Raw genomic sequence first — 57,549 nt, 5'->3', positions numbered from 1 at the left:
GTTGTGTATGTCTTTATTAAATGAAACTGCACCCGAGGTAGATAATGTAGGAACACAAATAAATGAAGATATAAAAAACATTTATGAAAGTCCAAATGAATAACAAAAAAACAAAAAATAAAAGTGAGGTTTTTTAAATGGGTAAATTTTTCATGGGGTTATTCTTCGCTATCGTATGTATAGCACTAGCATTTATTTTATGGAACGGTACAGTTGCACAGGAAAAGGATTTTGAGGGCAAAGTTAAACAGGACATTAGCGAAATTTACAAAGATCCAAATTCTAACTCAATTCCAGCAGTTACAGGTGGAAACTCTTAATTAGTAATTAATGCATAAAAGCGAATGCTTTGTGTTGATAGCCGTTAGGTTGTGTATGTCTTTATTAAATGAAACTGCACCCGAGGTAGATAATGTAGGAACACAAATAAATGAAGATATAAAAAACATTTATGAAAGTCCAAATGAATAACAAAAAAACAAAAAATAAAAGTGAGGTTTTTTAAATGGGTAAATTTTTCATGGGGTTATTCTTCGCTATCGTATGTATAGCACTAGCATTTATTTTATGGAACGGTACAGTTGCACAGGAACAGGATTTTGAGGGCAAAGTTAAACAGGACATTAGCGAAATTTACAAAGATCCAAATTCTAACTCAATTCCAGCAGTTACAGGTGGAAACTCTTAATTAGTAATTAATGCATAAAAGCGAAAATGGAAGGGACTTCGCAAAATGCAAAGTCCCCTTTTTATTTTCCTTTTCGTCTAGCGAACTTTATCATTTGTACGCCTTTGGGTTTATAACTCCTTTTTAAGAAGTTATCTTCCTCAAAGTCGGAGTTTTTTATCAAAAGCAAATAAATTTTTTTACGTTGGATCATTATAAAAAATTTTATTCGTGCTACGCATGAGCAAGCTCACTTTTGACAAAAAAGCTCTACTACATGATAGGCGTTGCTTACCGAAAGGAAAAAATTCAGCCTTTCGACTTGCAATTGCTCGCTATACGAAAAGGGATATAAAAGGAGGTAAAAATTCGTGGGAAAATACTTAGTAGGTATGGTCTTACTGCTCTTTCAAACCTTAATTTTTTATCAAGGGTATTTGCAAATGAGTACGAACTATACAAAACAATCCATTAATACCATTGTGGAATCACATGCTCAAATAGCAAGATTTAAAGGGCAATTCACACCGGAAATCAAACAATCCTTAGAAGATAATTTAAAAAAACTAAAGAAAGTGGATATTGATAATGTTGAGTATAAACTTACTGAAACATTAGTATGTACACGAAATCAATTTACACCCGAGCAAGAGATAACTTATGAAATCATTATTCCCATTAAGAATGTAAACAGCAAACTATTTAATGGGGCAGATAAAGATTTACTGTACCCTCAAAGAGGTAGTGTCACATCGGAAATGAAATGCGGTGAGATTTAAATGGGGCAATATTTATATGGGGTAGCATTAATTTTCTTCTTACTAGTTTGCTACGTTGTATTTCACGAAACACAGCTCTATCAAGAACATTATTTAAAGGCGAAATATGTTGTAGAAGAAGTTGCTACAGCCGGAGCACAGTATAACTATTTATCTGATTATGCAGACGGGTACTACAATTTCTATCAAGATGAAGGAGAAAAAGCGATTCATCATTTTATACGTTCAAACTTCAATTTAGATAACGATTTAATGCCGTTGGAAGCTGGAAAAGGTTATTGGCATGAACAGATGAAGTATGAAGCTACTTTTATTGATTATCAGTCACCACAATACACAGCATTTCCCGGAACGTATTCTTACACTCATTTTGGAAAATTACATGAGATAACGTTAAATGGGCCAAGCGTAATAGTCACACTAGATGTTGGCAGAGCACCATTAAGAATTAGTAGGTTATTCAAAGATGATTCAACAAACTATGTAACAGCTATACACACATTCGAAGATTAAAACATTAGGAGGAATTTATATGAAAAACAAATTATTTATCGCTGCATTAGCTGCAAGTATCACAGTACCGGTTATGGTTGCCCCAGTAGACACGTTAGCATCGGGAAAAACATTTTCAGACGTATCACCAAAAAATCCTTACTACAACATTATCAACACAATGGCAGACAAAGGCATCATTAGTGGTTATGAAAACGGTATGTTTAAACCAAACGAAACATTAAGCCGTAAACATGCAGCAGCACTTATTAACCGAGCAGTAGCCATTAAACCAATTCGTAATGTTGCCGTACCAAAAGACTTAACGAAAGCTAACCCTTATTACAATGATATTATGGCTCTTTTAAACGCTGGTTTAATTCAAGTAGATGGGAAAGGGAATGTGAACCCGAATAAAGCGCTTAATCGTGGGGAAATGGCAAAAATCTTAACTGTAGCATATGGCTTAAAAGGCTCAAAACACCCTTTAAAGGACGTTTCAAAGGCAAACGAACCTTATGTAGCAGCACTCTATGAAAATAACGTTACAACAGGTTTTGAAGATGGTACGTTCAAAGAGCAGCAGTCATTAACAAGATCACATTATGCCGTATTCATGTATCGTGCTATGGAAGTAAAAAACGGTGGAAATACAAATGTGCCAAATCCAGCACCGACACCGACACCACCAAAAACTATCACAATGAATAGTACGGATAAAGAAATTCATGATTATATCAAATCAAGCAACTTATTTGAAAAAGGAATTGAAATGCCAAACCCTATTGCATTAAAAGAATTTGAAAGTTTTAAGAAGGTTCTTGTAAATACAGAAAATATTTTAGAAGGAACAAATTTAAAAGTAACTTATTTATCGGGAAGTACAATTTATCTAAGACAGGATAATTGGAAATTTGTTGACCGATTATTAACGTCACAAGTTGGTTTTGAAACTGACCGAGCAAAAGGATTTCAAAAAATTTCTTTTGATTATACGTTACCTCACTCACAAGAAGTTGCGAAACGTATTTTAAACATAGTATATGGTTCTGATTTTGATACAAAAGAAATTGGGGCGATGATTGATAAGAAAATTGAAGAAGGTTTAAAAGATACAAACAAAGTATTCCGAAATATAGAAATTTTAGAAATGAACGGATTTAAAATTCGTTTAGGTGTAGATAAAGACGGAGAAGCAAATCATTTTTGGATAGATATTAGAAAACAATAGTACAAATCCATTTAAAGAAAGGTGAAAAAAATGAAAAGAATATTTTCGTTTCTCCTAATCTTTGTACTTGTATTCAGTAGTTTTCCATCTCAATTATTTGGAGGAATTTTTTCTAGCCAAAATGCAAAAGCAAACAGTGAAGTTCCCTTTTTTGATGGGGTTAATTATTTAGAAATCCCACAATTGATACCAGGAGAAGGCAATGAATACGTCCGAGTAGATAAAAAAGGTTTATCGGGTGTGCAATATTTAGGAGATTTCCGTTATGCCACAATATATGAAGGTAAATTATCTGGAAGTCCGTCCTCTGATAATACGGTATTTAATGCAAATGGAAAATCAACAAGGGCATATGCTGGAGATAAATGGTATCATGTTGTCCCTAAAGGGGGAGGAACAGCCCGAAATATAATTCGTATAGAGGATTTGACAAGTACAGAGTTTGTTCAACGTTATGGGGGAAGTCTTGAAAATTATGAACAACTACGTACTTATAGTGTTAGGGACGCAAAGTTAAATCGTTATGGGGATTTTTACTATATAGGTAATGTGGTGAAAATGGCCGGAGGTTATGCAGAAAATACAGGCCCTAGTTTTGATAGTACCAACCCAACACGCTTACGTATTTTAAAAACAGTCTACCCTCAAATTACAAGTTTCATTTCAAGTGCCAATTTTATAGACGTTGGAAAAGCTGTTACGTTCGATTTAACGGCCTATGAGTATAATTATAACGGAAGTAAACTTGATTACAATATCACAGTTACAGATGAAACTGGAAAAAAAGTTGGAGGTATTAATAAATCCGTCAATTCAACTAAAAATGCAACAGGTGGACTTGCAACACAAGATCGTGGACACACAGGAAAATTTGATGGAAAAAATGTTTTCTCTTATACGCCTGTTCAACCCGGGACATATACAGCAAAAGTCCAAGTAACTGATGAAGTATTACGTACTTCCAATACGATTACAAAAACATTTATTGCAAGACAAACAGGAGAACCATTTTTAGAAGTTACACCCGATACAAGATCAATTAAAGTAGGGGATAAAACAACCTACCAAGCTTTTTATACAGATAAAACAGGTAAACAAACAGAAGTAACAAATTTAGCCTCATGGAAAGCTGTTAAAACGAATATTGCAGCAGTAGGGGCAAAAGGTGAGTTCACAGGTCTAGCCGAGGGTACAACAGAAGTTGAGGCAGTTTATGAAGGGTTAAAAGGGAAAGCAAATTTAATTGTTGGTACAACGACACCCCCACCACCCCCACCACCGGAAAATCCAAATGAACCACCTACGGTAGAACTAATCGTACCGGAAGAAGTTAGTGTCGGAGAAAATTTTTGTGCCGTTGCTAATGCATTTGATATAGACGGAACGATTGAAGATTACGCATGGGGCTATGGAGGTGTTGGATTCCCTACAGGCAAACGTCCATGTGATTTATATTATGAAGAAGAAGGGGAAGAAACGATTTTAGTAACTGTTACTGATGATGATGGAGAAACAGCAACAGACGAAAAAATAATTAGGGTTGTAAAGCCGAAACCAACAGCTTACTTTAAGGCCGAAGGTACTTTTAAAGAAAATCGTAAAATGAGTTTAAAAGCAGCTCACCCATATAACAATAATGAACGAGCAATGCAGATGTACCCAATTACGAAACAAACATGGAAAATAGAAACGGTAGACCCTTCAAAACAAAACTTATTGAAAATTGTACAAAATATTTCCGGTAACGTACCTCATACCCAAGTAATTGATATGCTGCTTAAAACAGTAGGCGAAATTAAAGTGACACGCTACATAGAAAATAGCATAGGGGATAGTGCAACATATACAACCACTATAAATGTTATTGAGGATAAAAAGCCGGTTGCAGATTTTGAAACAGCACAAACGATCTACAGGGAAATGGAAAACAATGTTGCTACAGCAACAATTGAAATGAAAGACAATTCCTACTCATTAGATGATGAAATTCAAAAGCGAGTTTGGCGTATTGCTTATGATTCTAATAATGATGGAAAATTTGATGATGAACAATTTACTGTTATAAATGATGGTAATTTAGAGACAACTAAATATGTCACTAATAAAGTAGGTAAATATTTAATTGAATTAGAAGTCTTTGAAAAATACATCCATGAAACAATTCCTCAATTCGTAGACCTTACATTCAATAAAGCAACAACCGATCTAAGGTTTGCTAATACGGATTCAAAAACAGTAAGTACAAAAATTGTTGAAGTAGATAACCTAGAACCAGTAGTTACTATAGGAGCAAAAGAACCTATAAAAAACGTATCAGTCCAATATGATTTAGTTAATTCACCATACAGTGAAGCTCAATTAAAAGCATTGACACCATTTTTAAACAATTTATTAAAAGGCCATAACCTTGAAGCGGATATTAGCTTTTCGGATTCATTTATCAGCCATAAAGTAATGAGTACATCTGGACGTGAATATGGAACTCCTGTTGAGAATAGGGCGTTTGTTATTGATATTTATGGGGATGTATATACTATGAAGTCAAATTCCCCCATTAATGTAACGTCTCAAGATATGATTGCTACTAAATTAAATTTACCAGCAAAAGCAAAAGAGGTACTTACTTTTAAAAGTGACATATCAAATGGTGGGATATTCAATTACATTCTATTAGAAAATGGAGAAGTTTATGGTTTAGGGAAAACGCAGCTAGGTCAATTAGGATTCACGTATGTTGATGGCTATTCCACAAGTCCTTATATTCAAAACCCTGTAAAAATCAATCTTCCTAAAAAAGTAAAAGAAATGGCGGTAGCTGGAGATAATGGTATTTTCCTATTAGAAGATAATACAGTCTATGTAACGGGGAAAACATTCGGTGAAAGCAGCACTGCTATTAGGAGAGTTACAAATGTTCCAACAGGAATGATACAAAAAATATACAAACATAGAGCATATAACAATGATACAACAATTTACCTAATGGAAGATGGTACAGTATACGAAACTGATATGTACGCTGGAAGTACACCAAACAAATTAAATATACCTGAAAAAATAAAAGATGTTTCATTAGGGAATCGTGTAACACATTTTATTTCTGAAAGTGGTTCGCTATATGCGAAAGGGAATAACGAATTTTTCCAATTAGGTCAAGATTTTGGTACAACAAATGATAAAAATGGTTACGTCATTCCATACTCACCAACAGGTATTGTCAAAATTAATACACCAAAAAATGTGAAAGAAGTTGCTGCTGCTGAAAACTGGACACATTTTTTAATGGAAGATGGAACTGTATATGTATCGGGAGGGTATTATCGTTCCTCTGATACGCAAGGAGGGGGAATTGGTAGAACACAAGTTAAAGATATGGCACTCTTAGCATTACCTTCAAAAGCCGTACAAATAGTAAGTGTTAATTCCAGTTCACATTACCATACATCAATTGCTCAAACGGATATAGGAAATCTCATTTTACTAGCCAATGGAGAATTATATAATACAGGTGGTCCGAACAATGGTTTAAAAAAATATAATTTGCCACCAACTCTTACAATCCAACAGCCAAAAGCTAATACACAATTTTCACAACAAGTTGGCTCAATGTATATGGCCACTTTTACGAGGGATCAAATGAATGCAGATACCATTCGTAATAAAATGAAAAAAGCCAATGGCTATTATATCGGGATTGCCCCGGAAGGAAGCCGAGCAGCAGTTCAAACAGTAATTAGTGAAAACAAGAACAAAGGCACGTTTATTAATATAGGTACAACACATAATGACACAGCTTTAAGAACTGCTTTAACAAGTCTTGCTAATCATATTATTGAGACACAAAGCAGTAATACAATTGAAATTGAATTTTTATTAGACACAGCAACAGGCGTTAATAAAGCTACTTTAGAAAGTAAAATTAATTCGATTTTAAAAACTTATATCACTGGAAATTCATCTTATTCAGTCGTTACAAAAGTAAGAGAAATTACAAACGATTATCAATTTAGCAATACAAAATTAGATGAAAAACATAAGTATGTAGTAGCTGTTAAAAATTCGGCCTATTCAGCAGATTTAGAGAAACATATTACAGCAACAAACCTTGTAAATAACGCTTATTTCTTCGGTGTAGGGTCAAGTACCAATAAGGCCATAATAGACCGTATCGTGTCGAAATCAATGAAAAAAGGTGCTTATATCAACAATACAGGCATTGATGCAGCATTAAATACAGTTTCACAACAAATTTTAAATCATTTAGACCAAAATAGAGGGATCACGGAGCTGTTCATTACAACAGATGAAGAAATCGGGTATCTCTCACAGTATTCAGACTATGAAAAAGATAAACAGTTTGATAGTTATTGGAAATATCAACATGAATTAAATTTCTTTGAAAGTGAAACAGGCTTGATGCCAAACCGAAATATCAAATTAAAAAGTCCTTATCGAAATCTTGATTACACAGGACGTTACCAAGTAGCCCATGCAGCACAAGATGATCCGTTGACGAATGTTATGTCACAGGATTTAATTAGTCGCTTTACGGACTACCGTAAATGGTCAAGTGAGGCCAATAACCTACGTGTGTATGTGCATAAAATGCCATCGGCAGACTTCTCATTTAACCTTAATACAAATGGTAATTTAACTGTTACTTCTTTAGGTAAAGATACAGACAAAGCGAGTATAAATGTAGGGTTCGGCCCGGGTTTACAAGCTCAATCCTTCAGTTACCGTACAGGTACAGGAGATTGGATTGATGGTACACCACCTAGCCCGATTAATTTATCATTAACATATGAGGTTCGTAATACCGTAACCGATTTACAAGGTAAAACGGCCAGCATGATTAAGAAAATTTCAAGAAACAATTTACCACCGGTTGCACAATTCATAACAGATAAAAATATTTATGAAGATGGAAATACGGTTGTCATTACAAACCAATCTTATGATTCAAATAATGATAACTTAAATGCCGTTTGGTACATGAAGAAGAAAGATGCCAGCGATTCTACTTACAAACAATTTGCTACAGGAGCACTTACTAATGGGGTAGGCAATACTGGATGGCATCCGAAAATAAATAATATTTCGTGTGAACAATATACAGGTGCTTTTTCATGTTTCTACACCATTAAATTAGTTGTTACAGACCCACATGGAGCAAAAAGCGAAACTACTCGAAATATTGAAGTTGTTATGATGAATTTAGAACCTATTTCATGTATGAAAATACCAACACCTAATTACATCGGAGATACTATTACGATTAAAAATTGTGCGAGTGATCCAGAAGGGCAGCCATTAGGAATTAGTTATTTAGTCGAAAAACCAAATGGAGCACTACTTGTATATGCTCAAGGTGATTCTAACGTATTGAATAACGGTGACTTAACTTTAACTTTCAATTCTCACCCAGAAGATTTAGGGAAATGGATAATCACTCAATTTGTTACAGACGGTTTTAACGATGCTAGTTCAACAGGAAACCTTGACGTATTAAATCAGACTGTAAAAGGTAAAGTTCTTCATACAGAACAGTGGTTAAAAAACATTCAAAAATATAATCTTCAATATCCTTCTAAAGCATTTAATTTAGACCCTTCAAATGGGTTGGTGGAATTTTTCAAAGGTGAGCGCTTCTTATTAGAAACTGAACCGACAAGACGAGCAGCTAATATTAAGGTGACAATTGTTGAATATCCAACTTATAATACGAACCTTACGTTAAATCATGGTGACATATGGAACGGTAATTTATGGGCCGAAGAAATGTACTTCAAATTCAAAGACAAAGAAGAATTGTCATTCTTATTTGAGGCCACATTCGAAAACGGATGGAAAGCTACCGACACAGTAAAAATTAAGATCCGTGATGAAAATTATTGGACACAACATACAGCCTATTAAAAGAAAACTATCCGGCTCAAAAGCTGGATAGTTTCTTTTATGAGTTTATTTGAAATAAAGTCGTACCGTTTGTAAAAAAGATTGATTAAAATGAATATCGATTTATTAAAACCTAGATATAACAAGGATTTTAAATGATTTTTAATCAATCTTTATTTTAAATTAGCCAGTTTTGCTCAAACTTTTTTATAAAAAGATTTTTTTGTGGCATTGATATAACAAGGTTTGTAGCTTATAAATTATCAAACTTTTTTATAAACACATAGCATGTTTTTTAGCAGCCATGTTTGTATTTAGATGGAATAATACGGACTTTCTAACTCAAATTTTTCATTGTAATTTATTTTTTCCATTAAATCATGCCACGTTAAATATATAGTGCTTTCAATATCATCTTCCACTATAGCCCAATCAGAGTTATTGTTTTGGAACCATTGTTCTAATTCATCTAATGATGAACAATCAAAAGGGAATTGTGAAAAGTAATATGGCTTATAGTTTTCTTCAAGTATGCAAAATGTTTCAACGGAATAATTTAAAAGAGCAAAATTCCTTAATTCTTCTGCATAAAATTTATGGTCATATTTTTCGTTTACCCCTATTTCATCTAATTTTTCAATCATAGAATCAATGACTGAATTTATCTGTTTATTCTTTTCATTAAAATAATCATGTTCTTTGGTATGAACAAAGTAATAACATGTACCGTATTTCAATCTGATAACCCTCTTTCAATTATTTGATGCATTGGAATTATAGCATCGGGTATTGAAACCCACTACAAAAACAGGTTTAAATCCTTTGTCATTTAATAAAATATTTTATCCATAATATGAGCTTAAAACCATTTATTGTCCTTATTTTGTAGACTAATGACAATTTTCATGGTATAATGTATTCAAGAATACTTTTAAAAAGTGTTCTTCTCAAAACCCCTTGTGTATAGTGCGGAGATAAAATCCGCACACTTTTTTTTTCCGAATTAAGATACTTGAAAGTTTTTTATATAAGATGGAAACACTTTGTTCATCCGTAATGGAAGCTGCAAGGTGTGTTTTAGTAAAAACAATTTGATATAAAGAGGTGGATTTTATTATGACAATCATATTACCAATCGTCACTCTATTTATCGCTATTGTACTTATTCGAAAATTAATACGGTTTGCGTTGAAAGCGGTTGTTTATATCGTTCTTTTTATGTTGATAAAAGATGCACTATTTATCGGACTGAATTATTTGCCGTTCTTTAATTAGTAGAAAAGGAGATTATTATGAGTGAAGTTAATACAAGGGATCATTGCTTAAACTTTGAAATTAACTTGATCCATACAATCGTAGGTGTACCGTATCAAAATGAAGATAATACTTTAGAAAAAGAAAAGTTTGTAAAGAAATATCAAAAAGAGCTAGACGAAAAAACCTCAATTCTATTTAATGCTATGCATGATGTAATAGTAGGGGATGTAAAGGTATTTCGAATAAATAAAAGGGACTTAATCGCAGCAAAAAGCTTAGAGGATGCTGTTCATTGGTACAAAGAAAATTTTGCTAGTAATGAAACTAATACAATAGAGAGTATTTCAGAAATAGCTGATTTAAAAAGCTATAAAGTTACTTTAAAATGTATTTCCCCGAAGTATCTAAAATATAGCCGATACGAAGTATTACAAAATAAGTATGCAGCTAATGAACAATCAACAACCTTTACTGTTCCGGGTGACGAGCTGCTATTAGCTGAATGGAATGGTGTTCCGTACTTATTTGATTACCAAAAATAAGATGTAAGTTTTGGATAGGAGGATTTTTTTTGAGTAAGAAATTCAAGATGTTTTCGTTCCCGATAGCTGTAATTTTGCTCATTGTGGGAGCTTTGATTTACCATTTTAATGATTCTGCATTTCCAATAGAATTAATTATGTGTTCATTTTTATTAATAGGTGGTTTAATTTTATTCGGAATTTTACTTGATAAGGCAGAGCATAGTTATACGGATGAACGAAGTCGTAGAAGTCGATATTATTAAATAATAAGAATGAAGGAGTTCAAAACATGAATAAATGGAACAATTATGAAACGTTAGAACATTTTAAAGGCAAAGTATGGGTTAGTAAATCGCTTGCAACAGAAAAGAAAGGCAACGTTTGTGTATTTTTTAAAGATGATTTTCACGTCCTAGCCTATATTTCCCCGAATCAGTTAGAAAAGAATGATTTATCTACAGTAGTAAAAGCAATAGTTGAAGCAACAGGGACTAGCTTGATGCTGGAAGATAAATTGAGTAGTTAAAATCAATGCTATTAGGGATTGCCTAAAGGTCTGCTAATAACGCCAGCCATGCTAAAGCAAGGGGCTTTTATTGCATCTCGCTTCCCTCTAAAAAGCCCGATAACAATAAGCTGTAGAGCATGGCAGCAAGCAGCCAAACTCAACAGCTTATAAGTTCCTGTTCTTTTTTTACGAGTGAACGACAATGGAAGATCAAAACCAAAATACAAAAGAATTGAAAAGAATAGAAAAGATTAAAAGAGGAAAGGACGTGAACAAGTTTCACGTCCTTTTTTATGTTCGGATTTTCCTTTTCGTCTAGCGAACTTTATCACTCTTACGCCTTTGGGTATCTAACTCCTTTTCAAGAAGTTATCTCCCTCAAAGTCGGAGTTTTTTATCAAAAGCAAATAAATTTTTTTACGGTGGAACGTTGTAAAAAATTTTATTCGTGCTACGCATGAGCAAGCTCACTTTTGACAAAAAAGCTCTAAGTTCGTGATAGGCGTTGCTTACCGAAAGGAAAAAATTCAGCCTTTCGACTTGCAATTGCTCGCTATCCAAAAAGGCGAACAAAAAAATCTTAAAACACAAGGGAGTTTTAAAACATGAACACATTACAAACAGCAAACCAAACAGAGACAGAAACAATTTTAGAAGTAGTTTCACTACATCAAAAGGTGAAAAAGTTACCTAAAAAGCTACAAGCTTTTCAAACAACTATTAAAAGTCCAGATGATGTTGCAGCAGTCGGGAAATTGGCTATTGAACTAATTGGAGATTATGACCGAGAAGTATTTTTAGTAATCGGTGTTTCGACTAAAAATCAAATTTCCGTCATTAATAAATGCCATGTTGGTACGGTTAATGCCTCACTGGTTAGCCCCCGTGAAATAATGAAACCTTTAATAATGCACAATTGTACATCTTACTTTATTTTCCATAATCATCCTAGTTTTGTACTAGTTCCGTCACCCGAAGATTTAGCTATTACAGAAAGAATGGCTAAAGTTGGAGAGATAATGGCGATTGAATTAATCGACAGTTTAATCGTTTCTGATAGCAAATATATTTCATTAAAAGAAAAAGGCTATCTATAATATAAAAAATAAAATCCGTTGATAAAGTCTACAAAATGTAGACTTTATCAACTATAAATTATATACTTAAATGGAGAGTGAAAAGTATGACAGATAACTATTTATATGATGTTACGCACTTAAATAAAAAGACCGAAAAAGAGCTAGACCAAATGCTTTTAGAGCATGGTTACGATTTAAACGATTTTGTAGATATGGCTTTCCGTGTTGAAGTTTTATCGCATTTAATTGAAACCTAAAAGGGGTTGGAAAAATGACATTCGAAAAAATGTTAGAGGAATTAGAGGGAAATGGTTTTAAAATTATTCGAAAAGAAAATAAAGCTCGTATTATAAAAAATAATAAAGCAATGACTTATAGTGCTGCTGAATGGGACAGGTTAAACACGCAAGAAAAAATTATGGAATTAAATGCACTTCACAAGGCCTTTTAATATAAGGGGGTAATGCCCCCTTATATTATTTTAACGGCTAACACATATTCAAATGCTTATTACAGGGAGGATATTATAGCTATGTTTAACTTATCATTTTTAAGTAATTTAAATAAAGGCGATAAAGTTTTTGTCGATACGAATACGGGTGTGAGTTATAGCAATGTATTTTTTGAAAGTCAAAATGAAATTCATATTATTATTCACGATTATTTGCACGACAAATTTATTGAAATTGAAAAGAGTTCCATTGTCGAAATTTTTAATGAAACAAAAAATGCAGCTATACCTTTAATAAAGCTGCAAAGGAATGTACCCAGAGAAAAACAACGATTATTTACTTTCTTAGATAGTGAACATGAAGAAAATTATGACTTACTTTTAGAAAAGTGGCCATTAGCTAAAAATGATAAAGAATATGCATCGGCACTTTATATATTGGCAATCCCTATGATTTTTAAAAAGATTCAAAATCGCTATCACGCTTTTGAAACACCTATAGATTGGATTTTTGATTATGAATGTAAGTTTTCAGAAGATGCTTATACCCTTTTTGGCGTAACAGAAGAAGAACAAGAACGTTATGTTATTGATTATGATTTAACGGATTCTATGAAGCATTTAGGGCGATTGGCAATGCATTTATGGAATGGCTACAAAGGATTTCACTTGCTGCAATGTATCAATACATTAGAGCCGAAATATATAGTTGCCATGAATCAAGCTATTATTATTAGATTTGAAAATTGATTTAATGTCCTTATTGGAGTGATTTTTATAAAACGCTATGTATTAAAAGTAAATGATTCTAATTATGTGACTTCAATAAATTGGATCATCGTAATAATTCCAGTTATAGCAACAGGCCCATTTGAAGATGCTCTCATTCTTGAAGAAAATTATCTAAATGAACCCATTGGACATAATGGCTATGACAAGTCCACTACTCGTAAAGACTTAATTATCATGCATTATCCGGCAATTGATTTTATAAAAGTAAAGATTGTTTTTGATGAAGAATTAGAAGCGCCTTGAAATGAGAAGATTGTTAAGTAGGCTATATATAGCCTACTCAATCTATCATACCGTGTAAAAAGCAGTATAAACAAAGTTCAGTTTATTAATACAAACAATTGAAAAAGGAGGTTTTCTAATGTACAGAGAACTATTAGAAAAAATGGTGACAGAGCAAAATATCGAAGATTTAAAAATCCTTAATGAAATTTTGGAACAGTTTAAAAAAGGTGATGTGTATGATTTTTCTAAATTAAAATCATTGCAAGAAAAAACAAGAATATTAGTGATTGCAGCATTATCAGAAAAGTATTTAGAGCCTACGACTAATTTTGTTTTCCAACGTGAAAGTGATCCGATTATTAACCAAAAGATTTTTGCAGATATTCTTTCTTCTTATGGCCATAATTTTGATATTAGAAAACTGAATACTTATTATAAGCGAGGGAAAATGCCGGCAGCAGATTTAACGATTAATGGAACGCCTTATTGGTACGAGAGCACAGCAGAAAAGTACGCTTTATCTTTAGAGGATGATAATTTTTATCCTCAGAAATTAAATTTAACTAATATAACTCATATTGATTCCCAAGCCAATTATATAGTTAAAAACGGAACTAATAGGAGCTAATATACTAACTCAATACTTTTTAGTAGTAGAACCCTAATTTCCAATGAAAGGAATGCTAATTATGACGGAAATGGTTTGGTCTAAAGATGGTCAAGGAGAGTTTGATTTTGATTATTTGTTAAATATTACTAATCGACATTTTGTGAACCTTATTGCAAATTCCATAAATGGAGATTATTTTAAATCAATTAAAATTCTTAAGGATAGTTCATCTGTACAGGTAATAATAGCTAATAGATGGGGTGTTAAAATTTATTATTTTGATACTAAAAGTAAAAGTTACCAAGCATCAATAATCGATGCAGACAATTTAGTTTGGGCATTAAAAGTTATACTAACAGAGAGCTAATAAATCAATTAATTAGGGATTGCCTAAAGGTCTGCTAATAACGCCACCATGCTAAAGCAAGGGGCTTTTATTGCATCTCGCTTCCCTCTAAAAAGCCCGATAACAATAAGCTGTAGAGCATGGCAGCAAGCAGCCAAACTCAACAGCTTATAAGTTCCTGTTCTTTTCTTAACGAGTGAACGACAATAGAAGATCAAAACCGAAATACAAAAGAATTGAAAAGAATAGAAAAGATTAAAAGAGGAAAGGACGTGAACAAGTTTCACGTCCTTTTTATGTGCTTATTTTTCCTTTCGTACGCGAACGCTAATATATCAGACAGCTGTAACGTTTCTAACGTGAGGGACAGCTCACGTTATCTCCGAACAGCTGGCACAACCTGTATAGACGGCAATTTTTTTTAAGGGCATCAAACAAGTTTGATTAAAAAAAATGGCGTGGCTTCACTTCGTTACGGTCTATACAGAACGTGCTACTGAATATTGAGCTATGCCTACCGAAAGGGAAAAATTCAGCCTTTCGACTTCTCTTATTCGCTTAACAAAAGGAACGCACAAAATTAAAAAAGACAGGGGCAAAAACAAAATGAATAAAACAACAAATACAGAAAACTTAAAAGATGAACACGTAATTTATAAAATTTATCAGTTCCATGCAATTTTTGATGTAGCCTATAAAAATGAAAAACAAGCACGACAAATTGAAGATGAAAATGGAAGTCATAAAGATAGTGTTCGCCCGGTGTATATTATTTTAAGTGAAAAAGAATATGAGGAAGAAGCCGACTTTTTCCCAATCGAAAACTATCAAGCCTTTTCAAATTATAATTATGAAGTCATTAAAAATCTTTATTTTGAAGATTTTGCCCGAGAGTGCAAAGAGTGTGAGGATTTATTAGATAATGGATTTTTAGTGGATGACACGGATTGGTATTGTTCAAAAGAATGTTTACATAAAAAATTTTCAGAAGTTGAATATCTGGAAATGTACGATAACGAACAAGCTTTCTGGACAGAGCTACTATAAAAAAAGAAACCCGGTTAGAAATACAGGGCCGGGTTCTTTTATTTCTTTAAATGGGGCTACAGCTGCAAATAACCCTATTAATAATTGTAATCGAGAATACATGAGTACGTGAAAATCATTTCTCAAATCGTCTCAAGTCGAAATTACAACGCCTTATTTGAAGAATTTTGCTATTTATACAGTTGCAGCTTCATTTAATTCGTCTCGAATTTTATAAATAATTGGTCTGGAAACATTTGTGTATCTATGAATATCCATTATTGTACTGTTGTTATTGAGCATACGAATAATCGTATCATAAATAACCTTGTCTTGACCCGTTGCGTCTGCTGAATATTTCACGGGACGACCTTTGTATTTTCCTTGTTCCTTTGCAATTTTAATACCTTCGGCTTGAGCCTTTTTAATACGAGTTCGTTCTTCTTCAACCATCCAACTAAGTAAATTTAAAACAATATCACTAACTAGAGTGCCGATCCCTTCCACATTTTTATAATTGGTAGTATTTAAAATCGGCATATCTAAAATGATAATATCTATTTCGTTTTCTTGAAACCATTTCCATTCATTTATGATGTCAACTTTTGTTCGACCAAAACGAGATAAATCTTTAACTACGAATATATCACCAAATCGAAGCTTCTTTTTTAAAGCTTGATAAACGGCACGATTATTAAAATCTTTGCCTGATTCTTTTTCAGTGAAAATTTTTTCGCAGCCATATTGTTCCAGTGCTTCTATCTGACGTTGTAAATTCTGTTCTTTTGAACTAACACGAGCATAACCGATAATCATAAGCTTTCACATCCTTAAATTAACAAATATATTGTGATATTGATAATTAGTTATTATACAGTTTAAATTTTACACTACTCATTAACGAGCGTAAAGGCCTTTAAATGAAAGATAAATAAAGGTGTACTTTTAATTTACACATTGCTAAAAATAATTGTAGTTATTCACTACAAAATACTTGTATATATCACGAAACTGTATTATAATGGTATTAGATACAAATAGTGTATAAATTTTTTTAAGGTGGTAATTGGGTGGAAGGTTTACAGAAAATTTTTGAGAGATTCCCAAATGTGGAGAAGAAAATAAAAAATTTGGAGGAAGTTGTCTTTTCGAATAAAGAGTTTGTTTTTTATCAGTTGGCTTTATTCATTAACGACCCGAAAGAATATCAATTTTCTTTAAATACGCTTTACCAATATTTAACGGATGAAGATTTATTATTCGCCTTGAATATCATTGTTGAATACTTCCAGAAAGAAACTGATTTAATGCGAAGCATTGAAAAAAGTATATACAATGACAATCTTTTGAAAAATGAAACTTTAATAACTCAAACGATGTTTGCAAAAATAATTGAAGAAAAAACTGGAAAGCCCTTTAAACAGGGGAATATCAATGTTTATTTCAAAAGAGGTAAAAAGATTCCCGGGGCCGACTTAATAATAAATAAAACGCCATATTGGAAAGAAAGTACAGTAATGGAGTTTTTAAAAAAATCTAATTTGAAAGAGTGATTATAATGCGTACTTGTAAATATTGCGGGACTGAATTAATTTTTGAGGGCGAATTTAAAGAGGTTAAATATTTCTCATGTACTTTTTGTGAAATGGATTTCACAGAAGAAGAGACAAGCTTTGACCGTAAACGTAAACAATTCGTTCCAGAATACGTTGATCCGTCAGCAGTATTAACAACTAAACAAATGTTGAAAACCGATACAATCACTTTATTTTATTCTTTACGTGAAACGAATAAAATGTGGTTTCATTACAAATCAACATTAGAGCGCTATAACAAAATTGAATTAGATGAAGAAATGAAAAAAATGCTGCACCCAATAAAAGATGAATATTACAAAGTGACGAAACAAAAGTTTGCACTTGAAAATATAATCCTGGAGAGAACGGGATTTCTTCCAAAAAAGATTACAGAAGAATTTTTAAACGGTTTGTGCTCAATGGGGGAAGTTTACAACGATAAGAGAATGTACATTTATATCAAATAAATTAATTGGAGGCGAACGCAATGCAAGCACCACAACAAAACGGATGGAATGTAAGGCAGCTTTTAACGATGGAGAAAAAACGAAATATACTTTTTGATTATCCTATTCAACGCCCAGCCGGGGTATGGAAACCCGAGCAAAAATCTTACTTAATCCATTCATTAGCACAAGGTATACCAGTTCCGGCTATCTTTCATTTAATAGTGAAGATAGATAGAGAAGCCCATACAAAAGACGGTGAAGTTATTATGAAGGAAGGGCATGTTGTAATGGAAAATGCAAAAGTCCGTTATGTACTTGATGGCAAACAACGATTGACTTCAATTTTTTCATATTGTCGTGGCGAATATGCTTTAGATGCCAGTACGCCTACCGTTACATTGCAAGATGAAGAGTTTGAAATGGCAAACAGATATTTTGATGAACTTGATATTGAGGTACAGGATGCTATTTTAGGATGTACAATTTCAAATTATTCATTTGATAGTGAAGAGGTTTCAGATGATGAAGTTGAAGATTTATTTTACCGATTAAATTCTAGTACGCCATTAACGCCACAACAAAAGGCTAAGTCCTTAATGGGGATCGGTTGGAGTGTTCGATTAAATGAAATTGGAGAGCACCCATTAGTTAGAGAATTGGCAGCCTTTTCACCAACACAATTAAAATCGGATGCACATATTACGGCTATCATTCAAACAATTATGATGAAGGAAAATAAGTATCCTTATAAAAATGTTTCTCAAAATGTTGTATCTCAATATTCAATTACGTTCAAAGCAGATACAGAAAATAAATTAGAATACTTTGATAAGGTAAGCCAAGCCTTTGAGTATTTAATTGAAGTATTCCCTAAAAAAGAACGAGTGCTTTTAAAGAAAGTAAATTTCCCTATGACAGTCATAACAGCTATGGAAGCAATCGAGAAGAATATTGAACCGGATGTATTTTATCAGTGGGCCGAATCCTTCAAACTAGCGTTAAAGGCCGAGGAAAGCGTAACTGACATTCCAACTAATTATGCTGAATATGGAGGCAAAGGTACAACGGATCGCCCTAAAGCCGATGGCAGAATGAAAGAAATGTTAAGACACTTCAATGAATATCTGGAAATATACAATCTAATTCCTAACCAATAATATTGAACCGAAATATAAAAGAAAGGAGGTTTTTTTAAAAATGATTTTAATGACTTTTGTTTATGAAAAAGAAAATGAAGTCGAAACTATTACTATAAGCAGTTCAACTATTGAATCTTGTTTTACAGAAGCCGAAATGAAAATTCCTAAAGGCTTTAAAATAGTGAATTGGTATTAATTAAAAATTGGAGGCATTAAAATGAAGCGTACAAACTCATTAATAAAATTTGAAAGTTTAAATAAACCTATTGATATGGTTATTTCCGAAGAATTGAATAGAACAGCAAAGATTAACCACGTATTTTTTATCCAACCAAAAAATATAAAGTTTGATATTTCGAGTTCAATTATTTTAGAAGAAAATAAATTTAATTGTTACTATTTTGTACAGTCGAAGGATGAAACATTTATTGGCCAGTACATAGTTGAGCAAATCCATACAGAAACATTGCTCCCAACTATTATTAATTTTGCTATGTTAGTAACAGAAAAATTAGGCGAAGCAGATTTCACATATGAACTTGCTGTAGAGCTTGCAGCTGCAACAAAGCCAGCAGCAGTTGAATTTGACCATGTAGAAAAAATTGGTGTACGTAAAATTGAGACAGAGAACGGTATCGTTGAAGTGCCTATTACACGAACTAATTTACTTTTTTTAGATCAAGACTTTGTAATTGAAGAAAAAATTTCAGAAATGAAATAAAATTTCATGGAAGAAATTAAAAAAGGGCATTTAACAATACGTGTTCTACATGGCAAAGAAGCAAAACGGTATAGAAAACAAAATAAGTTGAATAAAAGTTCTCATGGATATATTGATATTCAAAGGTATTTTAAGGATTTAGAAGCAACGAAAAATCATATCGTTTATGTACTTATATATAAAGAAGAAAATCCAAAGGGCTATTATTATAATGTCGTTAAAAGGCATGAACTATTTCATGCAGAACAATTAGCTTTAGGGCTAATCAAAGAAAACTCAAAAGAAAATCATTATAAGTTAGAAAAGGATGCCTATATGGACGGATTGGCATATGTAAAAGAAAACTATAATTTCTTTTATCATGTATGGTACAGAGCTAATATGTATATGTCCTTATTTGCAGAAGCTATAGGCAGCATAAAATTTCATAGAAGATGAAGAAAATGAGGGCTATTATATAGTTCTCATTTTTTATTTTTCAAATAAAAAAAGCCTAATACATTTAAATTAGGCAGATAATTTTTTACTTATTTTTTTTTAAGTAATCTTCGAGTAACTTCATTCCTTCATTGCTAATTGTAGTTTCTCCAATTTTAGTTAATTCGTTTTTAGGAAAGACTTTATTTGTAATTGGACAAAACCCTTCTTTTGGCAACTTTCTAATGATAATTTCCGTATCATTATGGCTTACATCGACATAATCATTGTATTTGATACCAAAAGTTTTTAAATAGTCAATTGGAATATTTACTCTTCCTTCTCTCGTTACTCGCCTTTTCACAAGTTTCAGCCAGCCTTTCCCTTTTTATATTCCGGCTTGTTCGGCCATCTTAATTAAGTCTGGATTTTTTGTTTCTTTTGCAAATTCTAAAGCCATTTTATTTTCACCGGCACGAATCAGTGATGTTACAATTTGTGTGTGTCTACGTGGATTTAATTCGATCTGGTCTTTATATAATAATACGTTATCATGGTCATTATTTAAATATGCAATTTCAAAGTTAATATAAGGATTGTCAATTTCTACATCTTCAAATATTGTCCCGATTTGACTAATTAAGTCTCTACTAATTAAATACGTAATGTACTCGTTTGCTATAAATGGATATTTCTTTATTAATTCAACGCTTTTGTCATTTCGATAATATACATCTATTAACATTGAAGTATCATCTTTTGTAATAAGGTCAGCATCGAGATTTTCTAATAACTGATAACTTTCATCTACATCCGATTTATAAACAGCTCTATATGCTTCAATTATTTGATTTTCGGCTTCTGATGGCGTTGCAAAGGCCGTAGCCATATCTGTTTGAGTTTTATTCGGATCGGGTAGGAAAAGCGTTGAAATAAATAACAAACCAATTACCCCAAGCCCGATTAAACTATATTTCAACATTGTATCTGTTTTGCTCACCGGCTTTTTCTTTTGACCATAAGCAACAGGAGCACTTTTTTTAGTGACTTTTTTCTTTTTAACTTTCTTCTTTCCTTTGCCCTTTGTTTGAGCTTCCAGTTCAGCAGCTTCATTTTCAGCAGCAATTGATTCTTCTTCGGTTAATTCTAAAAAGATAGTATCTAAAAAGATTTCTAAATCATCTAATGTTTCGATTTTGAATAAGCGCTCAACGAAATTTATATTGTTGTCGCTTGCATCAATAAATACAGAGCGTTTCGGTAAGGACTTAAATTCATTTTCTGTAGTTAGAGTAGAAGTAATTAAATTACGCACTTCATGTACAATATTATCTACTTGCTCGTAAACTTTAATCTGACTAGTTTCTACGAAAAAGATTTTCACTTTTTCTTCAGCTGCATCAACAACAAAGTTTAAACGGTCAAAGCTAAAATTTAAGCCTTGCTCATATAATTTTGCCAAATAAATTAATGAGTTAAAATAAGTGATATTTGTATATAAATTATTTTCACGTAATTGGTTAATGCTTTGATAATTCTTCATATTGTAATGAACCAATAAAAAGCGATTCTTAAATTCAATGTTGGACGGTGGAATTATCGCATCCGTTTGAGCTTCAATAATTTTTTGTTTATATGACTTTTCGATTTCAGCAATATCATCGTTTACATGTTCAATTTCAATACGATACGTTAATGTATCATTCTTAATTTCAATGTTGCCGAGTTTATTAAAAATTTTATACATACATGAACCCCTTTCTTACTAGCGTTTCATAGCAACAAAACGCATCATTTTAGCTAATGATTTACCTGTACCTGTAGAAGCCCCTAATTGGCCTAAAATCATCGGAATTACTAAAGCGAATATACAAAACGCCCCACATAAAACAATTCCAAATACAATATCTACGCCCCCAGGCAGCCTTTTTAATATCCCGAATTGCAATGTAATAGCCGAGACAGCTAACGATAAGCATAAACATTGTGTAAAGAGCGTTACAACGTTATTGATAATATACTTGAACCAAAGACTGAAATAATTAAATTCCTCATTAGGCATGGTTACAATAGCGATTGGCCCCATAATATAGAAGAAACCAAAAGCGACAAAGCGATAGAGTATCGCTATTATAAACACTAAAAATACAATGCCTAGAATAAGAGAGAAAAGAATAGAATACATATTTTGATATTTCATTACTAAGATAGTAAATTGATCTTCATTGATTCCTAGCTTTAAAACGGCACTTGTAATGTCATATTGTACGGATAAAATTAAACCGAAAATTTCATCGTAGGTTACTAGTAAAAAAACAGCACCGACTATTTGAATGATTTTCTGATTTAAAAATTGGTCCATTTCTTCAATTTGAGTTAAGTTTTTTGCATAGTTCACGGCAATTTGCCAAATAAAGAATAAAGCTAAGAGTGAGTAAGTTAAACTATCAAAATAGCCTTTGTATTTCGTGAAAATAGGCTCGTTTAAAATCCAATTCGGGTCAATAATCATGTACTGGAATAACACCATGATAAAGTTCATTAAACCGATTCCCACACCTAATTGAGCCGATACGCTTAAACAATAAATATCGAATTTCCCACATTCAAATGACTTTGTTTCCGAATCATACTTTTTTAAGACTTCTGTATAATTGGGAGCATGTGAGATAGAATCAATTTCACTTTTATATTTATTATAAAAATCTCCTTCTGCTGCAAACCCTACATCTATATTGCTTGTGAAAGAGAAGAACAAAACAAACAATAATACAGCCATAAATTTTTTCATGTTCATTCTCCGTTCTCAAAGAGTTTTTGATCTAACAACTCTACATTAAATTCATCCACTTTCAGAGTCCCATTTTCTTTTATCCATTTCAAACTTGCTTGTCCTAACGTTTTTCCGACTAAAAAAGTTTGGTTATGAAATGAAGTAAAACTATAAATGCAGCTAGAGGTATATACATCCGATGATTCAGAATTACTTGTACACATATGGAATGTTAATTCACTTGTTAAATCGTCAAATTCCGAATATGTATCATCATATTCAGCCCCAACAGAATGAGCAGCTGCATACGCTTTATCAGTCAATAAATTAAGGTGCTCACCATTATGCATTTTTTCAATAAACTCTTCTGATTGTTCATTTAAAGAAAAAGTCGTTTTATACTCTTTTATTTCTTGATTTAATTCAGAATTTGCTTCTTTTAAAACAGTCGTTTTTCTAACTTCAAAGCTATAAAATACAACTGAAAACATCGTCAATACGACTAAAAACAGCATAATTAAATTTTTCTTCATTTTTTCAACCCCTTTTAAAATGAAAAGTAAGCTCTAGGATCAACAGGGGTATTCCATTGACCATTCACATGAACTTCAAAGTGTAAGTGATCCCCGGTTGAACGTCCCGTAGTACCACAAGCGCCTATCTTTGTTCCAGCTTGCACCGTATCACCAACCCGGGCAAAAATCTTTGATAAGTGGCCGTATACGGTATGAACTTTATTTCCGTGGTCTATCATTACATAGTTTCCTAAAGTCGCATGTTTGACCGTCCTAACTACTTTACCGGGCTTTACACTTAATATTGGGTCTGGATTTCTACATGCAATGTCTACGCCATCATGGTGTGCTAATTTTCCAGTTACCGGATGAACTCGATAACCGAATGGACTTGTAATACGAATAGGTTTAGTAATCGGTGAACTAAATTCTCCACCACTTACATACTCGCCTAAATCTCCACCAGATTCTCCCCCTATGACTTCACCATTTTCACCAAAACAGTACATAGAAGGGCCAAGCTTAACATAAAATTCTTCAAAATCCCGAATATAATCGGGGTCCTCTCCCTTACTAGGATTCCCATTCGAATCAACGCCATAATCTCTTTCTGGAGCAAAATAGGTTGCAATAGAAGTAATGCTTAACATGTTATTCGGATAAATATATGAGTAAACAAAATTTGCTGTAGATTCAAATTGTGAAACGGTTCTAGGCCGTCTCTCCATGTGCAAAATTGTAAGAACAGTAGCAATATCTACTTTTTTATCAACAGCTACTTCAAACATTTTATCTAGTTCCCTTTTGGGAATACCCGTAGCATCCTTAACTTTATTAAAATAATCGTCCTCTACATCATAAATACAATATTCTCCACCTAAAGCAACTAAGTTTTGATCTCCTTTAGTGCTAAATCCGGCACTACCTAACATGCTTGTTGCTAATACCAATACTAGAACGAAGCCAATACCTATAAAGAAAATAGCAGCAATAGCAATTAACAAAGGTGATTTAAAAGCTAAAAGAGCAGCACTACCGAGTAAACCTTTCTTTTCTTCCATACGCTACACCGTTATTTCGCTGTAATGTTTTTTCTCAAACCATAAAGCTTTTTCAACATCATTCAATTGAATATGGCATTGAATTTTTTTAGAACCAACAACAAGGATTCCTTTACCGGCTTGCTTTTCTTTTTCACCTTCCCGAACGGTTAAAATAGCACGTTCTTTTACAGAGAAGTTTTGGCCAAGTTCACGTTCGATAAAGTCGATTTCTGCTTTTTTAATCGGAAGATATAAACACTGAATTGATTGGTTAATTACGGCTTCACCATAATTTCGTTTATCATCTTTTGCCGATAAGAAGTCATTAATAGATTGCGTTGCAATTGATACACCAACATTGAAAGAACGTAAAACTTTCATCATAAAGAATAGCTGCTGCATTGCTACAGGAATTTTTGGATCTGCTATAACGTGCCCTTCATCGAAAAAGAACCTTAACGGCCTACCGTCTCCATTGATTGCTAAGTTTGTTAAATGAGCCATTACATCATAGTAAATAATGCGTTGTACCTCTTCATTTTGCTGGAAAGCTAATGTATCATAGCTTATTAAATCGCTTTCCGTGTCAACATTTGTGTAGCCGTTAAATAATTTACTGTAAATTCCAGTAGTATAAATTTGAATTGCTAGATGAAACTCACGAATATATTCATATGTTTGAATATCTTTCTCTTTTAATTCTTCGATAACTTCATTGAATGTTGTCATAGTAGGATAATCTTCATTTGTTAATTGTGAGAAATCGGTATTCTCATTAATACCTACTTTTGCGTAGGTTTTCTCCAATAAACCCGAGATAATGTTATATTGTGTCATATCCATTTTCGGGAACATTAATTTAAATCGAACTAATAGAATCGGTATCTTATTGAAAATTGGATTTTCCGTTAATTCAATATCATCATCTATCATTGTTTTTTGTTTTGTAGGTAAATCAAAAGCGTTAATTCTGGATGTGCCAGCCATATCAAACTTCACCCATTGACCACCCATATTTTTAAATACGCTTCCAAATTCGCCCTTCGGATCGTTTACATAGATAGAAACACCGGCTTGATAATCTTTTACAAGGTCATTAAATGCAGCTGTACTTTTACCTACACCCGACACGCCTATGTAGAATTTATGCTTATTTAATAATTTGTTGGAATCTACTAAAATGACATTCTTTGTTTTCTCATTAATTCCGATAAAGTCACCGTGTTCGTCAAACATTTCGTTTTCATGGAATGGGAAGAAGAATGAAACAGCTTCACTATTCATTAAACGACTAGATAAATCACTTACACTGTTAGAAGCTAAAGGAAGGAAACTATTGAAAGCATCCATAGCTTTTTTATTCGGGTTATAGGCCGTACCAATTGACCCTACAATTGATTTAACATTTTGAGTTAAACGAGCGAGTTCTTCTTTGTCCCTAGCATTGATATGAATTAATAAATGGCCGTTGTACATTTGTTCGTTACCACTAGCCATTTCTAAAATAACTCTTCTTGCATCATTACTTTGATATTCGGCTTCGACTTTTGTTGCATCATCTAATTGGGAATCTGCTTGTCGAATACGGTTTTGCTTAATGGCCTTTGCCATTTCTTTACGGATAATGCTATTACTCATTTTTGTGAAAAACGTTGTAATAGAAACGTTACTGTTAATTTCAGATAAGTTACGAATGGATTCTCGACTTAAAACCGTTTGAAAGTCCATTACTATTAACGTCCGTGTATAGTTAGAACCAAGTTGCACATAATCTTCGCCCTCTGCTATATAATCGGGAGCAAGAGCCTGTAACAAGTATTGGTCTGCTTCATAAAAGTTTTCTTCAAAAGTTGGCCCTTCATCCACTTCTTTATTGCTGCTAAAAAAACCTAGAAGATTTTTTAACATATACAAGCCCCTTTCTATATAAAAGTTAGTTTACTTTTTCAGTTAAGTTTTTCTGTAATGTTTCGATTAAGTTCTTAGCTGTTACTTCACCGATAGAGAAGTCTGCTTTATCAGATGCCCGTTTAATAATTTCATCCCCAACGGAAACAGCATTATCATAATCAACACATACGAACATGAGCTTAATTAGATCATCATTTTTTAATTCCGTTACTTGCAATGTTGTATAAGCAAAAGTTACATTTTCTAATTTACTTTTTAACATTTGCCCTTTTGTAGAAATTTCATTTAATGATTTTTCTCGATTAGAACCGATTTTTTCACGGAAAATTACATATCGTTTTCGAGTAATTAATTCACGTGATTTTTGGATATTGTCATTTAAAGATTTTACATAGCCTTGATTTAGTAATACTTTCACTGGATTGGACTCTCTTAAATTTCGCTTTTCGATTTTCATAAGGTGCTGTTCTAATGAAATAGGCGATGCAATTTGTTCAAATTGAATCTCATTTATGAAGTTCAAAGTAGTCATGAATCCTTTAAAGGCATTATAAACCTCTCTTTCTTCTTCTAAATCCATCAGTGATGTATTTAGGCTTCCAACCTCATAAACCTTTACAAAGTATTTATCAGTTGTCTCATAACAATTGGCAAATACATTTTTAATTCCAATTTTGGCCCTTGTATCAGTATCGGAAGTCATTTTTAAGGCCCCCTTCTCAATAAAAAATTCTTTATTACGTTTTCTATATTGATAGTTCCAAAGTAGATAATATTTCCAGAATGCCAACTCTCTACGAATTGGATGTTTTGTTGTAATTGCTAAAAACGCCCCAATTACAGGCAAACCCAAGACAATCATTGTATATAAATTCAAAATTCCTAGATTAAAAAAAATAAGCCCAATCAACAAAGAAAGTAAAAAGAACGGAATCATTAGCAAAATATCAATGAACGCTATATTTCCGATTAAATACTTTTTTGAATCAATGGGCACAGGAAGCTGAACTTTCAATTCTTGCCTTAGTCTATCCTTTTGACTAATAGAATCGTTCAATTCAAACACTCCCTATAATTAAGCTAATCCAGATCGTACATATGAAATGATAACTTTCGCTAAAATTGCTACAGCTAAACCGATAACACTAATGATTAAACCTTTTTTAAACTTCTCTGCTGCTTGCTCGTCACCTTTCCACACGACAACAGCACATACAAGAATACCGATTGAGAAAACAGCAATAACAAGGCCTAGCACGTCTGTAAAAATGTTATTTGCGAAAGCTGTTAATTTAGTAAATGGGTTCATAATTTATCTCCTTTCAATGATTCTAGTTTAATTATATCTAAATTGTAGATAAATGACAATTGAATTTTAACAATTTTATTTAAAAATAGAAATATTTATTAAAAATTGTAATTCAGATTGCCTAAAGTAAAATTATAAAATAGTCATACGGAATCCCTATGCTGCTATTAGGGATTGCCTAAAGGTCTGCTAATAACGCCAGCCATGCTAAAGCATGGGGCTTTTATTGCATCTCGCTTCCCTCTAAAAAGCCCGATAACAATAATCTGTAGAGCATGGCAGCAAGCAGCCAAACTCAACAGATTATAAGTTCCTGTTCTTTTCTTAACGAGTGAACGACAATGGAAGATCAAAAACGAAATACAAAAGAATTGAAAAGAATAGAAAAGATTAAAAGAGGTAAGGACGTGAACAAGTTTCACGTCCTTTTTATGTGCTTATTTTTCCTTTCGTACGCGAACGCTAATATATCAGACAGCTGTAACGTTTCTAACGTGAGGGACAGCTCACGTTATCTCCGAACAGCTGGCACAACCTGTATAGACGGCAATTTTTTTAAGGGCATCAAACAAGTTTGATTAAAAAAATGGCGTGGCTTCACTTCGTTTCGGTCTATACAGAACGGTGCTACTGAATATTGAGCGAGGCCTACCGAAAGGGAAAAATTCAGCCTTTCGACTTCTCTTATTCGCTTAACAAAAGGAACGCACAAAATTAAAAGACAGGGGCAAAACAAAATGACAAACCTAAAAACAAAAATCGAAAAAGCAACAGAAGAAAAGCTATACAAACGCTTTGATATTCAAGACACAAACGACTTTTCAATCGAAACACTACAAGATATGCGAGTATGGCTTGCTGATTTTTGGAATGAGAATCCAGATGAAGATATGGACGATAAAGAGCATGAAGAAATGATTGAGGCAATTATGGTAGCAGATGAAAATGAAATTTTTGAAAGACTAGGAGGCGTAGGTTATTCATGGTGTGAAGTTGATACAGACCCATCTAATTTTTAAGGAATTGGAACGACATTGATTAAACCTTTTGAGCGTTTCCGAAAGGAGCGCTCAAAATAAAACTAAAAGGAGCTAATAAAATGAATACACAAAAGAAAAAAATAATTGTAGGCCGTCCTATTAATGGCATTTCGATTAATGGATTGGAATATTTATTAGATGTAGAAAATAATGAAATGAAGTTTAATAGCGTTGAGGATGCTACAGTATTTCTATCGCAGAATGGCATCTATGACACCGAAGGTTTTATATTTGAAGAAATAAACGTGTATAAAATTATTACCGATATAGGCGTTAAATTAGAATTAAGTGAAGGGGAATTAATAGCTGCTACTGAATCCGAATTGCATTTTTTAACGGAAGATAAAGAGTATTCTATAAGTGATATAACGGTGGATCAGTTGTGTGAAGATATTTCTGGACATACAGGAGATTTAAACGAAGAATTATTCCCGTTGGATGCCCGGGACGTTGTAGAAAAAACATTAAATAATTGGAAGTTAGCCATACATTAAAATAAAATTGTTTCCAATTGTTAAAAATGTACCAAAGTTTAACTATTCAGAAAAAATATTGAAAAAACAATTCCCTATCCTTTTTATGGTAGGGAATTGTGTAATATAGCTTATTAGTATTTATATAAGTTAGTAATTTAAACACTGGCACTATAAAAAATAGTCTTATAGAACTATCATAAAATAGTAAAATATAATTGGTAATTTTGGTTACTATTTGCTATAATAATAACTAACTTAACAAGAACGGAAAAAGACAGGCGAAAAGCCATCCTTTGCAGCGAATATTAAAGAGCGGGAACTCTTGAACATTCGTTTTATCGTATCTCAGACATACGATGCAACATGTCGCAAAAAATGGCTTCACCTATGATAGAACCTATAAAGCTATATTATATCTCTTATTATATATCTTTTAAAGGATTTTTCAAGTGTGAAGTTTTAAAAAGTGGTGAAAAAAACACTTTTTTAACATTTAAAAGACGTTTTGTATCGTAATCATTTAGACAGTTACGAGCAAAACGTCTTTTTGCGTTTACCAGGAGGATAAACGTATGTTAGCAGCAGTAAAAACTAACCCAAAAACAGTACAAGTTGGGAATGTAATTTCGATTCAATCAGAGTTCAATCTAAAATTAGAAAAGCCAGCACTATTTAATGACAAGTGTATTAATTTTAGTAAATACAGCAAGTTTAAAAGTGTTCCAGATTTTGATAATCAATGGTCAATGATAATGACCGAGTATAAAAAGTTTTTCACAAAGGAACAATTATTAGTTTTAACCCTAATTCGTCAGTTTTCAGTAATCCACCCGGGTGTATGTTATGCCTCATACAACACATTAAATGAAGAATACCAAAAAATATATGGACATGGTTTTAGTCGTGATTTATGGCGAGCAGCCGTTAACAAAGCAGATTCTTTTGGTCTTTTAAATAAACACGAAGGTAAACGTTTGAAAATGGGCAGAAATTCGAAAACTGCAAACGTTTTAATTTTTAACCGTTATGATGAAGTGAAAGCCTATGCGATTGCAAAAGCAGAAGCCGAAGAAGAAGAAATTGCACGTTTATTAGAAGAAGAATATGCACGTATGACACCTGTTATGAAATTCGGATTTAACGCTCGTCAATGGGCCGAAAATAAAGCCCTTAAAGCAGCACATACCAAAGCTGAAAAAGAGCGCCACGAGCAAGAGCAGAAGGAAATGGAACGTAAAGCGAAGCAAGCTGAAAAACAATCATTATATAAAAAAATGGTAAAGCACATTCAATATAAAAAAATGGAATCTACTATTAATTTGAATGAATTAGTAGCAATTGCGTATGGTTCAGTTAAAAAAATGATGAAGAACGTTAAGGTATCACAGCAGCAAGCCGAAGAAATCGCATTCACGTTATTTGTAAAAGCATTAGCAGCCAAGCCTACGAAGAAACGCCCTAACGTTAATCATACAGCTTTATACAGTTGGTTAATGAAAGACAATCTACAAATGTTAACAGGTGAAAAACGCCAAATGACAAAGCATGAAATCACTAAGAAGCAAGGGAAAAAGGTAGGCGTTATTACAGAAGCACTTATTGAAAACGAAACTGATCCATACAGAAAAGCAGAATTATTAGCAGTATATGAACAACAAGAAAAAGAAAGACAAGCAAGCATTGAAAAGAACCCTACTTTAAAAAGCTCACATGAGCATTGGGACAAGATTCATGCAGAAAACAAACAGATGGAGCTAAATGAAAAGGAACGAGAGGAAAGCAAGAGAAAGCAATTAGGTATGTCAGAAAAAGAATATTTAGAGTACAAGCGTAAAGAACTATTAGCTCAATTAAATGGGTAAATCGGGAGCGTTGAATAGTCGTAATTGTAGTTACAATTGTGACAATTCCAACATGCCCCACCCATTACTTTAATCTATGTTTTTAATCTAATAATCATATTTAAATAATATATACGTATACAAAAACTACGAGAAAGACTTAAAGAATGTAGTAACTCGCTAACGCAAGTTACTAGCGCTACGCTTATTAAATGCAAGCTTTGCAAGCATACGGTCTGGATTGGGATATGCAAGTCTATTTTCTAAATTTTTTTAACTTGTACCCCAGTATTTTAGTATATAAAACATTATGAAGTTGATTAGAGGGCGTAATATATTTTCGGCAGCTGTTATATTCGGGGCGTTTATTTCGTTTTTACATGGGGGCCGGCCCGGGTTATTTCCATATTTTTCCTTTCGGAATTTTACAGTATATTACTATGCCTTTTTATTGTTGCGTATAAGCTTTATTTGTCTGCTTTTTTGAAGTGCCTAAATTTCAAGTGCTGCTGCTATGCTATATGTCTTTGAGTACCCGTTATGATACCCAAAATTAAAATTGAAGGGATTGTTTTCATTGGAAAAAACAGAATTATCAAAAGTTATGAGTATAACGTCAGGTTATGGAATTAAGTTACAAGAGCATGAAAAGGTAAAATTAGAGCAAAAATCCAATGAAAAAGTTAAGTTTTTAACCAATGGCAACGAGATATATTATTTAGGGAAATACATACCAAATATAGCAAATCGGTTAAAATTAGTTACGTATGCCCGGGCTATTATACATATTGGAGCACCTATATTTATAACAGGGAAAAATAAGACCGGAAAAACCACACTTGCAAAAGAAATCGGCTCGTATGGCTTTGATGAAGTTATTTACATCGGAACTCAAAATAAAAAAGAAGTATCTAAAAAATTCCAATATGCATTAGAAGTTTTCGGTAGTTCGGAACATTTACTAATTTTGGACGAAGCTGTTTTTGATGGAGGTTTAATACAGCTGGATGAAAGATTTTACGAAGAGTATAAGGGAGCATTGATTGTTATTACCAAAGATGAAATTGAAAGCCAATTACCCCCTTCTTATACGCATGGCCATAATTATAGTTTTCACTTGAAAAATACCGAAGAGAAAACAGAATATACTATCAAGCAATATATAGCCCCTACCTCTTATGCTTATCATTGGATCACTAACGTTATTCCGATTAATTTAGCTTTAGAAGATGCCATTACAACATTATCCGTTCTGGAACGGATAAAGCCACATATTAAGTCAGCAGATACCTTTAAATACTTTAAGATGCAGCCCGAGGAAGTAATAGAATTTCTTGAAATGAAATATAATAGCCGAGATATTTTCACTGTACAAATGCTTGAAAGAGAAATCGGCCAAATTCTCGACAAAGAGACTTTAAAATACTAATGTTTTAACTAAGCTGCTGGATCGTTCCAGTAGCTTTTTTAAATAAATTTAACCAAGCACACCAAGACCTCACAAAATAATGTTAATGGCCGTGAGAAGCGTTTTAAACCCTCTTTACCAATTAATTATTGCTAATGGCCTTATCCTTAAAAATTAAAAGGTTATTGCCTATCCCCCTATCTACAAATCAAAATGTACAATACTATTAATATAATATTATTTTTATTTAATTTTAAAATTTAAGTTTAATATAGTATGAAAAAGATATTTAAATGATATATAAAAGATAGAAAATTAATTTCATAGATTTTCATATAATATAAAATTAATATAAATAGATTACCAATAATATATAAATTTAATATAAAATTTAATGATAAAAAGTATTAGTAGTTAAATGATATTATTAAGATATTAAAAAGTTATAAAAATAATAGTTTGTAAATATTAATAGTAAAACGAAATTTCTATCATATAAAAATAATATAAAAAAGATATGAAATTAATCATATCTTTTAAAAGGTAAATTATTAAATTAGAACGCATTTAAATCAATATTTTTTCGAGTTGTCGGTTGTGGTTTTGAATCGTTTGACACACTCGTTTGTGGGTTTTCTCCAGAATCCTTATGAGCATCATCATTTGTACTTCCAGCTTCTTCTGAAACTTCTGGAACGCTTTGTGCTGCATCCTCTACAGGTGTGTGTGCATGTGTAGTCGTTTGAGGTTGAGCCGTTGGCGCAATTGGTATTCCTGTTTGCTCATAAGTAATACGTTCTAAATAAAGTTTTTTATTGATTTCGTGACTTGTTACGTCCGTATATCCAAAGCGATCTATCATATGGTCAATCAAATTAAATATTGATTGTGTGTTATTAGATTGAGCGTTTAACCACTCATTTAGTCTTTCTTGACGTTCTAACGGTTGATTATCAATTCTTAAAGAAATACCGTTCTTCGGCTTTTTTGTCATAATGATACACTCCTATTATTGAAAACAAGGACTAACAGCAGGACTGTTAGCCTTTATTTTTATTATTTATTTTCGTAAATATTTTGTGCTAATACTAATAATCCAGTTGAGTTCATTTTAGTTGCATATTTTTCTGGAACCCATAAAACTTTTGCCATTGCTCTATTAGCAAATTCAACATACTTAGAATAAATTTTGTCTTTGAAAACATTTGCACCACCACCATGAACAACTAAAAATTCAGCAGCACTTTTTGTCAATGACATATATTGATTAGTCATTTTCGTGTACATATCAGTTGATGCCTCATTTAGTGACGAATCGAAAACCTCTTTTGCCAACGCTGATTTTGATTTATTGCTACGTAATAATTGCATAAAATATTGACGAGGTACATCTACCACAGAGTTATTTAAACGTGCTTTATACTCTTCAATTGCATTTGCCGTTACATGGCCAACGCCAGCCATTACACCATGAGAATTAACAGGGTTAAATCCATCTATAAAAGTAAACTCCGTACTTCCGTCTCCAATATCAGAGTGAAATGATTCACTTTCTAAAAATTGATCTAATGTGATATTAGAACTTTCATCGTAAAATTCACTATCTTTATTTTCATATGTTTCTTTATAAATATCAAAAATATCATCATTAGCAGCACTGAAAGCCAACATTGCTGTTTTTCCTTCTTCGGTAACACGGCAATTGATAATGTTTACATTCACAGTAATAACTTCACTACCAATATATAGCTTTACTGTATGACTAGCTTTGAAGCGATCCTCTAACATTCTTGCTTTTGCTACCGTATATTCAGATGCCGGTATAGCTGTACACATATTAATTTTAGCTTCCAAATCATTAGGCAATTCATTTGTTTCTGCATAATGCTTCTTTAAAGCAATGGCAGCTAACATGCTAATTGAAGTAATCATTGGAATATCGTTGTTTGCCTTATCTGATAGTGTAATATCCATGTTTCTAATTGATGCATTACTTTTAATTGCTTGTGTTCCAACAGAATAATAACGGTTAAGATTTAACTTTTCACTACCGAAAAATACATCTAAATTATCTAAAAGTTCATCTAAAGATTTTGAAATACTATCAATGATTTCTTCTTCCGGGCGTAATGGTTTTGAATGAATAACACTTGATTGAGTGAAATATTCATACACACCATTTTCATTTTGAATTGCAATTTCCGTTGAGCTATTTCCAATGTCAGCTCCCACAGTTAATTCAATTACCGGAACAATTTTCTCTGTATTTTTTGTCATTTCTCTAAACTCCCCTTTTGGTTAAATTAATATTTTTAAGCTACTTTTATTATATCATTTTAATATCATTAGTCAACGAATAAATTAAAAAAATATAAATAAAATATTTTAATGATACTTTTATTATATCTTATTTATATATTTATAATAGAAGTATAAAAATGATAACAAATTAAAACTATTAATATATTCTATTAATATTAATAGAATATTATTCGTATATATGAGGGAAATTTTTATATTAAATGTACAATATTTCATATTATCCCTGTATTTGCTTCAATTAAATTTATATATTCGTTATAATTAAGATAGGTTTTTTAATAAAAATGGTGAAAAAAGGAGATGATTTTATGCACAGTACCGACACAGGTAAAGAGGATTTATTGGAAGCATTTATGAGTATTTTTATGAAATTTAAAGATAAGTTTCAAGAGCTGCAAGCGAAAGAATCTACAAATGATGCTGAAAAGAAAATTAAAAAAGTACAATCCATTTTAAATAGTATTGATACAAAGGGCTTGAATCCACAGGCAGTAGAAATATTAGATCGAATGAAGGGTGATACAGGAAGCGCTATAAAGATTTTATCGGAAGTTTCAAAGCAAAAATCGGCAGATTTATCAAAAGAATTACAGCAAAAAGTATTAGACTTTAATAAATTCGATTCTAAAAATGAAGCTATTAATAAACTGAAAAACAATGTTGAACTTCCTAAAAATCTGGATAAAGATTTAGAAAACAGCAATGAAAATAAATCATTAGAACAAAATAATGAAAAACCAAAACAAGAAAAAGAATTGAAAAAAGAGCCATCTTTAGAAATGGGCCGATAATATAAAAGCAGCTGTCATAAAGACAACTGCTTTTTATTTTTACTATTAATTTTAAGTGTTTAAATTAGCTAATAATCTTTCTCTTTCTGCTTTAAAATAAGCAATTTCTTCATCGGTTAATTCTTTTTTATTTTCTTTATCATGCTCTCCATTTTTGAACCAATCGGGCACAACTCCGATCTTCTTAGTGCCAAACCTTTTTTTATTTTTATCATCATTAATCAATTCGTTAAAGTCAAATTGACCGTTTGAATTATACCGTTCTACAGCTTTTTCGATTTCTTTTATTACAAAGCCAGCACCTAATTCTGATTTACTTTCAGTAATATATTTACCTAACTTTTGTAGTTGATTAATTACATTCGTTTTAATTAACTCGATATTTTCAATTAGCATTAAACGCTTAGCCATGTTTGAATATGCTTCTTTATTAAAACCTAAATGTACTAAAGATTGTGCAATTTCTTCGTATGTATTTACAGGGGATTTAGGTTTTTCATTCGGTATTTTAACTGATTTTTTTGGCTTATCTTTATTCGTAATTTTAAATTTAATAGAAACAACTTTTCGACCATTAACACTTTCAATCATTTCAATTTTAAAATTAGTATGTTTATTAATTTCTTCGATAGCTGGTGTTAAAGCTCGTTGTTTTAAATGTGTGTAATTAGCTAATTTGTAAACTTTTTTACCTTTAACTTCTTCATAGGCAACGCCTAAAATTCCACGTAATTCATCCGGTGTAAATTCTTTATGAGAAACTTTACCCCATTGCTCCAATAACAAATATAATCGAGAGGTATATTTACACTTAAATTTCATTAAAGTACCAAGATTAACAGATGCAAAATTATCCGTTAAGTTAAGTAAATATGGATAAAGTTTAGGCGATAATTCGATAATTATTTTTCCAGTACCGGCTACATATTTAGAATTAAATAACCATTGTAAATGTTCAAAGCTACCGTCTGGAGAATCTATTTCGATTACTTTACTCATAAATTTACGACTTAAACTTTTTATTACATCGTATTCCATTTCTTTAATACCGATTGCCTTTGCTAAATCTTTCAATGGAACTTCAAAAGGAGGCAATGATTCAATACGATTGGAAATGATTTTTTTTCCGTGTTCATCTAAAACATATTGGCCATTTTCTTTTACAAATTCCGGTGAGGGAATGTTACTGATAACAGCATATAAAATTCGTTGTTCTTGAATTGTTAAAGGATCGCTGAAACTAGCTTCAATTAGTTTTTTATGCATTGTAACTTTGAAATTATCTTTTACTTTTAATAGTTCCATACTAGAACCCCCCAACTATTTTTATTTCTATAATTATAGTTTATTACATAAATTTGGATTTATCAACACACAATAAAAAATATGTGTTTAAATAAATTTTTATGGTTAATAAATGCAAACGTTGGTATTAAAGGGTTTGAGCCAATAAAACGTACTAATTTAATTCCACCGGTTTTTTGTGTGGATGCACCGGTTTTTTGTGTGGATGCACCGGTTTTTTGTGTGGATACCACCGGTTTTTTGTGTGGATAGACCGGTTTTTTGTGTGGATAGACCGGTTTTTTGTGTGGATAGGAGGCCTTGAAGTATTGGTATATCAAGCTTTATAAGCTCTGAAAACAAGTTAAAACAAGTTAAAACAAAATATAAAACAAGACAAAACAGAAATCATTTAAAAAACTGTTTGTTGTTGTATTAATAATCTTCTTAGAATTAATTAAAATTAAACATAACGAATTAAATTAGTAACCGTTTTTTAGTAGATAAAGAGGCATAGGGGAGCTTACAAGCGTTTCAAACATAGTTTTGATATGTAACTAGGGTTAAAGATTAATAGCGCCTTAAAATTGATTGTGAACCGTTTTAAATGCTGCAATTTATTTTTTTGATTTTTAGGTTTTAAGAGAGGCAGCACTATTTAATTTTAAAAATAATAGCCCTCAATATGATTAAAAATTAATCATTTGAAGGCTACTAAAATATTTTTGGTTTTAATTTAACTTATAAAAATTTTTTAGGCTTATTAGCATTAATGAATGTTGAGAAGGTTTTAAATAATTCTTCTCTTTGACTAATTGAAAGGTTTTCTAGGTTAAAATACTTTTCAGCTAATGCACCAGTTTGAATTAAACGATTAGCTCTTTTTTTACGGTGTTCGGATTTTTCAGCATAATTAACCTCTTTAATTAGCCGTTTTTTCTGTTCCTTTAATCGTTCTAATTCGCTGTTTATTTCAGGTAAGCTTTTAGAACTTTTACTCATATCTTTTAATATTCCTCGTTGTTATCTGTTGTTTCATCTTCTGAATCATTTACCTGTTCAGAAATTAAATGAACAGCTGTAGGCGTTAATTCTTTTACCACCTTAGTAATTAAATTAATGTCATAAGTACCCCATTCATTAGTTATTAGTTCACCAATTTTTTTATGAGCAGTATTTAATATTTCTTCTCTTTCTTTTAGCATAGCCTCTATTTTTTCATCTAGTTTTTGGATCTTATTTAGTTTCCTTGTAGTTCTTGTCATTTTTGGATTCTTCCTTTCTTTTTGAGATTATATTTATTATATGTTAATCATTGCTAGTTGGAAAGTCAATTGATATAATAAGTCCATAGCAAAGCGAGGGCCCATTTATACACCGTTATTTCATAAGGTGTGAATGGGGTTGCTTCGCAACTAAGAATACTTCGTATTAAGCCTAACAGGGGTTTTGAAAGAGGTGGGGAAACATGGGTATCTTTTACATGAAAGCGAAAATTGTAAACAAGGCTAAGCAATCGGCCATTGCTAAAGCTGCATACGTTAGCGGACAGAAAATATATTCTGAAAGAGACGAAGAGAATAAAAATTATCGTAGACGTGAAGTAATGCCCGAATCGTTTATTTTAGCCCCTCTACATGCTCCTAATTGGGTCTATAACCGTGAAAAGTTATGGAATGAAGTTGAGAAGGTTGAAAAGCCTTATAACGCTCAATTGTTAAGAGAAATAGTTGTGGCTTTACCAATCGAGTTGTCTAAAGATAAAAATATCGAATTAATTAGTGAGTTTGTAAAAACAAATTTTGTTGATGCTGGAATGGTAGCAGATGTTAATGTTCACTATGACAAAGATGAAAACCCACATGCTCATGTATTGTTGACAGTTAGACCATTTAACGAGGATGGAACATGGGGCAAAAAATCTAAAAAAGAATATATTCTTGATGAAAACGGGAAAAATGTAATTGACGATAACGGTAATAAAAAATCAAAAAAAATTAATTTAGTGAATTGGAACGATAAAGAAACGTTAATGAAATGGCGTGAAAATTGGGCCGAAGCCGTAAATGAAAAGTACAAAGAATTAGGTATTAATGCTAGTATTTCTCACCTTTCAAACGAGAAATTAGGCTTAGAAAAAATTGCAAGACACCGTTTAACAAGAGAAGAATATTACGTAGAAGAAAAAGCAAAACAAGCTGCTATCGAAAATTCAACACCTTATGAACCGGTAACAACTTATGGGAAATTAAATTATGAGATTGAAAAATTCAATCAACAAATTGATTTAATTAATTCACAAATTATTAATTTAGAAGCTGAAAAAGAACAACTTGATGGTACTAGAAATTCGTTAATTATTTTTGCTAACAGACGTGAAAATATGTTTGTTCATATGGCAGAAGTGAGTGAGGAAATTAAAGAAGCTGTACAGTTTATGCAAAAGAGATATAAGACGGATTTTATTACATTAGATAACATTAATGATTTTGAAAAATCAATGAAAAACTGGACTAATAAAATTTCAAGAGCAGCAAGAGAGCATGAATCAACTAAAGTCTTTATACAAGAAATTCATAATACTTTTGAAAAAAATCCAGACAACTTATATAAATTCGGTCTTACAAAAGAATCTTTTGTAACTGAATATAATGCATTACTGGAACAGTTTAAGTACAACGAGAAGAAGCTTACAAATGAGTATGAGAATTACAAGAATATAAAAGGTATTCAACAAGCATTTGATGAAGCATATTACAAAGAAACCTTTAAACAATTCACTGGTTTATATCCAGATTATGAAAATATTGTACGCTTCAAAACAAATGAAAATTTAAAGGTTATGGCTAAATGTCTTGAAGAAGTAAGCAATTTGAATAAAAAAGTAATAGTAAATGATTTCTACGAAAATGATATTTTAGAGAGAAAAGACGAGCACGAATTACGTAAGAGTATTTCTAAAAATCTGGAACAATACCAACAATTCATTAAATTGCAATTTACATTTAACAAAGCCTTTGAGAATCTACAATCGAAATATACGGATCAATTGTTAAATGGTCATATGGGTGATGAAGTAGTTAAAACTTCTGTTGAATATTTGAAAACAAAACGAGAATTTGAATATATCCAAGAGAAGGTAAACGATGCTAAAAAAGGTATGTATGATGATTTAATTACTATTTACGGCAACGATAATAAAGAAGTAATCAATCAATTAAGAGATAAAGAAAAAGTACAAATTTTGAAAACATATATTGATGAACGAGTTTATATTGACCTTGATACGTTGAAGCAATCAAAAGAATATGAACAATACCAAAAACAAGCTGCTGCAAATAAACCGAATACGGGTGATTTAATGTCACAAATGTTAGCAGCACTAGCAAGTGAATCAATGGCACAAGACCCTAAACGAAACAAATATGACCAACAAAAACGTAAAAAACGTAACCGATTCTCAAATAAATTGAATGAAAGAAATATTTAGGATAGGAGTTGTAAATGTTTGGCTAAGAACAAGAAAAAGACATCCATAGTTACAGCTACATTACTTTCATTTTTAGTGAGTAGCTTTGCTATTTATATGATTTTTTCGGTCATAGAAAGCATTACATTAGGTGAATCGTTATTTCAAAGGTTTATTAGTTATGAAGGGAAGAAAGAAGCTTTTCTAACCTTAAATTATGAATACAAAATTTTATCAGTTGTATTCTTCTTATTATTCTTTATGGGATTATTTACATTACTAAGACGGGATGCATCCGGTTATAAAGATGCTGCATGGCATGGGGCATATGGTAACGCTGTATTCTCTTATTTAGAGCATTTCCGTTCAAGTGGTTATGTAGCAATGAAGAATAAAAGTAAATGGAACGCTAAGAATCCATATGTAGCATTAAGCGCTAGTGAAGGTATTATATTAGGCCGTGAAAAAGACGAATTAATGATAATTCCACCGGATTCTAAATTAGATAACCGAAATGTATTAGTAGTCGGTTCAAGTGGTTCGTCTAAAGGGCAAGCTTTTGTTATTAACAACATTATTAATAACCGAAGTTCCTCTATTGTAGTGACTGATCCTAAAGGCGAATTGTACAAGCTTACAAGTGAGATAAAAAGAGATCAAGGATTTAAAGTTTATCAAATTGACTTCTTAAATTTAGTGGGGGACGGGTACAACCCGTTAGATTACATTGAGGATGATTTAGACGCAAAACGAGTTGCACTTACTATCGCTCGTAACTCTGCTAAAGATGATAAGGAAGATCATTGGTTCTCTAAAGGGGTTGAACTATTAACCGGTTTAATTCTTTATGTTAAATCAGAATATAAAAATCCATCTATTCCGGTTGAGGTGAAACGAGAATTTAACCGAGCGAATGAGGATGAAGATTATTTAAAAGAATTATGTGAAACAATCGGGGAAGAACATATTGCTTATGCTTACTTAAAAGATGCTTCTGTAGCTAAAGGAAATGAACGTCAAAGTATTTTCTCCACATTCACAAAACATGTAGGTATTTTCAGTTCAAAAAAGGTTGCCGAGCTTACTAAAGTTTCCGATTTTAAATTCGACTTTTTACAAGATGAAATTAGTATCTTATATATCAAAATTCCGATTAAAGACAATCCAGTTGCAGCATTAACAGCTACATTTTTTGACCAATTAATTAGCCGAATGTATTCAATCGGTGATTTATACGATGCTAAATTGCCAATACCTTTAATTGCTTTGTTCGATGAATTTGCAAACATAGGTAAACTGAATGAATTTGATAATACGTTATCTACTTGTCGAGGTTATGATTTCAGCATTATAACAATCGTTCAAGACTTTGCTCAATTGGAAAAAAATTATGGCAAAGAAAATTCACGTACTATTATAAGTAACCATGACACTACTTTATTTTTACGAACGAAAGATACAGAAACAGCCAAGTATTTCGAATCCCTTGCCGGTGACACGACAATTACTTATACAACAACAGGACAATCAACAAGTGGAATGTCTTTGTTACCGATCCCGGGCAATACGTCTAGTTCCAAAAATCAAAATATCGTAAAGAAACCGTTAATTTCACAAAGTCAGTTGTTACAAATGCCAGCCGATGCATGTTATGCATTTTTAGCCGGACGAGTAATTGAATTAGAAAAGGCTTATCAAGCGCTTATTTATAAAGACTTTATTACATCTACAGAGACAGTTGTTGTAAACGGTATAAAACGGCATAAATTCCCTTATGTATATCCTAAAAATAGGGACGAGTACATTAAACGATTTAATTTGATTCCAAGAGCAGAAAGTACAGAGGATGCAGCTGTAAATGAAGAGACAGTAAAAACTGTACAGGAAGTAAAAGAATCAACACCACATAATATTGAACAGCCACAAATTCAAAAAACAAGCACTAACACTTTAAACCAACTAATTGATGATTTTATGCTAAAAACGGAAATGACTACCATTGAAAATGAAATGAAAGCCGAGTACCCGGCAAAGCAAATTGTTGAAGAAGAACCTACAAATGAAATAAGTGAAGTTGAGAAGGTTGAAAATACATTCACGATTAAAGAAGCAATCGAAATTACGGACACAATGGCAGCTGCTAAAAAAGAAGAGTTTAACCAAACAAGTGATCCTTCACAATTAGCCGAACTTAAAGAAATTATAAATTTCAATTCATTAGCAAAATCCATTGAAACAGTCACAGAAGAATTATCAATAGTTAATGAAATAAGTGAGTTATTGGATGTTGAAGAAGATATTTCGGTACTTGCTGCTGTAGAGACAACCGTTGCAGACACTACAGAAGAACCACCAAGTGCCAAAGAAGAAACAGAGGATTCAGTACAAGATAATAAGCAAGGGCAAGATATGAAGGATTTATTACCGTTTTAGTGGAGGTTGATGAAAATAGAAAAATCCAAATAATTAAGAAAGGAGTAATTAAAAATATGGTTAAAGAAATTATTAAACATAGAAAGATAATTGTTGCAAAACCACCTAATTTTATAAGTACAGAAGAAATAAAAGAAATAAAAATTACACAGGTGGAACATATGTTATCTAAGGGAAGTGATTTTCAAATTTATTATGATGGAGCAACTTGTACATTTCAGTACAAACCATCTGAAAAAGAAATCGAAGCATTTTGTATAGGGGTAGATGCAGCGAGAGATAGCTTCCTTTTTGTACTAGAAGATTTTTTCGAAGATGAAATAATAAATAAAATCGAACATAAATTATCACTTTTATATAAGGATGATAGGGGGGAAGAGAATGAAAGCTTATGAAACTGTAATTTTAGCTGAAAAACCGAGCCAAGCTAGATTGTATGCAGAAGCTTTTTCAAGTACAGAGAAAAAAGATGGATATATTTTAATTAAATCAAATGAAGTATTTAAAGATGGAGCAATCATTATATGGGCGTTGGGGCATCTTTTAGAAATCCCGGCCCCAGCTGTTCTTAATGAAAAATGGAGCAGCAGAAGTCTAAATGTATTGCCAATTGATCCACCCGAGATTGTTCTTCAAGTAAAGGAAGATACTAAAAAGATTTTCGAAGTTTCTCAAAGATTTTTACCTAACGCCAAAAAAGTAATCGTGGCTACTGATGATGATAGAGAAGGTGAAAATATTGCGTGGTCTATCATTGAATATTTGAAAATCAATCCTAAATCAAAAATCATAACACGTATTCAATCTAAATCCTTTGAAAAGGATGTAGTATTAAAAGCCTTTATCAATGAGAAACCGGCAGAACAATTTTATTTACGCTATATTGAAGCTCGAACAAGGATGTTTGCAGATTATTTAATAGGGATGAACGCAAGTACATTATATAGCTTGCTTTTGAAAGAAAAAGGTATTCAAGAATCCTTTAGTGTTGGCCGAGTTCAAACCCCTACATTAGCATTAATCAATGAAAGAGAAAGAGCTATGAGGGAATTTGTAGCAAAACCATTTTACGAAAATATCATTACTGTAAATCATCCAAACGGGAATTTTGAAGCGAAAGCAGAGGGGAAACATGAAACCCGTAATGCAGCTGAAAAGATTATTAGTGACGTTGGTTTAACCTATAAGGCTTCTGATTTAACGGAAATAGCTAAAGTGACTAAAACATTGGAACGAACAAAATCACCTAAATTATATACCTTGTCGAGCTTACAGACACGACTTAATAAGAAAGTGAAATTCAGTCCGGCCAAAACTTTAAAAACTGTTCAAGCCTTATATGAAAAGAAGTATTTAACATATCCACGTACAGCAATTCCTTATATAACAGATGCAGAATATGAGTATTTGAAAAACCGTTTTAAGTCATATACAGAGTATTTAAATCTTGAATTATCAATTGAGCAAGAAAACCCTAATTCGAAACACGTTAATAATAAAAAGGTTGTAGAACACTTTGCAATCATACCAACAAAGATAATACCCAAAGCAAGCAGCCTTACAGATGATGAACGTACTGTTTATGATGAAGTGCTAAAAAATACAATGGCAATGTTTTTAAATGATTATACGTATGAAAAAACAGTTATTGAAATTAATAAGAATCATTTAGTTTATAAAGCTTCTGGAAATGTTGAAATTGATAAAGGATGGAAAGTTTTACTAGATGATAATTTAACCGAAGATTCCGAAGAAAAACCGACTACAGCAGGGCTAAATAAAGAAAAAGTTTTACCTATCGTTCAAGAAGGAGATCCGATTCAGATTACCCCGATGCTTAAAGAAGGGAAAACAACAAAGCCAAAACGGTATACAGAAGGTGATCTCATTACAGCAATGAAAAACCCAATGAATACACTCACTGATGAAGAAATAGCTGAATTAGCAGAGGAAGAAGCAACAGAGTTCCAGTTGGGAACGGAAGCCACAAGAACACCAATAATAGAAACCCTTAAAGCAAGGGAATACATTGAAATTAAGAAAAACCTCGTTTATATCACACCAAAAGGTGAAATATTGTGCCAAGCACTTAAAGGTACATTACTTACAAGTGCCAGTATGACAGCAAAATGGGAAGCATTTTTAAAGCTAATCGGTGAAGGGCAGCAACAAGAGCAAACCTTCATTACTAGCATTAATGCCTTTATTTTAAAGTTAATTGAAGAAGCGCCCGAGCAAGTACGTTCAGAAGCCACAGAACACTATTTAAAGGCCCACAAAGAAGCTAATAGTATTTCTGGATGTCCATTATGTAAAGTCGGCCATATCGTTGATAAAGGCAGTTTTTACGGGTGTTCATCTAAAGAGTGTAAGCAATCATTCAGTAAAGAGCTTTTAAGTAAAAAAATTAGTGCTACACAGCTTAAAAAAATACTTACTAAAAAGAAATCTGATTTAATAAAAGGCTTTAAAGGCAAAAAAGAATTTGATGCTTATTTAGAATTGGAACAAAAAGAAAATAAATATGGCTATAAATTAGCTTTTAAATAATAAGGGGTGATTGTTGATGGCAAAGGAAGTAGTTAAAAACTTCAATTTAGCAGATGTATCGTACAACAATATAAATGTGAAAGATACAGTATTGGAATCGCCTAAAATTGTAGACGCTAATATTGATAACACAATAGAAATTAGTGGTCTTGAAATAGTGAACGGTCATATTGATGGGGTAGAAGCTGAAACCGTTATTATACGTGACACACAAGTTGATAAAACAAGTATTCAAAACTTTGAAAAAGACGATTTATTTGTACAAAATTCACATTTTCAAAATATGTACCTAAAAAATTCCGATTTTTCTAATGCAGTTTTAGATAATGTAACGTTTAAAAATAGTGTCTTTCAAGCAGTTGACGTAGTTAATACCCAATTTAATAACGTTCAATTTGAAAATTGTACTTTTATTGATATGGATTTGACACATATTGCCGAAGCCAGCAATACCAAAATGAATGACCCGATGCTTATTAATACTCAAATCGGAATGAATAATGGAATTGAGATTTATAAAAATAATCATATTTTAAATCCTGGAGAGAGCAAATTAGAAATTCATGCCTTTAATATCACGGAAAAAATTGTTGAGCTGGATCAAGGCGTAATTGCTAAAGATTATGTGAATCTACCGAACCAAAATGAATACTTATTAGTTCACGATTTAAAAAACGAACAGTTATACCAACTAACATTTAATAAAGGGGATTTAATTCAATTAGAGCCAAATGATAAACAATTCATTGAAGAACTAAAAGCAACCGATTTTAACATGCTGCTAGACAATAGACAGATTGAAATTGTTGGCCTAGAAAGTGATTTTACAAATATCTATCACCAATTCAAAGAAAGTCAAATTTCATTGAAAAATGTTTACCAAAGTATAGAAAAGGATTTTCAAGAACTTATTTATAATTTCGAAAATGTAAATGATGCAAAAAGTAACCTACCTAAACTATACGATTTAAAAGAAAAAACAGAGCTATCCTTACTAATGCGTGAAGGTTATTATGACAACTTCTCAAACGTTACTGAAAACTTGAAGAAAGCAATTTATGCAGAACAATCGGGCAGTGAGCAAGGCGAGAAAATGACGAATATGTATTACCGTACATTAACACAAAATAAATATGCTCAAAGAATTTCGGAGCAGCTGCAAGCACAACAAAATTATTTATCAGCTGTTATTAATGAAACAGTGAATAACATGGTAAAAGGCAATACGGTTATAAAAGATGCACCTATTTTAATGCAAATCACCAATGCAGAATCAATTGTTAAATTAGACCGTGTAAAAACTCTTTTGACACATGAATTTACAGACAATCTGAATAAGAATATTACACCTATCGAATTTGATAAATCACTTATTCAAAATCAAATTAGAAGTTTAGACCGACAAAATGAGCATATGTCAGTAAATTATCGTTTATTAAATGATACTGAATCCAATGCATTTAATAAAAAAGCGTTATGGTCATTACCGAAAATTACACATGAGTTCTCAAATAAAATTCAAAATGAGATTAATTTAAATAAATTGAAAATGCCGGAGTTACCGGAAAAGACAGCAGCACCAACTAAGGAAAAAGAGCAAGTTAAAAATAATGATATGGAATTATCAAGATAAAAGGAGAATGGATATTATGTTACATTACGGAGAAATTTCAGTTTCAGAATTACCAATTACTTATAAAAAAGAAGAAGGGCAGCTAACGATTGAGGAAATTGTATATCTAGGTGAAAAATTAAACGACTATAAAGAAGTAGCATTTTTAGAAATTAACGAAGAAAAAGAACTATACGAAAAACTATACGCAAAAAAATAGAAGAGGGGTAATATCATGGCAGTTTCAAGTGGCTTATCATATCAAGATGTACAAGAACAATTAGAAAACGGATTGAATTTAATATTTCAAAGTGGCCGTTTTAAAGACTTATTATCCGTTATGGCTTCACAAAAAAACTACTCACTAAATAATACATTGATGATCGCTTTTCAAAAACCTAATGCAACGATGGTTATGGGTTATAAAGAATGGTTAAAACAGGGCCGTTTTGTTGAAAAGGGAGAAAAGGCAATAAAAATCTTAGCACCTATAGTAACTAAACAAATGATTAACAAAATCAATCCTCTTACTAACGATCCGATTATTGGTGAAGATGGACAACCTGTAAAAGAGAAAAAATCAGTAATTAAAGGCTTCAAAACAGCCAGTGTATTTGATGTAAGCCAAACAACAGGTAAAGAGATTCCGAGTGTTCGAGATTTTATAAGTCGAAACCTTGATGAAGATGCTTATATGTCGAAGTTGTATCAAGATTTTAAGCTTTATATAAATGATACAGTTGGTTTTAAAGTATCAGAACTTGAAACGGAAAAAGGGGTAGGAGGTTATTTTAATCGCTTAACAAATGAAATTGCTATTTCAACGAATGTTAATAATAATGATACCGAGAAATTCCGTGTACTTATACATGAATACGCCCATGCTTTATTACATGGCCAAGATAAGGAATTTGTAGAGGCTCATAGAGGACATAAAGAGGCACAGGCCGAGAGTGTAGCCTATGTAGTTTCATCTTATTACGGATTGGATATTGGGGATATTTCACATGGTTATATTGCAACGTGGGCGCAAGATTCCAAACTAGCCATGAAAGCCGTTGAACAAATTCGAAATACAGCAAACAATATTATTGATGAATTGCAGCTGTTACAAAAAGAAAAAGTAAACGAATTTTATAATCATACTGAAAATAAAATTTCAGATGCCAAAAGTATTTTAACAGAACAGTTTAATTTACCAAAAGGCGTATTTGAAAAAGAAGCAGCACCAACCGAATTTGAAGCAATAAACCGTAAGTATGGTATTGTATTGAATTTAAAAATTGAAACTGATGATAAAGGACATAGTTACTTCCGTACAAATCGAAATCTGATTGAAAGTTTAGATCAAGTTATTGGAGAAGGTAATTTATCTATTCTTAATGCAAAGAAGGTATTAGGCGAGCCTGTAATTGAAAATAAATTAATCAATGAAGATTACCAAGTTAAAAAAATTAGAAATGCCGGCTATGTAGTGGAAGCAAAAGAAAGTAAGCAAGTTATTTCCGAGCAGTTCGATAAAAAGGATGAAGCCCTTATATATCAAAGAAAGGCAGCAATGGGGCAAGCGTTGGTTCGAATGGCAGAAGTTAAAAAAGAATGGAATACTAATCAAAGTGACTTGCAATTGACGACACAATATAAAGGTGTAAAAGATGAAGTTGCTAAAACTACAGCAGAATACTTAAATCTAAATTCGAAAGAACCTGTAATTATTAAGGATAATCAAGAGAGTATCGCATGGCTATTAATGAAAAATTCCAACATAAAAACAGTGACAGAACTAACGGAATTTATCGGAAATCATAAGCACGTTCCAAGCTATAAAAACATTAATATTAATGAATCTTTAGAAGTGAAACCAAAAGAAAATGAAAACGCTAATCAAAATGGCCGTGAAACGGTTGCTACAAGGTAAGTAAGATAGGGGGATGAAAATGAGATCGAACCGGTACAATGTAACCTTTTCTATATCACAGCTCGATATTGGAGAGGGATATTTAGGTGAAATCAATGTAACAGACACTTTTACTCATAAAATGTATACGTTCAATTTAACAGGCGAATCAAATACATTTGATATGGAATTTATAAATAATAATGAAATAGGGGATGTAACGGTATATGTAGAAGAATTTGAAGGGCTTAAATTAGAACAAATTCATACCTACGATGAAGCTGTTCAAGAAATTGAAGATTATAAAGAAGGAGTCCCTTTGGAAACCTTAATTGGAGAAGAGGATAGTAAAATTGTTACTAATACAATTTTACAGCATTATTACTCTTATAGTTCCCTTCCAGTTCAATTGATTAGTGATGATGTACAGGTCAATATTGCAGATTACATTGTAAATCGAGAAATGGGTAAATTGTTGGCCCGTTCAGTAGAGAAACCTCTAACTAAAAATAAAGTTTTAAATTTTGCACATACAATGGATAAGCTGGATGTACACCCTTCCTATTACGGGAAGAAATTATTAATGCCGGAACTAATGAAAAGCATAAATAGTCATAAATTTACCGATAGAGAAGCGAATAAGGTAAATAATATGTTGCAGCAGTTAAACGGCAAAGAAATAGGAAAACTATTACCGGAAATGGAAATCGAAAATAATTCAGAGCTATCAATAGGCCGATAGTTTGAGAGAAGCATCTTTCTTAGAAAGGTGCTTTTTTTCTGTTTTATTCTCATATTTGTTGTAATTTATATGTAAAAATGGTTGTATATTACTAAAAAGGATGTTATAATTTTACTAGAGACAAAAGGAGGATGTAACTATGTACATGAATAATAAGACGTTCCAAAGACTTATGATTCGTGGGAGAATTGCAACGACAGTTGACTTTAAATACTTAGCAAATTCCACAGCAGTAGCAAATTTCGGTGTAGTAGTAAATCGTGGTTCTAAAAGTGATTTTATTCCGGTAGTTGCATGGGGAGATAAAGCAAAAAAAATTGCAGATGAAGGAAATAAAGGGGATTTAATCAGTTTTGAAGGTGAATTGCGTTCAGATTCTTATGAATCGCCCGAGCATGGAAAACGCTTTGAGTTAAAAGTTCAAGTGAAAAATGATACGGATAAAGAGTATTACATACTCGATATTTTCCCAAAATTAAACTCGAATCCGGGTGTTGAAAATGAACAAAGCTAGTAAAGATTCAGCCCACCTTATTATTGATAAAATCGTTTTAGAACCCTTGAAAGAAGAAATGACTATCATTCAAAAAAGTTTAAATTCCATTAGTGAAAAATATTCTTTTTTAATGAAAGGGGATATTGATGAAACGAAAGAGTTAATCATTAAAACCTTTTTATTAGCCGACCAAAGCCAAAACGAAGATGAATCTATTTCTTTCGATGAACAAGCTTTTTATACTGCTATTTCAGATGAAACAAAGCAGCAAATTGTTGATGAAGCATTTTCGAAGTTTATTTCTAAAATGACAGTTAATGAATTGAAGATGGAAGGTGATTAATTGAAATTAGTATTATGTTTGCGTTCAAATGCAGCATATGAAAACGCTGCTAAATCACTCTCTTTGTCTAAAAGGCTAAACGATCTAACAATAGCAAAAGAAAATATTACTACCGTTGAACTCTTAAAGGATTTCATTGAATTTTACGAAGCTGATTTATATATACTCGATGCAGCTGTACCAAATGTAAGTGAAATGAAAACCTTACTTGAAAAAAGTAATAAGAAATATGTTTATGTTGAGGCAATAAAAGAGATTACGCCAACCATCGAAGAAAAATTCGGGGAGGAACAAATTGAGGAAAAGGAAATATTACCTCAAGCAGTAATTGCCGAATTACCGAATCATAAACACAAGCCAAGAATTATTGAAATTGAAAAAGAAGTAGTTGTTTCAAAATACAGAACTGTACCGAAAAAGGTAATATTGATTGGCTCACTATATTCGAACGCTGGAAGTACAATAGTCGCCACGAATTTAGCAAGAGCATTAGCAGAAAGGGAAGTCGATGTAACGTATATTGAAAATCCTATAGCAGAACCAAATATGTATGATTTTCTACAAGTACATACGGCATATCCAGAGTACGTTGATTTAGGCAATGAAATAATAAACGACAGATTCCCCAAAAATTATGAGCCTTATTTCCATAAGGGTATAAATTGGGTATTGAACGATCCGAGAAATAAACGCAATGAAAGTATAACCTTTGAGCATCTAACTTTAATGAAACAGTTTGTAGAGGCCACAGTAGTTATATATGACATTTCAAATTACATGGATCATCCAGAAATAATAAAACTTGCACGAATTGCAAACGAAATTATCCTTGTTGCAGAAGCAAATCCGATTAAAAATGAATATCATTTCACGAATCCAGACCGTACTAAAAATGTTGTGACATTGTTAGAAAAAAATGAAATTGACTATAAAATATTCCTAACCAAAACAGGTATTAAGGGAATAGATATGAAAGTCATTAATGAACTGTTACCTGTTCCAGCAACATATGAAATGACATACATTCCATATGAGGAATTAATCGAAAATCTATTTAAGTCTCAAATATATTATGATGCCGATACAGAGGCCCAGTTATTTATTGAAGAAGAACTCACACCACTAATTGAAAATTTACTTCCGATAGAGATTGCTAAACTTAAGAAAAAACCTCAAAAAACCTTAATTAGCCGGCTTTTTAAAAGGAGCATCTAATGTATAATAAGTACATTATACATTCGGGGGAAAATGACATGTCGTACAGTTCAAAATCAATTAAAATCAACTTCTTTTGCAGAAAATTATATGAGCACACAATTGAGATTTTAGAAAAGGATAAATCTGTTTTATCTAACTTGTACATTGCAGAAAAATTCGGGACAGAAAATGAAATAAAATTAGCAAGATATAACTACAATGAATTGTTTGTAGAAATGATCGACGGTATTGAAAATTTAACTTCTTATGCTGTACTGGAATTAAAACAAGAGATTTCAACAAAAGAGCGCATATTAGAACTAAAAAAAATAATGAATTTAGATAACAATAAAAATATGAGAGCTAATTTATCTTTCCGAGTTCCAGCAAAAAATATTGAAAAGGTAAAAAAAATTAAAGAACATTCGGGAGTTAAAACGATTTCAGAAGTTGCTGAAATAGCGATAATGAACTATGTAAACCAACTAGATGAAATTGCTTATAAATTATTAAAAATTACCATAGATAAGGAGTTTTCATAAGTTTAAATATTTTTTTTTAAACTTTTCGTCCTAAAAGTATTCACGAATACCGGTATAAATGGTATAATTTAATAAAGATTACAAAAGGAGGAAAAAATGAAAGTCAAAAAAAAGCAACGTAAATTAGGCCTAGCAGCCGTTGCGTTATTTACGATTACATTAATCTTATTCGTTTGGTACGAGTGGGGGGGAGGGCGTAACGCAATCAACTACACAGAAGTTCTAACGTTAAATCAAGAAGTGTTTCATGGGACGACCATTACAGAAGAAATGCTAACAATGATGCCGATTGATAAAGAGAATATCAATAAAGCTTATCTAATGAGTGCCGAGCAGATTATTGGAAAAGAAGCGATCCATTATATTCCGGCAGCAACCCCGTTAGTCATTGAGTATTTCGATGATGCAAACGTTGTTTTGAATGAAGGTCAAGTGATTGCTCAAATCCCTTCAAGTTGGATAACGAGTATGCCCCAAACGTTGAGACGTAACGACAAAATATTTCTTTATGCAACCGATATTCCTGTAGATAGAAATGAAGAACAAGAACAGGGCCAATATCAAACAGCAACGTCTAATGAAGAAACTACAAATGTAGAAGAAGATGCAGCAGCCGATAATTCCACAGAATCATTAGAAGATGATGAATTAGGTGAAATGATTGAACTGTACGAAACGCATGTTGCCTATGTTAAAGATGGAAGTAACAATGAAGTCCTTTCTGTATCTTCTGGAAATCGAAAAAATGCTAGTTCAACAGTTTCTAGCGTGGAAATAGTTACAACAGCAGACGACTTTAAAGAAATTGAAAAGAAGATCAATGAAGGAAGTTTCTTAATCATCATGTATTCAGATGCACATGAAATAGAAGAAACAGAAAATCTTGAAGAGGAAGGAGAGGAATAAGTTCATGCAGATTTTAATTGTAGAACCTCAAAGTAAATATATCGACTACTTAAAGGCTAATAGTGATTATGATATTTTGCACCAAGATAATATCAAACTTTTAAGTATGGATGAATCAGACATTTTAATCGTTGATAATCAAGCAGCTGATATTAATGAGCTAATTCAAAAGAAAGAGTATTTCAATGAATATCAATACGTGTTCTATATCGGTCAAATTTCAAAAGAAGATACGGTTTTAGCGAAAATCAACGATATTATCCCAATTGAAACAGATGAACCACAGCATGTATTAAGTGCAATTGAAAATCTGATGAAAAGCCAAAAAAACGACAGAGTATTTTCCTTTATTGCAGCTGATAGAAAAGCTGGAAATACAAGTGTAATTCATTCTATTGCTGAAAGTTTAGCAACTAATTCTACAAAAGAAGTAATCGTTTTAAGTCTTAATAACAACTATACAGAACCATTGTATACGGATGTTACATTAGACCAAATAAAAACTTCAATTATTTCACAGAGAGTAACATTTGATGAAATTTTGAATATCGCTAAATTTAATGGGAAGTACGCCTACATTGGTACAAGTAAAAACATCTTTGATTCCAGTAAATATACAGCTGAACAAATCGCATATTTTTATTCCGTCCTTGCAGAGCAAGATACACATTTAGTTTTGTTGGATTTAGGAGCAGATGAACAAAATCCATTTCATGCAGTAGCATTTGATTATGTGCACCACATGTTTTTAATTACAAGGCCAACGTTTAATTATCAGTACAGCTTTAATAAAAAAATGGAACAAATCTTTGAACCGTTTTATAAAAGAACACATAAAAGCTTTTATACAATTATCAATGGCGTTACAGATGAAACAAATTTAAGTAAATCACCTTATAAGGTCATTTCAAAAATTTCATTTTCTGAATATGGCGTTGAAGCAGAAAATTCACACATTCCACTTCATAAGCTAGATTCTAGTTTCGAACAAGAAACAAGCGTAATTGCTAAGTATATTGCTACATTAAACGGCAGCTATATAGAAACAGAAGAAAAAAACGAACGCTTCTCTATGTTTGGATGGATGAAAAAGAAACAACGTTTGAAGGAGGTTTAACATGGGGTTCAACTTTGAAAGCTATTTAAGCGAACGAACAATTGAACATGAAAATAAAAATGTTGAATTAAATAGTGAACGCTCTTTCTTATCTTTCTATACTTTGTGCATCGACATAGAAAAGCATTTAATGCAAACAGCTACAGACGATACATCGAAGGATTGGAACGCCATTCAAACGGAGGCGATCATAGGAGAAGAAAAAGGCGTTAATTTATATTTAGAGCTTATCAATACTTATCTAAATAAATTCGGAAAAAATAATGTACTATTTCCACCCTGGTATAAAAAATTAGACGAAGCAGTTTTCCATGAAATTATTGGTCTAGGGGGCGTTGCAGAATGGCTTGAAATGCAAAATTCATCTACCTGTAAAGTAATACAACCCTATATTTATTTTAAGATTGATGGCCAGTTAGAAAAGCAGAAACAAACATTTTCAGAAGAACGTTTTGACAAAATGATTAACACATTAGTTCAATCTGATATAGCAAAAAGAAAGTCAGAAGATATTATCGAACTTATGATTTTAAACGGAAAAATTCGTGTAACGATTTTAAAAAATGTAAATAAAAAACATTCAAAAGGTACAGTTATTTTCCGTAAATATACCGTTCAATCAAGAAGTTTAAATAATAAAGAGAAATTTCAATTAGAAGAATTGGCCGAGCTTGAAATGATTGGATATGAAGCTATCCCATTGTTAAAAGCAATGGTAGCAACAAGATTCAACGTGAATTTTATCGGTGCACCCGAGACAGGGAAAACAACCCTGCTATCGTATTACCAAGCCAATGAAAACACTAAATTCGAGGGAATTACAATTCAAAATGAAGCCGAATTTCACGCCCGAGAATTACTAGATGCACCGATTATCGAATTTATCATTGATGATAATAACCGTAAAGAAACCCAAGCTGCAATATTACGATCCGACTTAGATTATTTAGTCTACGGGGAAACTCGAAAAGGCGTTGAAGTGAACTTACTTGTATTCCTTATAACAAAAGGTATTCGAGGAAATAAGGCGACTTATCATACACAATTACGTCCAGAAGATTTCCCATACTTAGCAGCTAAACAAATTCAAGAAGAAACTACATCGGAATTATGGGCGACCATGCTAACGCTTGCTAGTGGCTTTGACTTTCTAATTGAAACGATTAAAGACCCGGACAACCCCGGAAAGAAACGTTTGAGAGGTATTCACGAATTACGAGTAGATGAAGAAACACTATTGATTCAAAGTAATACCATTTGTCTTTATGACTTTAGAACACAGTCATGGACATACAATGATGATATTTCTCGTCAGACGAAAGAAACGGCCTATATAACCGATTACAAGGCATTCGATCAGTTCCAAGAAATTTTAACATCGTTAGCTCAAAAATATCCTATGCCGGATGAATTAAAAGTACGTACAAGCCTTTATTCTAAATTAATTCCAAAATACTAGGAAGGTGACTTAAAAATGGATGTAATTATACGTTATGCCCTTTACACGTCATTCTTTGTATCAATTGGAATTGTTATTTTCTTAGCTGTTCAGCCTTACTTTATGCAGATGCAAAATAGTTTTGACCGAATTATGAAAAAGAATGAATATCAAATGTTATTGCAACAGACAAGATATTTCTTAGAACGATCCATCGGGCAGAACAGTTTATTTGCAGCATATGTATACTTGCTTTCACTAGCAATGATTTTCTTTATTAGTTTTTCAGCCTTTATTATCGGAGGCAACCATCCACTAATTTCTATAGTGTACAGTCTGTTTATCGTTTTATCCATATTCAGTATTTTTTACGCTTTAGCTTATAGAAACCAAGTGTTAGTTACACATGAAGGTATACATTTACTGGAAGAACTGATAAACAACTATAAAATTTATCACTTAAATATTATAGAAACAATCGAACGTACAAGTGAAAACCTATCAGAAATTCAAGCGCCTTTATCCAAAAAAATGATGCGTAATTTATCATTCAGAGTTAAACATGCAAGAAATGACGATATGGTGAGAGAAGCATTAGAGCAGCTAGTAAATACAATTGGTGTATCGTGGGCTTACTCATTATCCAGTGTATTTGAAAAGGCAATTATTGAAGGTATTGACGTTACAGAGGCATTGAAAGATATAAAAATTCAGTTAGAGGATTTAGAGCAATTAAAAGAGTCCTTAAAAGATGAAGTGTATGAAGCAAAGACAATGATAGTGGTAATGTACCCTTTAATGTTTCTGATAACAATAGGTGTAGTTTACTTATTTGAAATACCATTTAAAGATTACTTAACTTATCAGTTTGGTGAAGGTGTTCAGTATTTAATTATCATACTTCTTTTGATGGTAGCCTCAATCGGTTATTACTTGTTTATAACCAAGCCAAAAAATGATTATTAGGAGGAACTATGAAGTATATCTTTTTAATACTGCTAATAGCTGCTGTTTTATTAATGCTTTTTAGTGATAATCACCAAGTTATTAAACTAAAAAAAGGCTACTACAAAGTAAAAAAATATCAAACTCGTAAAAAAGTTCAATTTAAACAAAATGATTTAAATGAAGAGTTTCATAAAGCTGGATTTCTCTTCGATTTATATAAATACCAAACGGTACGTTATACCGTAACAGCCGTGTTAATGGCGTTAAATATCCTTTATATATTCCAGTTAAAACAAATTCATACGGGGTTGATTTTAATAACAGTTGGGCTTTATGTGGCTTCCATTCCAAAAACCTATGTTATGAAATTCAAAACTCCATTAAAGAGAGTAATAGATATTTCCACTAAAAAGCGAAAAGAGCAATACAACCGTGAAATGGGACTATTCATTATTCAGCTTGCTAACAACTTTAATTTATATAAAGGGAATCCACCATCGGCCATACACATGATAAATGAAGCAATGGTTGGTATGGACAAAGTAGAGCCAATATTTAAAAACTATTTAAGATATTTGCAAATAAATAAGCATGAGGAAGGTATTCAATACTTTGTTAATACGATTGATACAGAAGAAGCCAAACGGTTAGCTTCCGTATTATCCAAATTAGATGAATTGAAGCCATCCGATTTAAAAGATCAATTAGAGTTCCAAAAAGCAAACTTCCAAGAAAAACGAAAGATTAGTAAAAAGAACAAAATTAAATCTCAAAACTATAAGATTACAGCCCTATCATCAGCAACTTTAATTATCATTTTATTAAATATAATTCAAAGTGTACTTAGTATCTTCAACACAACAGGGTTTATGGGCTTTTAAATAAATTATTCCTTGAAAGGGGTGAGGCGAGTGGGTAAGTTTCTAATGGGTCTTTGCTTTGTGTTGATAGCCGTTAT

The 57,549-nt window shown here is 32.1% G+C and carries 61 protein-coding genes; 46 read left to right on the top strand and 15 right to left on the bottom strand.

The annotated features are described in order from the left end of the window. The first annotated feature begins 137 nt into the window (after window positions 1–137). From MKX73_RS19365 to MKX73_RS19340, 6 genes are all read left to right on the top strand, one after another. Entirely contained in the window at window positions 138–320 is a 183-nt protein-coding gene (locus MKX73_RS19365; protein ID WP_340719007.1) for a hypothetical protein, read from the top strand. A gap of 185 nt (window positions 321–505) precedes the next feature. Beyond that, a complete protein-coding gene (locus tag MKX73_RS19360) occupies window positions 506–688 on the top strand; it encodes a hypothetical protein (RefSeq protein WP_340719006.1) in 183 nt (60 codons plus the stop codon). Window positions 689–1,038: 350 nt separating this feature from the next. Next, entirely contained in the window at window positions 1,039–1,446 is a 408-nt protein-coding gene (locus MKX73_RS19355) for a hypothetical protein (RefSeq protein ID WP_340719005.1), read from the top strand. Continuing rightward, window positions 1,447–1,959 (top strand): hypothetical protein, encoded by a 513-nt coding sequence (locus MKX73_RS19350; RefSeq protein WP_340719004.1) that lies wholly within the window; start codon window positions 1,447–1,449, stop codon window positions 1,957–1,959. A gap of 19 nt (window positions 1,960–1,978) precedes the next feature. Next, window positions 1,979–3,169, top strand: a complete 1,191-nt coding sequence (locus MKX73_RS19345; protein ID WP_340719003.1) for an S-layer homology domain-containing protein — start codon at window positions 1,979–1,981, stop codon at window positions 3,167–3,169. A gap of 30 nt (window positions 3,170–3,199) precedes the next feature. After that, the gene (locus MKX73_RS19340) at window positions 3,200–9,088 is read left to right on the top strand and encodes a hypothetical protein (protein ID WP_340719002.1); all 5,889 of its coding nucleotides are present in this window, start codon (window positions 3,200–3,202) and stop codon (window positions 9,086–9,088) included. Window positions 9,089–9,381: 293 nt separating this feature from the next. Here MKX73_RS19340 and MKX73_RS19335 read toward each other — a convergent pair whose 3' ends face one another. Further along, window positions 9,382–9,804 (bottom strand): hypothetical protein, encoded by a 423-nt coding sequence (locus tag MKX73_RS19335; protein WP_340719001.1) that lies wholly within the window; start codon window positions 9,802–9,804, stop codon window positions 9,382–9,384. 379 nt (window positions 9,805–10,183) lie between these two features. Here MKX73_RS19335 and MKX73_RS19330 point away from each other — a divergent pair, with 379 nt between their 5' ends. From MKX73_RS19330 to MKX73_RS19275, 12 genes are all read left to right on the top strand, one after another. Continuing rightward, entirely contained in the window at window positions 10,184–10,342 is a 159-nt protein-coding gene (locus tag MKX73_RS19330; protein WP_340719000.1) for a hypothetical protein, read from the top strand. A gap of 17 nt (window positions 10,343–10,359) precedes the next feature. Beyond that, on the top strand, window positions 10,360–10,866 hold the full coding sequence (locus tag MKX73_RS19325; protein WP_340718999.1) for a hypothetical protein: 507 nt from the start codon (window positions 10,360–10,362) through the stop codon (window positions 10,864–10,866). Window positions 10,867–10,895: 29 nt separating this feature from the next. After that, window positions 10,896–11,111: a hypothetical protein gene (locus MKX73_RS19320; RefSeq protein WP_340718998.1), complete on the top strand. Its 216-nt coding sequence runs from the start codon at window positions 10,896–10,898 to the stop codon at window positions 11,109–11,111. A gap of 26 nt (window positions 11,112–11,137) precedes the next feature. Next, window positions 11,138–11,374 carry a hypothetical protein gene (locus MKX73_RS19315; protein ID WP_340718997.1) on the top strand — a complete coding sequence of 79 codons (237 nt, stop codon included), beginning with the start codon at window positions 11,138–11,140 and terminating at the stop codon, window positions 11,372–11,374. Between the two features lie 587 nt (window positions 11,375–11,961). Continuing rightward, the gene (locus MKX73_RS19310) at window positions 11,962–12,453 is read left to right on the top strand and encodes a JAB domain-containing protein (protein WP_340718996.1); all 492 of its coding nucleotides are present in this window, start codon (window positions 11,962–11,964) and stop codon (window positions 12,451–12,453) included. 86 nt (window positions 12,454–12,539) lie between these two features. Next, on the top strand, window positions 12,540–12,692 hold the full coding sequence (locus tag MKX73_RS19305) for a hypothetical protein (RefSeq protein ID WP_340718995.1): 153 nt from the start codon (window positions 12,540–12,542) through the stop codon (window positions 12,690–12,692). Window positions 12,693–12,706: 14 nt separating this feature from the next. Then, window positions 12,707–12,886, top strand: a complete 180-nt coding sequence (locus MKX73_RS19300) for a hypothetical protein (RefSeq protein ID WP_340718994.1) — start codon at window positions 12,707–12,709, stop codon at window positions 12,884–12,886. A gap of 81 nt (window positions 12,887–12,967) precedes the next feature. Continuing rightward, a complete protein-coding gene (locus MKX73_RS19295; RefSeq protein WP_340718993.1) occupies window positions 12,968–13,636 on the top strand; it encodes a DUF2538 family protein in 669 nt (222 codons plus the stop codon). Between the two features lie 18 nt (window positions 13,637–13,654). Further along, complete coding sequence (locus MKX73_RS19290) at window positions 13,655–13,921, top strand: hypothetical protein (protein WP_340718992.1); 267 nt, start codon at window positions 13,655–13,657, stop codon at window positions 13,919–13,921. A 118-nt stretch (window positions 13,922–14,039) separates the two neighbouring features. Beyond that, window positions 14,040–14,531 (top strand): hypothetical protein, encoded by a 492-nt coding sequence (locus tag MKX73_RS19285; protein WP_340718991.1) that lies wholly within the window; start codon window positions 14,040–14,042, stop codon window positions 14,529–14,531. A 61-nt stretch (window positions 14,532–14,592) separates the two neighbouring features. Further along, on the top strand, window positions 14,593–14,880 hold the full coding sequence (locus tag MKX73_RS19280) for a hypothetical protein (protein ID WP_340718990.1): 288 nt from the start codon (window positions 14,593–14,595) through the stop codon (window positions 14,878–14,880). A gap of 585 nt (window positions 14,881–15,465) precedes the next feature. Continuing rightward, complete coding sequence (locus MKX73_RS19275; RefSeq protein WP_340718989.1) at window positions 15,466–15,906, top strand: hypothetical protein; 441 nt, start codon at window positions 15,466–15,468, stop codon at window positions 15,904–15,906. Window positions 15,907–16,080: 174 nt separating this feature from the next. Here MKX73_RS19275 and MKX73_RS19270 read toward each other — a convergent pair whose 3' ends face one another. Continuing rightward, a complete protein-coding gene (locus MKX73_RS19270) occupies window positions 16,081–16,701 on the bottom strand; it encodes a recombinase family protein (protein ID WP_445783333.1) in 621 nt (206 codons plus the stop codon). Between the two features lie 254 nt (window positions 16,702–16,955). Between MKX73_RS19270 and MKX73_RS19265 the strand changes: the two genes are divergently transcribed. Genes MKX73_RS19265 through MKX73_RS19240 form a run of 6 tightly spaced genes read left to right on the top strand, consistent with a single transcriptional unit; the run spans window position 16,956 to window position 20,209 of the window. After that, window positions 16,956–17,438 (top strand): hypothetical protein, encoded by a 483-nt coding sequence (locus tag MKX73_RS19265; RefSeq protein WP_340718988.1) that lies wholly within the window; start codon window positions 16,956–16,958, stop codon window positions 17,436–17,438. A gap of 5 nt (window positions 17,439–17,443) precedes the next feature. Beyond that, the gene (locus MKX73_RS19260; RefSeq protein ID WP_340718987.1) at window positions 17,444–17,929 is read left to right on the top strand and encodes a hypothetical protein; all 486 of its coding nucleotides are present in this window, start codon (window positions 17,444–17,446) and stop codon (window positions 17,927–17,929) included. Between the two features lie 20 nt (window positions 17,930–17,949). Next, the gene (locus MKX73_RS19255; protein WP_340718986.1) at window positions 17,950–19,068 is read left to right on the top strand and encodes a DUF262 domain-containing protein; all 1,119 of its coding nucleotides are present in this window, start codon (window positions 17,950–17,952) and stop codon (window positions 19,066–19,068) included. A gap of 40 nt (window positions 19,069–19,108) precedes the next feature. Further along, window positions 19,109–19,246 (top strand): hypothetical protein, encoded by a 138-nt coding sequence (locus tag MKX73_RS19250; protein ID WP_340718985.1) that lies wholly within the window; start codon window positions 19,109–19,111, stop codon window positions 19,244–19,246. A gap of 21 nt (window positions 19,247–19,267) precedes the next feature. Further along, complete coding sequence (locus MKX73_RS19245) at window positions 19,268–19,771, top strand: hypothetical protein (RefSeq protein ID WP_340718984.1); 504 nt, start codon at window positions 19,268–19,270, stop codon at window positions 19,769–19,771. Between the two features lie 6 nt (window positions 19,772–19,777). Next, entirely contained in the window at window positions 19,778–20,209 is a 432-nt protein-coding gene (locus tag MKX73_RS19240; protein WP_340718983.1) for a hypothetical protein, read from the top strand. 85 nt (window positions 20,210–20,294) lie between these two features. On the opposite strand, the gene MKX73_RS19235 is transcribed toward MKX73_RS19240, so the two are convergent. The 8 genes from MKX73_RS19235 to MKX73_RS19200 are packed head-to-tail and all read right to left on the bottom strand — an operon-like array spanning window position 20,295 to window position 27,739. Continuing rightward, entirely contained in the window at window positions 20,295–20,552 is a 258-nt protein-coding gene (locus MKX73_RS19235) for an AbrB/MazE/SpoVT family DNA-binding domain-containing protein (RefSeq protein WP_340718982.1), read from the bottom strand. 24 nt (window positions 20,553–20,576) lie between these two features. Beyond that, a complete protein-coding gene (locus tag MKX73_RS19230) occupies window positions 20,577–21,935 on the bottom strand; it encodes a hypothetical protein (protein WP_340718981.1) in 1,359 nt (452 codons plus the stop codon). Window positions 21,936–21,953: 18 nt separating this feature from the next. Then, window positions 21,954–22,979, bottom strand: coding sequence for a conjugal transfer protein TrbL family protein (locus MKX73_RS19225; protein ID WP_340718980.1), 1,026 nt, complete (start codon window positions 22,977–22,979; stop codon window positions 21,954–21,956). A gap of 2 nt (window positions 22,980–22,981) precedes the next feature. Further along, window positions 22,982–23,494 carry a hypothetical protein gene (locus MKX73_RS19220; protein ID WP_340718979.1) on the bottom strand — a complete coding sequence of 171 codons (513 nt, stop codon included), beginning with the start codon at window positions 23,492–23,494 and terminating at the stop codon, window positions 22,982–22,984. A gap of 14 nt (window positions 23,495–23,508) precedes the next feature. Beyond that, on the bottom strand, window positions 23,509–24,537 hold the full coding sequence (locus MKX73_RS19215) for a M23 family metallopeptidase (protein ID WP_340718978.1): 1,029 nt from the start codon (window positions 24,535–24,537) through the stop codon (window positions 23,509–23,511). A 3-nt stretch (window positions 24,538–24,540) separates the two neighbouring features. Then, on the bottom strand, window positions 24,541–26,427 hold the full coding sequence (locus MKX73_RS19210; protein WP_340718977.1) for a VirB4 family type IV secretion system protein: 1,887 nt from the start codon (window positions 26,425–26,427) through the stop codon (window positions 24,541–24,543). Between the two features lie 25 nt (window positions 26,428–26,452). Beyond that, window positions 26,453–27,487 carry a hypothetical protein gene (locus tag MKX73_RS19205; protein ID WP_340718976.1) on the bottom strand — a complete coding sequence of 345 codons (1,035 nt, stop codon included), beginning with the start codon at window positions 27,485–27,487 and terminating at the stop codon, window positions 26,453–26,455. An 18-nt stretch (window positions 27,488–27,505) separates the two neighbouring features. After that, on the bottom strand, window positions 27,506–27,739 hold the full coding sequence (locus MKX73_RS19200; RefSeq protein ID WP_340718975.1) for a hypothetical protein: 234 nt from the start codon (window positions 27,737–27,739) through the stop codon (window positions 27,506–27,508). A 737-nt stretch (window positions 27,740–28,476) separates the two neighbouring features. Between MKX73_RS19200 and MKX73_RS19195 the strand changes: the two genes are divergently transcribed. The 4 genes from MKX73_RS19195 (at window position 28,477) to MKX73_RS19180 (ending at window position 32,525) form a co-directional block, all read left to right on the top strand. Further along, the gene (locus MKX73_RS19195) at window positions 28,477–28,758 is read left to right on the top strand and encodes a hypothetical protein (RefSeq protein WP_340718974.1); all 282 of its coding nucleotides are present in this window, start codon (window positions 28,477–28,479) and stop codon (window positions 28,756–28,758) included. Between the two features lie 80 nt (window positions 28,759–28,838). Next, window positions 28,839–29,273 carry a hypothetical protein gene (locus MKX73_RS19190; RefSeq protein ID WP_340718973.1) on the top strand — a complete coding sequence of 145 codons (435 nt, stop codon included), beginning with the start codon at window positions 28,839–28,841 and terminating at the stop codon, window positions 29,271–29,273. Window positions 29,274–29,827: 554 nt separating this feature from the next. Further along, a complete protein-coding gene (locus MKX73_RS19185) occupies window positions 29,828–31,117 on the top strand; it encodes a hypothetical protein (protein WP_340718972.1) in 1,290 nt (429 codons plus the stop codon). Between the two features lie 556 nt (window positions 31,118–31,673). Further along, window positions 31,674–32,525 (top strand): ATP-binding protein, encoded by an 852-nt coding sequence (locus MKX73_RS19180; RefSeq protein ID WP_340718971.1) that lies wholly within the window; start codon window positions 31,674–31,676, stop codon window positions 32,523–32,525. 535 nt (window positions 32,526–33,060) lie between these two features. Here MKX73_RS19180 and MKX73_RS19175 read toward each other — a convergent pair. Both MKX73_RS19175 and MKX73_RS19170 read right to left on the bottom strand, forming a co-directional pair. Beyond that, on the bottom strand, window positions 33,061–33,498 hold the full coding sequence (locus MKX73_RS19175; RefSeq protein ID WP_340718970.1) for a hypothetical protein: 438 nt from the start codon (window positions 33,496–33,498) through the stop codon (window positions 33,061–33,063). 62 nt (window positions 33,499–33,560) lie between these two features. Beyond that, on the bottom strand, window positions 33,561–34,781 hold the full coding sequence (locus tag MKX73_RS19170) for a ParM/StbA family protein (RefSeq protein ID WP_340718969.1): 1,221 nt from the start codon (window positions 34,779–34,781) through the stop codon (window positions 33,561–33,563). A gap of 329 nt (window positions 34,782–35,110) precedes the next feature. Between MKX73_RS19170 and MKX73_RS19165 the strand changes: the two genes are divergently transcribed. Further along, window positions 35,111–35,617 carry a hypothetical protein gene (locus MKX73_RS19165; protein ID WP_340718968.1) on the top strand — a complete coding sequence of 169 codons (507 nt, stop codon included), beginning with the start codon at window positions 35,111–35,113 and terminating at the stop codon, window positions 35,615–35,617. Window positions 35,618–35,668: 51 nt separating this feature from the next. Here the strand turns inward: MKX73_RS19165 and MKX73_RS19160 are convergent, their stop codons facing one another. From MKX73_RS19160 to MKX73_RS19150, 3 genes are all read right to left on the bottom strand, one after another. Continuing rightward, on the bottom strand, window positions 35,669–36,922 hold the full coding sequence (locus MKX73_RS19160) for a replication initiation protein (RefSeq protein ID WP_340718967.1): 1,254 nt from the start codon (window positions 36,920–36,922) through the stop codon (window positions 35,669–35,671). A gap of 720 nt (window positions 36,923–37,642) precedes the next feature. After that, window positions 37,643–37,903 carry a hypothetical protein gene (locus MKX73_RS19155; RefSeq protein WP_340718966.1) on the bottom strand — a complete coding sequence of 87 codons (261 nt, stop codon included), beginning with the start codon at window positions 37,901–37,903 and terminating at the stop codon, window positions 37,643–37,645. A gap of 5 nt (window positions 37,904–37,908) precedes the next feature. Next, window positions 37,909–38,166, bottom strand: coding sequence for a hypothetical protein (locus tag MKX73_RS19150; RefSeq protein WP_340718965.1), 258 nt, complete (start codon window positions 38,164–38,166; stop codon window positions 37,909–37,911). 203 nt (window positions 38,167–38,369) lie between these two features. Here MKX73_RS19150 and mobQ point away from each other — a divergent pair, with 203 nt between their 5' ends. The 17 genes from mobQ (at window position 38,370) to MKX73_RS19065 (ending at window position 57,472) form a co-directional block, all read left to right on the top strand. Continuing rightward, a complete protein-coding gene (mobQ, locus tag MKX73_RS19145) occupies window positions 38,370–40,391 on the top strand; it encodes a MobQ family relaxase (RefSeq protein WP_340718964.1) in 2,022 nt (673 codons plus the stop codon). 18 nt (window positions 40,392–40,409) lie between these two features. Then, window positions 40,410–42,803 (top strand): VirD4-like conjugal transfer protein, CD1115 family, encoded by a 2,394-nt coding sequence (locus tag MKX73_RS19140; RefSeq protein WP_340718963.1) that lies wholly within the window; start codon window positions 40,410–40,412, stop codon window positions 42,801–42,803. A gap of 56 nt (window positions 42,804–42,859) precedes the next feature. Beyond that, the gene (locus MKX73_RS19135) at window positions 42,860–43,198 is read left to right on the top strand and encodes a hypothetical protein (RefSeq protein WP_340718962.1); all 339 of its coding nucleotides are present in this window, start codon (window positions 42,860–42,862) and stop codon (window positions 43,196–43,198) included. Continuing rightward, window positions 43,185–45,353, top strand: coding sequence for a type IA DNA topoisomerase (locus MKX73_RS19130; RefSeq protein ID WP_340718961.1), 2,169 nt, complete (start codon window positions 43,185–43,187; stop codon window positions 45,351–45,353). The genes MKX73_RS19135 and MKX73_RS19130 overlap by 14 nt, the downstream gene beginning before the upstream one ends. Window positions 45,354–45,369: 16 nt before the next feature. Continuing rightward, the gene (locus MKX73_RS19125; protein WP_340718960.1) at window positions 45,370–46,986 is read left to right on the top strand and encodes a pentapeptide repeat-containing protein; all 1,617 of its coding nucleotides are present in this window, start codon (window positions 45,370–45,372) and stop codon (window positions 46,984–46,986) included. 16 nt (window positions 46,987–47,002) lie between these two features. Further along, window positions 47,003–47,185: a hypothetical protein gene (locus tag MKX73_RS19120; RefSeq protein WP_340718959.1), complete on the top strand. Its 183-nt coding sequence runs from the start codon at window positions 47,003–47,005 to the stop codon at window positions 47,183–47,185. A gap of 15 nt (window positions 47,186–47,200) precedes the next feature. After that, window positions 47,201–48,883, top strand: coding sequence for an ArdC-like ssDNA-binding domain-containing protein (locus tag MKX73_RS19115; RefSeq protein WP_340718958.1), 1,683 nt, complete (start codon window positions 47,201–47,203; stop codon window positions 48,881–48,883). 19 nt (window positions 48,884–48,902) lie between these two features. Next, on the top strand, window positions 48,903–49,604 hold the full coding sequence (locus MKX73_RS19110) for a hypothetical protein (protein WP_340718957.1): 702 nt from the start codon (window positions 48,903–48,905) through the stop codon (window positions 49,602–49,604). 139 nt (window positions 49,605–49,743) lie between these two features. Continuing rightward, window positions 49,744–50,118, top strand: a complete 375-nt coding sequence (locus tag MKX73_RS19105) for a single-stranded DNA-binding protein (protein WP_340718956.1) — start codon at window positions 49,744–49,746, stop codon at window positions 50,116–50,118. Beyond that, window positions 50,105–50,443: a hypothetical protein gene (locus tag MKX73_RS19100; RefSeq protein ID WP_340718955.1), complete on the top strand. Its 339-nt coding sequence runs from the start codon at window positions 50,105–50,107 to the stop codon at window positions 50,441–50,443. The genes MKX73_RS19105 and MKX73_RS19100 overlap by 14 nt, the downstream gene beginning before the upstream one ends. Further along, the gene (locus tag MKX73_RS19095) at window positions 50,444–51,658 is read left to right on the top strand and encodes a hypothetical protein (protein WP_340718954.1); all 1,215 of its coding nucleotides are present in this window, start codon (window positions 50,444–50,446) and stop codon (window positions 51,656–51,658) included. A gap of 38 nt (window positions 51,659–51,696) precedes the next feature. Then, the gene (locus tag MKX73_RS19090) at window positions 51,697–52,182 is read left to right on the top strand and encodes a hypothetical protein (RefSeq protein ID WP_340718953.1); all 486 of its coding nucleotides are present in this window, start codon (window positions 51,697–51,699) and stop codon (window positions 52,180–52,182) included. Between the two features lie 96 nt (window positions 52,183–52,278). Continuing rightward, the gene (locus MKX73_RS19085) at window positions 52,279–53,088 is read left to right on the top strand and encodes an SAF domain-containing protein (protein WP_340718952.1); all 810 of its coding nucleotides are present in this window, start codon (window positions 52,279–52,281) and stop codon (window positions 53,086–53,088) included. Between the two features lie 4 nt (window positions 53,089–53,092). Beyond that, window positions 53,093–54,205 carry a hypothetical protein gene (locus MKX73_RS19080; protein WP_340718951.1) on the top strand — a complete coding sequence of 371 codons (1,113 nt, stop codon included), beginning with the start codon at window positions 53,093–53,095 and terminating at the stop codon, window positions 54,203–54,205. Window position 54,206: 1 nt separating this feature from the next. Beyond that, on the top strand, window positions 54,207–55,664 hold the full coding sequence (locus tag MKX73_RS19075; RefSeq protein WP_340718950.1) for a hypothetical protein: 1,458 nt from the start codon (window positions 54,207–54,209) through the stop codon (window positions 55,662–55,664). A 15-nt stretch (window positions 55,665–55,679) separates the two neighbouring features. Next, window positions 55,680–56,609, top strand: coding sequence for a hypothetical protein (locus MKX73_RS19070; protein WP_340718949.1), 930 nt, complete (start codon window positions 55,680–55,682; stop codon window positions 56,607–56,609). A gap of 8 nt (window positions 56,610–56,617) precedes the next feature. Further along, window positions 56,618–57,472 carry a hypothetical protein gene (locus MKX73_RS19065; protein WP_340718948.1) on the top strand — a complete coding sequence of 285 codons (855 nt, stop codon included), beginning with the start codon at window positions 56,618–56,620 and terminating at the stop codon, window positions 57,470–57,472. The last annotated feature ends 77 nt before the right edge of the window (window positions 57,473–57,549 follow it).

Source organism: Solibacillus sp. FSL W7-1436, from assembly GCF_038007305.1.
Lineage (GTDB): Bacteria > Bacillota > Bacilli > Bacillales_A > Planococcaceae > Solibacillus.
Note: the sequence above shows the minus strand (reverse complement) of the source record. Positions and strands in the feature narration are given on the sequence as shown.

Bases quoted from the DNA above. Each gene is read 5' to 3' on its own strand.
- MKX73_RS19185 (WP_340718972.1), top strand. From the start codon at position 29,828: ATGTTAGCAGCAGTAAAAACTAACCCAAAAACAGTACAAGTTGGGAAT.
- MKX73_RS19225 (WP_340718980.1), bottom strand. From the start codon at position 22,979: ATGAAAAAATTTATGGCTGTATTATTGTTTGTTTTGTTCTTCTCTTTC.
- MKX73_RS19240 (WP_340718983.1), top strand. From the start codon at position 19,778: ATGGAAGAAATTAAAAAAGGGCATTTAACAATACGTGTTCTACATGGC.
- MKX73_RS19285 (WP_340718991.1), top strand. From the start codon at position 14,040: ATGTACAGAGAACTATTAGAAAAAATGGTGACAGAGCAAAATATCGAA.
- MKX73_RS19070 (WP_340718949.1), top strand. From the start codon at position 55,680: ATGGATGTAATTATACGTTATGCCCTTTACACGTCATTCTTTGTATCA.
- MKX73_RS19330 (WP_340719000.1), top strand. From the start codon at position 10,184: ATGACAATCATATTACCAATCGTCACTCTATTTATCGCTATTGTACTT.
- MKX73_RS19150 (WP_340718965.1), bottom strand. From the start codon at position 38,166: ATGACAAGAACTACAAGGAAACTAAATAAGATCCAAAAACTAGATGAA.
- MKX73_RS19075 (WP_340718950.1), top strand. From the start codon at position 54,207: ATGGGGTTCAACTTTGAAAGCTATTTAAGCGAACGAACAATTGAACAT.
- MKX73_RS19255 (WP_340718986.1), top strand. From the start codon at position 17,950: ATGCAAGCACCACAACAAAACGGATGGAATGTAAGGCAGCTTTTAACG.
- MKX73_RS19080 (WP_340718951.1), top strand. From the start codon at position 53,093: ATGCAGATTTTAATTGTAGAACCTCAAAGTAAATATATCGACTACTTA.
- MKX73_RS19315 (WP_340718997.1), top strand. From the start codon at position 11,138: ATGAATAAATGGAACAATTATGAAACGTTAGAACATTTTAAAGGCAAA.
- mobQ (WP_340718964.1), top strand. From the start codon at position 38,370: ATGGGTATCTTTTACATGAAAGCGAAAATTGTAAACAAGGCTAAGCAA.
- MKX73_RS19300 (WP_340718994.1), top strand. From the start codon at position 12,707: ATGACATTCGAAAAAATGTTAGAGGAATTAGAGGGAAATGGTTTTAAA.
- MKX73_RS19250 (WP_340718985.1), top strand. From the start codon at position 19,109: ATGATTTTAATGACTTTTGTTTATGAAAAAGAAAATGAAGTCGAAACT.
- MKX73_RS19270 (WP_445783333.1), bottom strand. From the start codon at position 16,701: ATGATTATCGGTTATGCTCGTGTTAGTTCAAAAGAACAGAATTTACAA.
- MKX73_RS19125 (WP_340718960.1), top strand. From the start codon at position 45,370: ATGGCAAAGGAAGTAGTTAAAAACTTCAATTTAGCAGATGTATCGTAC.
- MKX73_RS19220 (WP_340718979.1), bottom strand. From the start codon at position 23,494: ATGAAGAAAAATTTAATTATGCTGTTTTTAGTCGTATTGACGATGTTT.
- MKX73_RS19310 (WP_340718996.1), top strand. From the start codon at position 11,962: ATGAACACATTACAAACAGCAAACCAAACAGAGACAGAAACAATTTTA.
- MKX73_RS19260 (WP_340718987.1), top strand. From the start codon at position 17,444: ATGCGTACTTGTAAATATTGCGGGACTGAATTAATTTTTGAGGGCGAA.
- MKX73_RS19195 (WP_340718974.1), top strand. From the start codon at position 28,477: ATGACAAACCTAAAAACAAAAATCGAAAAAGCAACAGAAGAAAAGCTA.
- MKX73_RS19165 (WP_340718968.1), top strand. From the start codon at position 35,111: ATGGTGAAAAAAGGAGATGATTTTATGCACAGTACCGACACAGGTAAA.
- MKX73_RS19105 (WP_340718956.1), top strand. From the start codon at position 49,744: ATGTACATGAATAATAAGACGTTCCAAAGACTTATGATTCGTGGGAGA.
- MKX73_RS19200 (WP_340718975.1), bottom strand. From the start codon at position 27,739: ATGAACCCATTTACTAAATTAACAGCTTTCGCAAATAACATTTTTACA.
- MKX73_RS19325 (WP_340718999.1), top strand. From the start codon at position 10,360: ATGAGTGAAGTTAATACAAGGGATCATTGCTTAAACTTTGAAATTAAC.
- MKX73_RS19135 (WP_340718962.1), top strand. From the start codon at position 42,860: ATGGTTAAAGAAATTATTAAACATAGAAAGATAATTGTTGCAAAACCA.
- MKX73_RS19100 (WP_340718955.1), top strand. From the start codon at position 50,105: ATGAACAAAGCTAGTAAAGATTCAGCCCACCTTATTATTGATAAAATC.
- MKX73_RS19245 (WP_340718984.1), top strand. From the start codon at position 19,268: ATGAAGCGTACAAACTCATTAATAAAATTTGAAAGTTTAAATAAACCT.
- MKX73_RS19155 (WP_340718966.1), bottom strand. From the start codon at position 37,903: ATGAGTAAAAGTTCTAAAAGCTTACCTGAAATAAACAGCGAATTAGAA.
- MKX73_RS19340 (WP_340719002.1), top strand. From the start codon at position 3,200: ATGAAAAGAATATTTTCGTTTCTCCTAATCTTTGTACTTGTATTCAGT.
- MKX73_RS19065 (WP_340718948.1), top strand. From the start codon at position 56,618: ATGAAGTATATCTTTTTAATACTGCTAATAGCTGCTGTTTTATTAATG.
- MKX73_RS19175 (WP_340718970.1), bottom strand. From the start codon at position 33,498: ATGACAAAAAAGCCGAAGAACGGTATTTCTTTAAGAATTGATAATCAA.
- MKX73_RS19130 (WP_340718961.1), top strand. From the start codon at position 43,185: ATGAAAGCTTATGAAACTGTAATTTTAGCTGAAAAACCGAGCCAAGCT.
- MKX73_RS19190 (WP_340718973.1), top strand. From the start codon at position 28,839: ATGAATACACAAAAGAAAAAAATAATTGTAGGCCGTCCTATTAATGGC.
- MKX73_RS19305 (WP_340718995.1), top strand. From the start codon at position 12,540: ATGACAGATAACTATTTATATGATGTTACGCACTTAAATAAAAAGACC.
- MKX73_RS19295 (WP_340718993.1), top strand. From the start codon at position 12,968: ATGTTTAACTTATCATTTTTAAGTAATTTAAATAAAGGCGATAAAGTT.
- MKX73_RS19280 (WP_340718990.1), top strand. From the start codon at position 14,593: ATGACGGAAATGGTTTGGTCTAAAGATGGTCAAGGAGAGTTTGATTTT.
- MKX73_RS19210 (WP_340718977.1), bottom strand. From the start codon at position 26,427: ATGTTAAAAAATCTTCTAGGTTTTTTTAGCAGCAATAAAGAAGTGGAT.
- MKX73_RS19170 (WP_340718969.1), bottom strand. From the start codon at position 34,781: ATGACAAAAAATACAGAGAAAATTGTTCCGGTAATTGAATTAACTGTG.
- MKX73_RS19120 (WP_340718959.1), top strand. From the start codon at position 47,003: ATGTTACATTACGGAGAAATTTCAGTTTCAGAATTACCAATTACTTAT.
- MKX73_RS19215 (WP_340718978.1), bottom strand. From the start codon at position 24,537: ATGGAAGAAAAGAAAGGTTTACTCGGTAGTGCTGCTCTTTTAGCTTTT.
- MKX73_RS19230 (WP_340718981.1), bottom strand. From the start codon at position 21,935: ATGTATAAAATTTTTAATAAACTCGGCAACATTGAAATTAAGAATGAT.
- MKX73_RS19275 (WP_340718989.1), top strand. From the start codon at position 15,466: ATGAATAAAACAACAAATACAGAAAACTTAAAAGATGAACACGTAATT.
- MKX73_RS19090 (WP_340718953.1), top strand. From the start codon at position 51,697: ATGTCGTACAGTTCAAAATCAATTAAAATCAACTTCTTTTGCAGAAAA.
- MKX73_RS19085 (WP_340718952.1), top strand. From the start codon at position 52,279: ATGAAAGTCAAAAAAAAGCAACGTAAATTAGGCCTAGCAGCCGTTGCG.
- MKX73_RS19160 (WP_340718967.1), bottom strand. From the start codon at position 36,922: ATGGAACTATTAAAAGTAAAAGATAATTTCAAAGTTACAATGCATAAA.
- MKX73_RS19360 (WP_340719006.1), top strand. From the start codon at position 506: ATGGGTAAATTTTTCATGGGGTTATTCTTCGCTATCGTATGTATAGCA.
- MKX73_RS19110 (WP_340718957.1), top strand. From the start codon at position 48,903: ATGAGATCGAACCGGTACAATGTAACCTTTTCTATATCACAGCTCGAT.
- MKX73_RS19345 (WP_340719003.1), top strand. From the start codon at position 1,979: ATGAAAAACAAATTATTTATCGCTGCATTAGCTGCAAGTATCACAGTA.
- MKX73_RS19365 (WP_340719007.1), top strand. From the start codon at position 138: ATGGGTAAATTTTTCATGGGGTTATTCTTCGCTATCGTATGTATAGCA.
- MKX73_RS19350 (WP_340719004.1), top strand. From the start codon at position 1,447: ATGGGGCAATATTTATATGGGGTAGCATTAATTTTCTTCTTACTAGTT.
- MKX73_RS19115 (WP_340718958.1), top strand. From the start codon at position 47,201: ATGGCAGTTTCAAGTGGCTTATCATATCAAGATGTACAAGAACAATTA.